Origin of the sequence: Acetobacter malorum (assembly GCF_002153605.1) — a bacterium.
Classification (GTDB): Bacteria; Pseudomonadota; Alphaproteobacteria; order Acetobacterales; family Acetobacteraceae; genus Acetobacter; species Acetobacter malorum_A.
On record NZ_JOPG01000018.1, the window covers coordinates 57672 to 112557 of the forward strand.

59 protein-coding genes and 5 tRNA genes (2 of these 64 only partly in view) are annotated in these 54886 nt (G+C 55.8%); 38 read left to right on the forward strand and 26 right to left on the reverse strand.

Going from position 1 to position 54886, the window contains the following annotated elements:
- Positions 1-103, reverse strand: partial view of a helix-turn-helix domain-containing protein gene (locus HK23_RS08295; protein WP_086653602.1) — the 5' end (the start) only. The gene continues 134 nt to the left of window position 1, outside the view; the window shows 103 of its 237 coding nt (coding positions 1-103); it begins with the start codon at positions 101-103; the stop codon falls past the left edge of the window.
- A gap of 310 nt (positions 104-413) precedes the next feature.
- On the opposite strand from HK23_RS08295, the gene HK23_RS08300 reads away from it, so the two are divergent.
- From HK23_RS08300 to HK23_RS08365, 14 genes are all read left to right on the forward strand, one after another.
- Entirely contained in the window at positions 414-653 is a 240-nt protein-coding gene (locus tag HK23_RS08300; RefSeq protein ID WP_086653603.1) for a hypothetical protein, read from the forward strand.
- Positions 650-871: a hypothetical protein gene (locus HK23_RS08305; protein ID WP_086653604.1), complete on the forward strand. Its 222-nt coding sequence runs from the start codon at positions 650-652 to the stop codon at positions 869-871. Before HK23_RS08300 ends, HK23_RS08305 begins: the two co-directional genes overlap by 4 nt.
- Before the next feature lie 181 nt (positions 872-1052).
- Positions 1053-1181, forward strand: a complete 129-nt coding sequence (locus HK23_RS14760; protein ID WP_256940118.1) for a hypothetical protein — start codon at positions 1053-1055, stop codon at positions 1179-1181.
- Positions 1174-1404, forward strand: a complete 231-nt coding sequence (locus HK23_RS08315; protein ID WP_086653606.1) for a hypothetical protein — start codon at positions 1174-1176, stop codon at positions 1402-1404. The genes HK23_RS14760 and HK23_RS08315 overlap by 8 nt, the downstream gene beginning before the upstream one ends.
- A 355-nt stretch (positions 1405-1759) precedes the next feature.
- On the forward strand, positions 1760-1981 hold the full coding sequence (locus HK23_RS14535; RefSeq protein WP_179193847.1) for a helix-turn-helix domain-containing protein: 222 nt from the start codon (positions 1760-1762) through the stop codon (positions 1979-1981).
- 123 nt (positions 1982-2104) lie between these two features.
- Positions 2105-2974 carry a hypothetical protein gene (locus HK23_RS08325; RefSeq protein WP_086653607.1) on the forward strand — a complete coding sequence of 290 codons (870 nt, stop codon included), beginning with the start codon at positions 2105-2107 and terminating at the stop codon, positions 2972-2974.
- The gene (locus tag HK23_RS08330) at positions 2971-3783 is read left to right on the forward strand and encodes a bifunctional DNA primase/polymerase (RefSeq protein WP_086653608.1); all 813 of its coding nucleotides are present in this window, start codon (positions 2971-2973) and stop codon (positions 3781-3783) included. The genes HK23_RS08325 and HK23_RS08330 overlap by 4 nt, the downstream gene beginning before the upstream one ends.
- A complete protein-coding gene (locus HK23_RS08335; protein WP_086653609.1) occupies positions 3780-5171 on the forward strand; it encodes a phage/plasmid primase, P4 family in 1392 nt (463 codons plus the stop codon). Before HK23_RS08330 ends, HK23_RS08335 begins: the two co-directional genes overlap by 4 nt.
- A gap of 133 nt (positions 5172-5304) precedes the next feature.
- Positions 5305-5523 (forward strand): hypothetical protein, encoded by a 219-nt coding sequence (locus HK23_RS14320; RefSeq protein WP_143217523.1) that lies wholly within the window; start codon positions 5305-5307, stop codon positions 5521-5523.
- 214 nt (positions 5524-5737) lie between these two features.
- Positions 5738-6304 (forward strand): recombinase family protein, encoded by a 567-nt coding sequence (locus HK23_RS08345; protein ID WP_086653677.1) that lies wholly within the window; start codon positions 5738-5740, stop codon positions 6302-6304.
- Between the two features lie 162 nt (positions 6305-6466).
- Complete coding sequence (locus HK23_RS08350) at positions 6467-6820, forward strand: hypothetical protein (protein ID WP_086653611.1); 354 nt, start codon at positions 6467-6469, stop codon at positions 6818-6820.
- Positions 6817-8229: a terminase large subunit domain-containing protein gene (locus HK23_RS08355; protein WP_086653612.1), complete on the forward strand. Its 1413-nt coding sequence runs from the start codon at positions 6817-6819 to the stop codon at positions 8227-8229. Before HK23_RS08350 ends, HK23_RS08355 begins: the two co-directional genes overlap by 4 nt.
- Entirely contained in the window at positions 8229-9005 is a 777-nt protein-coding gene (locus HK23_RS08360; RefSeq protein WP_086653613.1) for a DUF2213 domain-containing protein, read from the forward strand. The genes HK23_RS08355 and HK23_RS08360 overlap by 1 nt, the downstream gene beginning before the upstream one ends.
- 5 nt (positions 9006-9010) lie before the next feature.
- The gene (locus tag HK23_RS08365; protein WP_086653678.1) at positions 9011-9694 is read left to right on the forward strand and encodes a hypothetical protein; all 684 of its coding nucleotides are present in this window, start codon (positions 9011-9013) and stop codon (positions 9692-9694) included.
- Between the two features lie 197 nt (positions 9695-9891).
- On the opposite strand, the gene HK23_RS08370 is transcribed toward HK23_RS08365, so the two are convergent.
- Together HK23_RS08370 and HK23_RS08375 are read right to left on the reverse strand one after the other, a co-directional pair.
- A tRNA-Ala gene (locus tag HK23_RS08370) sits at positions 9892-9967 on the reverse strand.
- A gap of 84 nt (positions 9968-10051) precedes the next feature.
- Positions 10052-10684, reverse strand: coding sequence for a Maf family protein (locus HK23_RS08375; RefSeq protein ID WP_086653614.1), 633 nt, complete (start codon positions 10682-10684; stop codon positions 10052-10054).
- Positions 10685-11052: 368 nt separating this feature from the next.
- Here HK23_RS08375 and hemE point away from each other — a divergent pair, with 368 nt between their 5' ends.
- Genes hemE through hemJ form a run of 3 tightly spaced genes read left to right on the forward strand, consistent with a single transcriptional unit; the run spans position 11053 to position 13281 of the window.
- Positions 11053-12135, forward strand: a complete 1083-nt coding sequence (hemE, locus tag HK23_RS08380; RefSeq protein WP_063907296.1) for a uroporphyrinogen decarboxylase — start codon at positions 11053-11055, stop codon at positions 12133-12135.
- Positions 12132-12824: an HAD family hydrolase gene (locus HK23_RS08385; RefSeq protein ID WP_086653615.1), complete on the forward strand. Its 693-nt coding sequence runs from the start codon at positions 12132-12134 to the stop codon at positions 12822-12824. The genes hemE and HK23_RS08385 overlap by 4 nt, the downstream gene beginning before the upstream one ends.
- Before the next feature lie 4 nt (positions 12825-12828).
- Complete coding sequence (gene hemJ, locus HK23_RS08390) at positions 12829-13281, forward strand: protoporphyrinogen oxidase HemJ (protein WP_063907295.1); 453 nt, start codon at positions 12829-12831, stop codon at positions 13279-13281.
- Between the two features lie 238 nt (positions 13282-13519).
- On the opposite strand, the gene HK23_RS08395 is transcribed toward hemJ, so the two are convergent.
- Positions 13520-14095 (reverse strand): NUDIX domain-containing protein, encoded by a 576-nt coding sequence (locus HK23_RS08395; protein WP_063907294.1) that lies wholly within the window; start codon positions 14093-14095, stop codon positions 13520-13522.
- A gap of 70 nt (positions 14096-14165) precedes the next feature.
- Between HK23_RS08395 and HK23_RS08400 the strand changes: the two genes are divergently transcribed.
- From HK23_RS08400 to HK23_RS08430, 5 genes are all read left to right on the forward strand, one after another.
- Positions 14166-15371 (forward strand): MFS transporter, encoded by a 1206-nt coding sequence (locus HK23_RS08400; protein ID WP_086653616.1) that lies wholly within the window; start codon positions 14166-14168, stop codon positions 15369-15371.
- An 87-nt stretch (positions 15372-15458) separates the two neighbouring features.
- Positions 15459-16043, forward strand: a complete 585-nt coding sequence (locus HK23_RS08405) for an LOG family protein (protein ID WP_063907292.1) — start codon at positions 15459-15461, stop codon at positions 16041-16043.
- 80 nt (positions 16044-16123) lie between these two features.
- Positions 16124-16200: transfer RNA gene (locus HK23_RS08410), tRNA-Pro, on the forward strand.
- Between the two features lie 341 nt (positions 16201-16541).
- The gene (locus HK23_RS14540) at positions 16542-17324 is read left to right on the forward strand and encodes a hypothetical protein (RefSeq protein ID WP_179193848.1); all 783 of its coding nucleotides are present in this window, start codon (positions 16542-16544) and stop codon (positions 17322-17324) included.
- A 100-nt stretch (positions 17325-17424) separates the two neighbouring features.
- Positions 17425-19536: a M1 family metallopeptidase gene (locus tag HK23_RS08430; RefSeq protein ID WP_179193849.1), complete on the forward strand. Its 2112-nt coding sequence runs from the start codon at positions 17425-17427 to the stop codon at positions 19534-19536.
- Positions 19537-19569: 33 nt separating this feature from the next.
- Here the strand turns inward: HK23_RS08430 and HK23_RS08435 are convergent, their stop codons facing one another.
- Positions 19570-20037 (reverse strand): methylated-DNA--[protein]-cysteine S-methyltransferase, encoded by a 468-nt coding sequence (locus tag HK23_RS08435; RefSeq protein WP_082881639.1) that lies wholly within the window; start codon positions 20035-20037, stop codon positions 19570-19572.
- A gap of 283 nt (positions 20038-20320) precedes the next feature.
- Here HK23_RS08435 and mnmE point away from each other — a divergent pair, with 283 nt between their 5' ends.
- The 6 genes from mnmE to HK23_RS08465 all read left to right on the forward strand — a co-directional run bounded on the left by mnmE (position 20321) and on the right by HK23_RS08465 (position 25991).
- Positions 20321-21664 carry a tRNA uridine-5-carboxymethylaminomethyl(34) synthesis GTPase MnmE gene (gene mnmE, locus HK23_RS08440; protein WP_086653680.1) on the forward strand — a complete coding sequence of 448 codons (1344 nt, stop codon included), beginning with the start codon at positions 20321-20323 and terminating at the stop codon, positions 21662-21664.
- Between the two features lie 18 nt (positions 21665-21682).
- Positions 21683-23551, forward strand: a complete 1869-nt coding sequence (mnmG, locus tag HK23_RS08445) for a tRNA uridine-5-carboxymethylaminomethyl(34) synthesis enzyme MnmG (RefSeq protein ID WP_086653619.1) — start codon at positions 21683-21685, stop codon at positions 23549-23551.
- On the forward strand, positions 23548-24144 hold the full coding sequence (rsmG, locus tag HK23_RS08450; protein ID WP_063907288.1) for a 16S rRNA (guanine(527)-N(7))-methyltransferase RsmG: 597 nt from the start codon (positions 23548-23550) through the stop codon (positions 24142-24144). Before mnmG ends, rsmG begins: the two co-directional genes overlap by 4 nt.
- Positions 24137-24928: a ParA family protein gene (locus HK23_RS08455; protein ID WP_086653620.1), complete on the forward strand. Its 792-nt coding sequence runs from the start codon at positions 24137-24139 to the stop codon at positions 24926-24928. Before rsmG ends, HK23_RS08455 begins: the two co-directional genes overlap by 8 nt.
- Positions 24922-25848, forward strand: coding sequence for a ParB/RepB/Spo0J family partition protein (locus HK23_RS08460; RefSeq protein WP_179193859.1), 927 nt, complete (start codon positions 24922-24924; stop codon positions 25846-25848). The genes HK23_RS08455 and HK23_RS08460 overlap by 7 nt, the downstream gene beginning before the upstream one ends.
- 67 nt (positions 25849-25915) lie before the next feature.
- Positions 25916-25991, forward strand: a tRNA-Lys gene (locus HK23_RS08465).
- A 350-nt stretch (positions 25992-26341) separates the two neighbouring features.
- Here HK23_RS08465 and HK23_RS08470 read toward each other — a convergent pair.
- Positions 26342-26533 (reverse strand): CsbD family protein, encoded by a 192-nt coding sequence (locus HK23_RS08470; RefSeq protein ID WP_063907285.1) that lies wholly within the window; start codon positions 26531-26533, stop codon positions 26342-26344.
- A gap of 189 nt (positions 26534-26722) precedes the next feature.
- Here HK23_RS08470 and HK23_RS08475 point away from each other — a divergent pair, with 189 nt between their 5' ends.
- The 3 genes from HK23_RS08475 (at position 26723) to HK23_RS08485 (ending at position 29619) form a co-directional block, all read left to right on the forward strand.
- Complete coding sequence (locus HK23_RS08475; protein WP_143217524.1) at positions 26723-27349, forward strand: hypothetical protein; 627 nt, start codon at positions 26723-26725, stop codon at positions 27347-27349.
- A 122-nt stretch (positions 27350-27471) separates the two neighbouring features.
- Positions 27472-29145, forward strand: a complete 1674-nt coding sequence (locus HK23_RS08480) for a ShlB/FhaC/HecB family hemolysin secretion/activation protein (protein WP_179193850.1) — start codon at positions 27472-27474, stop codon at positions 29143-29145.
- 6 nt (positions 29146-29151) lie between these two features.
- On the forward strand, positions 29152-29619 hold the full coding sequence (locus tag HK23_RS08485) for a DUF4186 domain-containing protein (RefSeq protein WP_086653624.1): 468 nt from the start codon (positions 29152-29154) through the stop codon (positions 29617-29619).
- A 58-nt stretch (positions 29620-29677) separates the two neighbouring features.
- On the opposite strand, the gene ubiM is transcribed toward HK23_RS08485, so the two are convergent.
- The 9 genes from ubiM to HK23_RS08530 all read right to left on the reverse strand — a co-directional run bounded on the left by ubiM (position 29678) and on the right by HK23_RS08530 (position 37980).
- Positions 29678-30880, reverse strand: a complete 1203-nt coding sequence (gene ubiM, locus HK23_RS08490) for a 5-demethoxyubiquinol-8 5-hydroxylase UbiM (RefSeq protein ID WP_086653625.1) — start codon at positions 30878-30880, stop codon at positions 29678-29680.
- A 4-nt stretch (positions 30881-30884) separates the two neighbouring features.
- Positions 30885-31475: a nitroreductase family protein gene (locus HK23_RS08495; RefSeq protein ID WP_063907278.1), complete on the reverse strand. Its 591-nt coding sequence runs from the start codon at positions 31473-31475 to the stop codon at positions 30885-30887.
- A gap of 42 nt (positions 31476-31517) precedes the next feature.
- Positions 31518-31892 carry a histidine triad nucleotide-binding protein gene (locus HK23_RS08500; RefSeq protein ID WP_063907277.1) on the reverse strand — a complete coding sequence of 125 codons (375 nt, stop codon included), beginning with the start codon at positions 31890-31892 and terminating at the stop codon, positions 31518-31520.
- A gap of 3 nt (positions 31893-31895) precedes the next feature.
- Positions 31896-32387, reverse strand: a complete 492-nt coding sequence (locus HK23_RS08505) for a phosphoribosyl-ATP diphosphatase (RefSeq protein WP_082881638.1) — start codon at positions 32385-32387, stop codon at positions 31896-31898.
- On the reverse strand, positions 32384-33172 hold the full coding sequence (gene hisF, locus HK23_RS08510; RefSeq protein ID WP_086653626.1) for an imidazole glycerol phosphate synthase subunit HisF: 789 nt from the start codon (positions 33170-33172) through the stop codon (positions 32384-32386). The genes HK23_RS08505 and hisF overlap by 4 nt, the downstream gene beginning before the upstream one ends.
- On the reverse strand, positions 33172-34509 hold the full coding sequence (hisA, locus tag HK23_RS08515; protein WP_086653681.1) for a 1-(5-phosphoribosyl)-5-[(5-phosphoribosylamino)methylideneamino]imidazole-4-carboxamide isomerase: 1338 nt from the start codon (positions 34507-34509) through the stop codon (positions 33172-33174). The genes hisF and hisA overlap by 1 nt, the downstream gene beginning before the upstream one ends.
- The gene (gene hisH, locus HK23_RS08520; RefSeq protein ID WP_086653627.1) at positions 34502-35170 is read right to left on the reverse strand and encodes an imidazole glycerol phosphate synthase subunit HisH; all 669 of its coding nucleotides are present in this window, start codon (positions 35168-35170) and stop codon (positions 34502-34504) included. Before hisH ends, hisA begins: the two co-directional genes overlap by 8 nt.
- 91 nt (positions 35171-35261) lie before the next feature.
- Positions 35262-35858, reverse strand: coding sequence for an imidazoleglycerol-phosphate dehydratase HisB (hisB, locus tag HK23_RS08525; RefSeq protein ID WP_086653628.1), 597 nt, complete (start codon positions 35856-35858; stop codon positions 35262-35264).
- Between the two features lie 70 nt (positions 35859-35928).
- Complete coding sequence (locus HK23_RS08530; protein WP_086653629.1) at positions 35929-37980, reverse strand: NAD(+) synthase; 2052 nt, start codon at positions 37978-37980, stop codon at positions 35929-35931.
- Between the two features lie 201 nt (positions 37981-38181).
- Between HK23_RS08530 and HK23_RS08535 the strand changes: the two genes are divergently transcribed.
- Positions 38182-38256: transfer RNA gene (locus HK23_RS08535), tRNA-Gly, on the forward strand.
- A 129-nt stretch (positions 38257-38385) separates the two neighbouring features.
- On the opposite strand, the gene HK23_RS08540 is transcribed toward HK23_RS08535, so the two are convergent.
- A complete protein-coding gene (locus HK23_RS08540) occupies positions 38386-40545 on the reverse strand; it encodes a glycosyltransferase (protein ID WP_256940119.1) in 2160 nt (719 codons plus the stop codon).
- A 1308-nt stretch (positions 40546-41853) separates the two neighbouring features.
- Between HK23_RS08540 and HK23_RS08545 the strand changes: the two genes are divergently transcribed.
- Both HK23_RS08545 and HK23_RS08550 read left to right on the forward strand, forming a co-directional pair.
- The gene (locus tag HK23_RS08545; RefSeq protein WP_086653631.1) at positions 41854-43275 is read left to right on the forward strand and encodes a beta strand repeat-containing protein; all 1422 of its coding nucleotides are present in this window, start codon (positions 41854-41856) and stop codon (positions 43273-43275) included.
- A 216-nt stretch (positions 43276-43491) separates the two neighbouring features.
- Positions 43492-46281 (forward strand): glycosyltransferase, encoded by a 2790-nt coding sequence (locus HK23_RS08550; protein ID WP_373270318.1) that lies wholly within the window; start codon positions 43492-43494, stop codon positions 46279-46281.
- Here HK23_RS08550 and HK23_RS14945 read toward each other — a convergent pair.
- Complete coding sequence (locus tag HK23_RS14945; RefSeq protein WP_179193851.1) at positions 46223-46642, reverse strand: hypothetical protein; 420 nt, start codon at positions 46640-46642, stop codon at positions 46223-46225. The genes HK23_RS08550 and HK23_RS14945 overlap by 59 nt on opposite strands.
- 654 nt (positions 46643-47296) lie before the next feature.
- Here HK23_RS14945 and HK23_RS08560 point away from each other — a divergent pair.
- The gene (locus tag HK23_RS08560) at positions 47297-47566 is read left to right on the forward strand and encodes an HU family DNA-binding protein (protein WP_025826565.1); all 270 of its coding nucleotides are present in this window, start codon (positions 47297-47299) and stop codon (positions 47564-47566) included.
- Positions 47567-47697: 131 nt separating this feature from the next.
- Here the strand turns inward: HK23_RS08560 and HK23_RS08565 are convergent, their stop codons facing one another.
- From HK23_RS08565 to HK23_RS08590, 6 genes are all read right to left on the reverse strand, one after another.
- Positions 47698-48945 carry an MFS transporter gene (locus tag HK23_RS08565; RefSeq protein WP_086653683.1) on the reverse strand — a complete coding sequence of 416 codons (1248 nt, stop codon included), beginning with the start codon at positions 48943-48945 and terminating at the stop codon, positions 47698-47700.
- 139 nt (positions 48946-49084) lie between these two features.
- Positions 49085-49159, reverse strand: a tRNA-Gln gene (locus HK23_RS08570).
- 71 nt (positions 49160-49230) lie between these two features.
- Positions 49231-49878, reverse strand: coding sequence for a TetR family transcriptional regulator (locus HK23_RS08575; RefSeq protein ID WP_086653632.1), 648 nt, complete (start codon positions 49876-49878; stop codon positions 49231-49233).
- A gap of 57 nt (positions 49879-49935) precedes the next feature.
- The gene (gene proC / locus HK23_RS08580; RefSeq protein WP_086653633.1) at positions 49936-50760 is read right to left on the reverse strand and encodes a pyrroline-5-carboxylate reductase; all 825 of its coding nucleotides are present in this window, start codon (positions 50758-50760) and stop codon (positions 49936-49938) included.
- Positions 50760-51266, reverse strand: a complete 507-nt coding sequence (locus tag HK23_RS08585; RefSeq protein ID WP_086653634.1) for a type III secretion system chaperone family protein — start codon at positions 51264-51266, stop codon at positions 50760-50762. Before HK23_RS08585 ends, proC begins: the two co-directional genes overlap by 1 nt.
- Before the next feature lie 42 nt (positions 51267-51308).
- Entirely contained in the window at positions 51309-51599 is a 291-nt protein-coding gene (locus HK23_RS08590; RefSeq protein ID WP_063907262.1) for an accessory factor UbiK family protein, read from the reverse strand.
- A 251-nt stretch (positions 51600-51850) separates the two neighbouring features.
- On the opposite strand from HK23_RS08590, the gene HK23_RS14550 reads away from it, so the two are divergent.
- Together HK23_RS14550 and HK23_RS08595 are read left to right on the forward strand one after the other, a co-directional pair.
- Complete coding sequence (locus tag HK23_RS14550; protein WP_179193852.1) at positions 51851-52027, forward strand: hypothetical protein; 177 nt, start codon at positions 51851-51853, stop codon at positions 52025-52027.
- Complete coding sequence (locus HK23_RS08595; protein ID WP_086653635.1) at positions 52024-52932, forward strand: DnaJ C-terminal domain-containing protein; 909 nt, start codon at positions 52024-52026, stop codon at positions 52930-52932. Before HK23_RS14550 ends, HK23_RS08595 begins: the two co-directional genes overlap by 4 nt.
- Before the next feature lie 86 nt (positions 52933-53018).
- Here HK23_RS08595 and HK23_RS08600 read toward each other — a convergent pair whose 3' ends face one another.
- Positions 53019-53426, reverse strand: a complete 408-nt coding sequence (locus HK23_RS08600) for a hypothetical protein (protein WP_086653636.1) — start codon at positions 53424-53426, stop codon at positions 53019-53021.
- A gap of 174 nt (positions 53427-53600) precedes the next feature.
- On the opposite strand from HK23_RS08600, the gene HK23_RS08605 reads away from it, so the two are divergent.
- Entirely contained in the window at positions 53601-53876 is a 276-nt protein-coding gene (locus HK23_RS08605) for a hypothetical protein (RefSeq protein ID WP_143217526.1), read from the forward strand.
- Positions 53877-53893: 17 nt separating this feature from the next.
- Here the strand turns inward: HK23_RS08605 and HK23_RS08610 are convergent, their stop codons facing one another.
- Both HK23_RS08610 and HK23_RS08615 read right to left on the reverse strand, forming a co-directional pair.
- The gene (locus HK23_RS08610; protein ID WP_086653684.1) at positions 53894-54652 is read right to left on the reverse strand and encodes a 2OG-Fe dioxygenase family protein; all 759 of its coding nucleotides are present in this window, start codon (positions 54650-54652) and stop codon (positions 53894-53896) included.
- A protein-coding gene (locus tag HK23_RS08615) for a mechanosensitive ion channel domain-containing protein (protein ID WP_086653638.1) crosses the window boundary here: on the reverse strand, positions 54645-54886 show its 3' end. The gene runs 2365 nt beyond the window's last position; 242 of the gene's 2607 nt are visible here — the last part of the coding sequence; the start codon falls outside the window, past its right edge; the stop codon is at positions 54645-54647. Before HK23_RS08615 ends, HK23_RS08610 begins: the two co-directional genes overlap by 8 nt.

A 54886-nucleotide genomic window follows, 5' to 3' on the forward strand; every position in this document is an offset into this window, starting at 1 on the left:
CCAACGTGCTTTTCGGAACACCACTAACTTCAACGAGTTGATCGCGTGTCCAATCAAGTAAGCCTCGTGCTGCCCTGATCTGTGATGCATTAATGGTATTCACAGTGTCATTTCCGCTTGCAATTCATTTCGTATAATGACATTCTCAATACCATTCTGCAATAGCAGAACGGCTGAACCGGAGGGGTCGGATCCTCCAAGTCCAGCCTAACCACAAACCGAAGGATAAGTTCGGCAATGGCTAAGCACGCCCATAGCGTACGGGTTCGCGCCTGTACATTCATTTGTTCCCCTATTTGGGGGAATTTACTCGCTCTCTTTGTTCCTGTCCTTGCCGCGCTTGCCATTATCTGGCTTGGCACGCCTGACCCGGTTGCATCCGGTCACGCGGCCTTGGCGCTGGAGGCTGTGCGATGAACGCCCCCACGCTTCTTGAGGCCACCATCTCACTTGAATGGCAGGCCAAATACATCCGCCGCGCAACCGCCGTGGCCGATGCGCTCGCTCACTTTGCTGCAGGTGAAGGCTGCACCGACCGCGCCGGTGATGCTGACATCGTGGCCGGAGGGGCACTCTTCCTGTCGTCATACCTCGGCAGGATTGCGGACGAGGCAGAGAGCAACGCCACGGCCTTCAAGGGGGATGCACAATGAGCAAGATCCCCTCAGGCTTCTGCGCAAACCAAGCCGTAACCTTGGACGGCATCCAGAACGCCCTGATGATGCTGATGGGCGAGATTTACGAGCATATGGATGAAGGGCATGACCCAGCGCCAACGCACAACGATTGTGCCGCGTGGGGCGATGGCCTGTCCTGGCTGATTAAATCGATTGGCCGGGTTCGTGACGAACTGGAGGAAATGCGGTCATGAGCGCCATAAAGGAAGTAGCCAGATCCACCATGGACGAACTGGGCGGCTTGGCCGCGATATTAGAGGGGCTTCAAACTTGCACAGAAGAGCCGCCCTTAGAATGGCTGCACGCGTGGGTAAGACGCCTCCACAATGAGCTGGATGCGGCCTTCATCGCTGATTTTCAGGCAGGGGAGCAGTCATGACCCGCTTCCTCAAAGAACTGGCGTTGTTCTTCCTGCTGCCTCTGACCTGCGCCTGCTTCCGTATTACTACGGGATTGGCACGCTTCACCTTCCATCTTGCAGGGAAGGAGTGGGCTCATGGCTAACCGATGTAAAGGCCACCTAGCGACACGCGACCGGCTGGACACGATTCAAAGCGCAAGCTGGGAGCTAAGCGCTATTGGCGAATGCCTTGCCGCAATAGGGCGAGACATGGCGCTTGCGCCCAGCGACCAGAATACGCCCGCGGGCGGCACCGGTAACGCTCTAAACTGGCTGGCCACTGAGATTGACCGGCGCTGTGCGCTGATTGATGAGGCTTTAGCATAACACGCTAGTATTAAAATTTATCCACAATGTGCTGCCTTAAGCTTCATCATCCTTAAGAAAATCGTCAAATATTATGAAAAAACAAGAAGTTATTAAAATACTTGCGTCCGGTACCGGGTTAGGGTATGAATTTATCACAATCGCAAAAGTGCGTCTGGGTGCTTCTTACTGCTTTCACAGTGACGCTTTTACGACGATTTTTGTAGTTTCTACCCACAACTTAATTTCTTCGGCGCATTCCGCACCCTGCGGGCTGCGCTTTTTTTGGTCTCACTCAAATCGTAATCAACATGCGGGCAACGGATGATCGCAAGATCAGCCGCGCTTCCGTACGTCTGCATACGTAGGAGTAAACATGACTGTTCAGCTTGAAAACACTGGATCTACTACACTCCCTCTCATGGTGTCTGTTTCCGACGCACCAAAAATATTCGGGATGTCGCGCTCACATGCTTATCGCTTGAAGGAACAGGGGTTGATCGAAATGGTGAAGATGGGTCGGGCGACCATGATCAAAACTGAAAGCATGCTGGCGTATATCAACAGCCTGCCAGCCATGAAGCCGGGTCAGTCCTGAATAAAAAAACGCCGACCTACGTTTCCGTAAGCCGACGCCGTTTTCAACCATCGCTCCTGATAATACGGGAAGATTGAGACTGCGTCCAGAAGAAGCGTAGGCAAGTAATGGAAAAAATCCTTTATGAGCACGCAAAAACGTGAACGCCCTCAGCTTGCCTTGTTGCCAAAGCCAACCGTGGCATCAGGAAAGTGTGTTTCCTATGATATTTTGCCGGATGGCATCATAGACTGGGACTATGTTGAGCACATCTGGGTTCATCCCATGTTGGACGAGAACAATGAGCGGATATATGCACCGTGCGTTGTTTTCCTCGACAATACATGGATGCCCATTGGTCCCTTTGGATCTTTAGAATCTGCACGCCGCACCTGCTTCCGTTGGTCTGCCCTGCACGATAGGGGCGTGAAAGACAAATCAGACCCACCAGCACCTTTTGGTATTTCACCTCAGGGCTCAATTGTTGATGTCAGGCTCTTTGAGCTTGGTGATTCTCTTCCGGGGGATCCGTGGCACTATGATGAGAATACAGGCGACTTTCGTCTCAACCTCATCGTCCTCGGAGTTGAACTGGCAAATAGCGCCCTATGCGCAGATATTACCCTTGAAGAGCGCATTGCTGACGTGGATGCAAAGCTGAAGAAGGTGGAAGGCACTTTTCGGTCTTGCGATACCATTCAGCCCCACCTTGCAAAAGCTTACGTCGCCAAGGCCCGTGAAGCCGCCGTGTTTTGGCTGACTGAGTTACAAGCAGAGGAAGATGCTGAGATCGAAACCCCAGAGGATGATGGCCGCTCTTTTGCTGACACCGTTCGTAAAGAGGGGGTCACCTACGAGCAGGCTGTATTTAAGCTCGGAAAATACCTGAGTGATCTCTATTCCAATATCAGGAACGAGGACGGCACCCCTCTCGTCGATGCTGAGGAGCGCAAGCACAAGGCCTATAAAGCAGGCGTAGAGCGACTGGCTTATTTTGCGGGAGTGTCAGCATGAGCGCGGCGCTCGATTTGCGCCAGAGCGCGATGCCTGCCAGCCCGGTGGCGCTCTATGCGCAGAGGTTGGCAAGGCACGGTTTGAAGGTTTTCCCATGTAATGAGGATAAAACACCCGCCTGCAAATGGGGTGAACTGGCCACGAAATGCCCTGAAAGCATCCCTATGTTGTGGCGCACTTATCCGGGCGTGTTGATCGGCGTGGCAACAGGGGCAGATTCTGGCTTCGATGTTTTAGATATCGACCTGTATAAGCCTGAGGCTGACGACTGGTATCAGGAGCACTGCGCCAGGATGCCACGAACACGCATGCACCGCACCCGGTCGGGAGGCCTGCATCTGCTGTTCAGACACCGGGAAAACATGCGCAACAGTGCTGGGAAAATTGCTACCGGGGTCGATGTCCGCGGTGACGGCGGCTACATCATCTGGTGGCCAGCTGCAGGGTGTGAGGTCGTTGATAAAAGCGCAGCAACGCAATGGTCTGCGTGGCTAGTAGAGATGGCACAGCCGCCATTGCTTCCTAAAGCAAACATCATGAATAAGCCGCTAGATCTGCGGAATATCGAAAAGAAAGTTCAGAATGCTGTCCGATGTGCGGTTCATGCTGTTACCTCTGCTCCAGAAGGCGGTCGTAATGACCGGCTAAATGCTGAGACGTTCTCGCTGGCGCGGTTTATCCCTGAAGGTCATCTGACCGCCACCGATATTGCCTATGCTATGTCAGCTGCTGCCCTACAGGCTGGACTGTCAGAGCCAGAAATCCAGAAAACGATTGCGTCTGCCCTGCGGGCACGGGTGGATGCATGACGGAAGCTCTCAATACAGATAAAGCCGTCCAAGATGGTCTGAGAAAAGCACTGACCACGCCTGGAAGCAACGGTTACGCCCTCCTCACGGAACACGGGATGGCCGCCGCTTTTACAGAGCGTTACAAGGACATGCTCCGTTACGACCATAAGGCCGGGCGCTGGTTCTTGTGGATGGACACACATTGGAAGGAAGACACCACACACCGGGCGTTCAGCTATGCTCGGATGCTAGTAGCGGAAGCTAACAAGAATAGTGAGTTCAAAGAACAGGCCCTGACTGGAAAAGCATCTTTCTGTGGTGGCGTAGAACGGTTTGCCCGTACTGACCCGGCACATGCAGTAGTGCCAGAAGACTGGGATAAAGACCCCTATCTATTAGCAACCCCCGGCGGCACCGTTGACCTACACACAGGGAAACTGCGCCCTGCCAGCCCTGACGATATGATCACCCGCGTTGCCGCCGTTGCACCTTCAGTGGGGCCTTGTCCGTTATGGCTGCGCTTTCTCAACGAAGCCACCAACGGCGATGCAGAGCTTATCGCGTTCCTGAAGAGGTGGTGCGGTTACTGTCTGACAGGTGACACACGAGAGCACGCCCTGTTATTTGGCTATGGTCCAGGCGGAAACGGGAAAAGTGTATTCCTCAACACGCTATCCCGTATCATGGGCGATTATGCGACCGTAGCAGCCATGGACACGTTTGTAGCTTCACACGGTGATCGGCATTCGACGGATCTGGCCATGCTGCGTGGTGCCAGGCTTGTCACGGCCTCAGAAACGGAGGAAGGCCGGACGTGGGCTGAGGCGCGCATCAAGCAGATGACCGGTGGAGACCCCATTACAGCACGCTTCATGAGGCAGGATAATTTTACTTTCCAGCCCCAGTTCAAGCTGACCATCGTTGGCAATCACAAGCCGGTGCTCAAGAACGTGGATGAGGCAGCACGCCGCCGGTTCAATATCGTGCCGTTCATTCACAAGCCCAAAAGCCCGGATAAGGATCTGGAGAGCAAGCTACAGGATGAATGGCCAGGCATTATGCAATGGATGATCGAGGGCTGTCTTGAATGGCAGCGTGAAGGAATGCCGCGTCCTACTGTCGTGCTGGAAGCCACAGCGGAATATTTCGAGGCGCAGGATACGTTTGGGCAGTGGTTGTCTGAACGGTGCATTCGTGACCCCGGCCTTGAAACGAAACCGAACATGTTGCTCAAGGATTTTCAGGAATGGTGCCGGAACAACGGGGAGCCTGAGAGCGACAATAAGCGCATGCGGGGGATGTTGGAGAAGACAAACGGTATTCGCTACGTCAAAACACGCGGCACAAGAGCCGTGAGAGGTATTGGTCTCAAACCTAACGAAAGCCCCCACCAATGGCGAGACTGACAAAAAGGGGGCAGGGTGGGGCAGGGTTATTTGATTTGGCGCCATACGCGCGCGTACATGAGGAATAACGGATTTACCTATCCCCACCCTGCCCCCCTGATGTGTATGATCCTTGAAAAGGAGTAAAACCATCATGACTGACGAATTTCTAATAAACGGAATACCCAGAGATAGCGCGAAAAACGCATGGTATTGGTTTAAGCATGTGAGCCAACTGGATGATCCAGCAGCGCTACCTGTTCCCTATCATTGGTATGACGGTAAATGGTCCAATGGGCTTGTTGGTGATGAAATCGAGAAGGGTAATTACAAGTGTTATGGACCTTGTGAATATCCGGCGCCGTGGGGGTAATAAGACGCTCCCGAAGAAATCCCACCTGATGGCCAGCCTTGTTCCGCGACGCCAGCACTGAGTTTCCCGCATGAGAAGTCCTAAAAAGCAAGCCTTTCAGGACACAGAAAACGTGGGACAAAATAACGGAAAGTCCTTGTCCTAAAAATTACCATTTGACTTTTGAGACATAGACGGCGTAACTTCTAAGAGGTTTTAGGACATGAGGAACGTCATGAAGATCGGATATGCCCGCGTCTCAACAGTGGATCAGGATGCCGGACTGGAAGCCCAGATACGCGATCTAAAAGCCGCAGGGTGTGAGAAGATATTTTCTGAGAAAGTGAGTGGCACAGACAGCCAGAGACCTGAGCTACTGGAGGCCTTGGGATATATCCGACCCGGCGATGTGCTGGTTGCGACAAAGCCCGACCGTCTGGCCCGCTCTACTGCTGACCTTTTGGGCTATGTGCAGACACTCCGGGGCAAGCAGTGCGGTCTTATCGTGCTCTCCATGAATGGCACCACGCTAGACACCACCAGCCCCACATCAAAGCTCATGCTGACTATGCTGGCTGCTGTAGCTGAATTTGAGCGTGACCTAATGCTGGAACGCCAACGGGAAGGGATTGCTAAAGCCAAGGCAGAAGGCCGCCCAATGGGCCGTCCTCGTACGGTGCTTTCAAAGACCGACACCATCCGCAAATTGAGACAAAAAGGCCTCTCTGCAGCCGCTATTGCCAAGCAGCTCGGTATCGCCAGATCTGGGGTCTATCGAGCACTAGAAACAGAAAAAGCATAAAGCTAATCTGTAACAATTCGTGATGTGGTCATTATACAGCGTCTCTGTTTGTTCCCCACTGTGTCTGACTGTTTCTGTATCTATGGAATAACCCTTTCATATCAAGGGTGTTTCCAATTTTAGTATTTGTAGTGCAAAAAATACCCCTGATATAAAGGGGGTATGAAAAAGATAGGCCCCTATTCGAGACCAGATAGTCTCAAGAAACTCGACGGTAGGAGCAAGGAAGCACGACTGCTCAAAGACGTGCGCTCAGCACTCGTCGATCATGTAGGCGGCGCACCATCCATCACACAGCTTGCTTTGATTGATCGGGCCGCTTGGCTTACCCTCCACATGACCATAATGGACAGCCACATGCTGGCTGGTGGAGCCCCTGCCGAACGGGATGCCCGCCAGTATCTGGCATGGGCCAATACGCTCACACGCACCATGCGCTCTCTCGGTCTGGATAAGGCACCGGCCGTCGCCCGCGGGCTTGATGCTCTGCTGGCAGAAAGGAGAGTGCGGGCATGAGCATGACCGTTCTGCAAGCCATGCACGACCCCGCTCTCTTCGGGGCTGAGTTCGATGCGCCGACCTGGACTGCATGGGAAGCCTTCCTTGCTGCCCTGCTGGGTGAGGAAATGACGGATGAACAGAAATCTCTCTGCCATCTACACACTGGCCGCACAGACCTTCCTCTGGAGGCGTTCAGACGGGCGGCTCTCATCTGTGGCCGCCGCGCCGGTAAAAGCCGCGTGCTGGCTCTGTTGGGCACCTGTCTGGCTACTCTGAAAGATTACCGCCCTTACCTGTCCGCTGGGGAGGTGGCGACGGTGGGGATTATTGCTGCCGACCGCAAGCAGGCGCGCACCATCTTTCGGTATGTCCGTGGCCTGATCTCCCTCGTTCCCGAAATGGAAGCCGAGGTTACGCGGGAGACGGATGAAGTCATAGAGATGGCAGGCCGCCGTGTTGTGATTGAAATCGGCACTGCCAGCTTCCGTGCCACCCGTGGCTATACCTATGCCGCTGTGCTCTGCGATGAAATTGCCTTCTGGCGGGATGACAGCAGCGCCAACCCTGATGAAGAGATCCTGCGAGCCCTGCGGCCGGGTCTGGCCACCATTCCCGGTTCCATGCTGCTGCTGGCATCAAGCCCCTATGCCCGGCGCGGGGTGCTCTGGAAAACCTACAAGCGCTATTACGGGCAGGATGGAGCCACCACACTGGTGTGGAAAGCAGCCACCCGTGAGATGAACCCTGAATTTGATGAACAGGAAGAACGGGAAGCCTACGAAGAAGATCCCGCTGCCGCCGCTGCAGAGTATGGTGCAGAGTTCCGTAGCGACATTGCATCTTTCGTCGCCCCGGAGGTGGTTGAAGCCTGCACAGTGCAAGGCCGGCATGAACTGCCACACGATAGCCGACACCGCTACGTTGCCTTTGTTGACCCGTCTGGCGGCTCATCTGACAGCATGACGCTGGCTATTGCTCATCATGAGGATGAGTGCGCCATTCTTGATCTGGTGCGTGAAAAGAAAGCACCATTCAGCCCAGAAAACACCGTAGTGGAATTCTGCGAGACGCTGAAAGCCTATAGCATCACCTCCGTCACTGGCGACCGTTACGGCGGCGAGTGGCCGCGCGAGCAGTTCCGCAAGAACGGCGTGCAATACAATCTTTCTGAAAAGGTGCGGTCTGATCTTTATCGCGACCTTCTGCCTGTTCTCAATTCTGGAAAAGTTGAGTTGTTGGATATTCCTGTGCTGTCTCGCCAACTTTCAGGCTTGGAACGCAGGACCGCGCGCGGCGGCAAAGACAGCATCGACCATGCACCGGGAGGACACGACGACGTTGCAAACGCAGTGGCAGGTGTCGTCGCCCTGACATCTAAAAAGCAACTCCCTCGCTTTTCTCGTGAATTTTTGGAAAAAATCTGATGACACATTTCATCTCCATGGCTTTTGACCAATCTGTAAGGGAGACGTCACCAGAAGGTCACCTGCGCATCCATCGCTGCATTTTGAGTGCTGCAACTGTATCACCTTATTTGGGCAAAGAGATTGTTGATGGCGCGCGGCTGGGGTTTCGTCCTGACGTTCTCTATCAGCTCTACCGTGACCCACAGGCTCTCGCAAAAGCGGCTGATACAATGAATGGCAAGCCCATTCTAATGCAGCACCGCGCCGTTTCTTCGACGGACCACCCGGCAGAAATTACGGTAGGTGCAGTTTCAGATGTCAGGTTTGAGAATCCTAATCTGATTGGTGCCCTAACTATCTGGGACCGTTCTGCCATCTCAGCGATTGAAAATGGTTCGCAGCGTGGCGTCTCCGCCGGGTATCGATACCGTGTTCAACCTGGCTCCGGGGTTACCAATGGCCAGAGATATGACGGCCGGATGGTCGATATCTCCTTCAATCATCTCGCTCTTGTTGCAGAACCGCGTGTCGCAACTGCGATCATTGGCGATGCTCTCCCGAAAGGAATGAAATTGATAAACCAAGACCACCTGCAAAACAGGAGCGTTGAGCGTTCACTTGAAAAACGCGTTTCGCAAATTCTGGACGAACTAGAGACTATCCCGCAGGAGGATGTCTCTTCAACTGCTATGGACAGCCTTATGGAGCAGAGGTTTGCCGAGCGGCAAGAGCGAGAACGCAAAGCCTTTTCTGAACAGTTCCCCGAAGTTTCACGTATTCAGGTAAAAGGATGATGAAAATGAAAACATCTCCAATTCGCAAAAATCTTGCAGAAACTATTGCAAAAATCAAAGAGACAAAAGGTAGCCTTGCCAAAGTCGACACCGCTTACTGGGATACAGCGGCAACACGGGACAGGCATGAAAAAGCCCTTGAAGCAGCAAAAGAGAAAGTCCAGGAAGCCCATGCTCAAAAAGCATCTTTGATGGCCGACCGGCTCTTGGGACAGAAAGTGACAGATGCTGATCCCGTCGATGCTGCAGAAAGGGTGGAACGAGAAGCTCAGCTTTCTCTGCGCGAAACCGAAGCTGTCATTCATGAACTCAAACGCCGGAAGGCATACCTAGAAGAAGAAAGAGAACGGCTTACATTCAAAAGAAGCAATCTCATCAAAGAGGTGGTTTCCGAAAGCGCTGTTGCCATCCATCTGCACCGACAGGTTGCAGACGCGGCAAAAACTCTCCTTGATGCAGCCAAGAGCCTGAGGCTCCTACGCGACCGTGGATGCCGGGTTCCTTATCCTGAAGAGCACAAACCCTCAGGCACTACAGTCGATACATTAGAGAGGATGGATACATTCCCCTCTTCATGGGCAGAAAACCGGATCCCCGGCGCCCTTCAGCTTGCCGCTCAGTGGGGAAGCGCTCTGTCTGCTCTTGAAGAGGATGCGCTTTATCCTCTGCCGGGTGAAGGAAAAGCCTGATGGGTGTCAAAATTATTGCACCGATTCGCGGCCAAAGACAAAGGCATTTCCATCGGAACAAATGCCTTAATATGAAGGCTTGAGCTCCACGATAGGAGCATAGCTGGTATTATGATCTTTATGAGGGGTGTTAAGAGGGGTAACTAAACCCAGAACTCTTAAAAATTTAATCACTTCAAGGGATTAGGAAGCGGAACTGGTGGAGCCAATCGGGATCGAACCGACGACCTCCTGAATGCCATTCAGGCGCTCTCCCAACTGAGCTATGGCCCCACACTGTTCCAGTCAGGCCACGGTGACGTGGCTTGCTTGTGCACGCCTGATACAAGACGATTCCAAGGCTGACAAGTCCCTATTTTACGAAAACAGCACGCCCATCTCCCTCAACGCCTCCAGCAGCGGCAAAAGGGGCAGGCCGAGAATGGCTGTCTGATCCCCCTCCATGCGGGCAAACAGATGCAGGCCCGGCCCTTCAATCCGATAAGCGCCAACGGAATAGAGGCACTCGTCGCCTTCCTCCGCCAGATAGGCCTCCAGAAACGCATCAGAAAAGAGCCGCATGGTCAGCTGGGGTTCAGAAACATGCTGCCAGAGCACCTGCCCATTCCGGCACACCACGACAGCTGTATGCAGGGTATGCGTTTGCCCCCTTAAAGAAAGAAGCTGCTGCCGGGCCGCTGTGAGGTCCGCAGGTTTGTCATACCAGTCCCCCTTACAGGAGAGCATCTGGTCCGCACCAATTACAAACGCATCGGCACAGGAGACAGAAAGCGCTTTGGCTTCTGCCAGACGGAGGGCAACGGTCTCCGGTGGTGCGCCCTCCGCACGGCCTGCTTTTTTAAGAGGCTCTTCATCGACTGAGGATGAGAGGACAGAAAACGTCAGTCCGGCATTTTCCAGAAGCTTACGACGAATGGCTGAACCACTCGCCAGAACCAGTTTATGGCGCGAGTCCTGTATTGGAGTCGGTTTGAGTACTAAATCTGACACGAAAGCGAGTCTCTTTCAGGTACTAAGCAATAAGGGGGCTGTGAGTACTCTCCTGAGTACCGGGGTACATGTGGATTGTACGGCGATCATGACAAGCACGTACCGAGTACCGTGCACAACTCACAAGAGTCATGAACCGGTGAGTTGTACACAGCCTCATTTGGGTACAATCTGGATAACTCTAAAAACCTTAGCATTTCCAACGGTCTGTAATCTGTACACAGTGTGGGAAAGATGGGGTACATTTTTGGAATGGTGGGTACCCCGTCATCCACAGTACCCTTTAACCTCTAAATCCATTTCTATTCTTTTATTTTATATTTTAGGACCGTGGACAGGTTGGACAAAGACGTGCAGGACTTCAGGCCATGACCAGCAAGACAGATATCCCCCCCTCCAAACGCCTGCTCAGAACATTGAACGGTGAGGCTGTCTGGCCACCGCCAATGTGGCTGATGCGACAGGCAGGACGTTTCCTTCCCGAATTCCGGGCCATGCGTGCCAGAGCAGATTTTCTGACACGCTGCATGACACCCGATATCGCGACAGAGCTGACCTTGCAGCCCATCCGTCGCTTTGGAATGGATGGCGCCATTCTGTTCTCCGATATTCTCATTCTGCCCTGGGCTATGGGGCAGTCGCTTGAGTTTGTTGAAGGCACAGGCCCGGTTCTGGGTGCCATCCGGAGTGAAGCAGATCTCGCAAAACTTGATCCCGAACGTATTGCAGAGGTGACAGCCCCTGTTCTGGAAACATTGTCCCGCCTGAATGGGATCCTGAACGGGCCAGACGATATTGGCGTTGCAAAAGGTGGCGCCACAACACTGCTCGGCTTTACCGGCTCTCCCTTCACTGTCGCCTGTTACATGGTTGAAGGCGGTGGTTCTCGGGAATTCGCGATTACGCGCACCATGGCGTTTTCCGAACCCGCTTTGTTTGACCGGCTTATGGCGCTGCTGACGGAGCAGACTGCGACCTATCTGTGTGCTCAGATTGAAGCCGGCGCTGAAGCCGTCATGCTGTTTGATTCCTGGGCGGGCCTGCTCTCACCAGCAGAATTCCGCAAACATGTCATCGCACCAACGCGGCAGATCGTTCAGACCATTAAAAGCCGTTACCCCTCCGTGCGCGTGATCGGTTTCCCGCGTCTTGGTGGCGTAATGGTTGCTGAATATGCGCGTGAAACCGGCGTGGATGTTCTTGCACTGGATACCGGAGCAGATTTTGCAACGGTGCGAAGCATGGTGCCGGAGCATGTTGCTCTGCAGGGTAATCTGGACCCGGTTGCTGTGCTGGCTGGTGGTGACGCCATGCGGCGAGAAGCGCTGGCCGTGCGGAATGCTGGCCGTGGTCGTGCACATGTTTTCAATCTGGGTCATGGCGTTCTGCCGCAAACACCCGTTGAGCATGTGGCGGATCTGGTCAAAACAGTTCGGGAGACAGAATTATGACACAGGCTTTAGCACTTTCTCCTGAAGGGCAGCTGAAACTTGTCATTTTTGACTGTGATGGTGTGCTGGTTGATAGCGAGCAAACCTGTTGCCGGATCAGCGCGGAAGAAGCCCGCGCTGCTGGCCTGAACATTCCGGCAGAAAACGCGGTTGATGAATTTTCCGGCATGGCATTGCCGGAAATTCAGAAAGACATTGAAAAGAAAACCGGAAAATCTCTTGGTTCTGACTGGGCTGATCGTGTTCAGAAGCGTTTTGTGGCGGCCATGAAGCAGGGTGTGGAGCCGATTGATGGCGTCCACGCCATGCTGGATGGTGTGAAAAAGCTCGGGTTGCCAGTGCGTGTTGGCTCCAATTCCTCCGTTGAAGAAATGGACGCAAAATTCATAGCGACTGATATGACACACTATTTTACAAACCGCGTGCATTCTGCGCGGGATATGGGTGTGCCAAAACCACGTCCGGATGTGTATTTGCATGCGGCCGAGCAGGAAGGTGTTTCTCCTGCAAACTGCGTTGTGCTGGAAGATAGCAATACCGGTGCACGGGCTGCTGTTGATGCTGGCATGATGTGTGTTCTGCTTCGTCCTGGGGCTGAGCCCGTGCCGGACTGGCCAAACCTTGTCCGCATTCGTCATCTTTCAGAGTTTGTGCCGCTTTTGGAAAAAGCGTTGCAGAGTCAGGGATAAAATCATGACCATTGACGCTCTTCTGCCCTGGGTACGCTGGATTCTGGCTTTTCACGTCATGTCTGTCATGGCGTGGATGGCTGGACTTTTCTATCTGCCGCGTCTGTTCGTCTATCATTGCCAGGTGCAGGTCGGGTCAGAAGAGAGTGAGCGGTTCAAAATTATGGAGCGCAGATTGCTGCGGGCCATTATGAATCCTGCCATGTTTGCCAGCCTGTTGTTTGGCGTGCTTCTGGTCTTAACGCCCGGAAGTGTGGACTGGCACGCAGGCTGGTGGCATTCGAAACTTACTGCTGTCATCGGCATGTTTGCATTTCATGGATTTTGCTCCCGCTGGCGTCGAGAGTTTGCAGAAGACCGAAACCAGCATGCTGAACGGTTTTACCGTATGGCGAATGAAGTGCCGACAGTTCTGATGATGATCATTGTCATCATGGTGATTGTTCGCCCATTCTGAATAATCCAAAAGGTCTCCTGAACCTGTTTTGCAAAGGGCGAGACATTCTCCCTTCAACAAACAGGTTCAGTATGCAGAGAGGGCAAGCATTCTGATGGATAGGGTGCTTCCAAACCAGAATTTCACCGGGATTTAGAAGACATAATTTTTGAAAACACCTGACGTATAAATAGAAATTTCTACATATAATATTTATGAATAAATCTAGACCACACCACCCTCTCGGGTTATTCCTTTTTTAAATCAATCCCTGAGCACGCAGCAATCCAAAGGCTGAAAGCGTGACCATGCAGGTGATCTCATTTTTACGGATCATCTCCTCCACCTCTTCCAGTAAAAGCGTATGGCAGGTCATGTCCTGTTCCGTTTCTTCCCGTGCGCAGGGGCCTTGTGTCAGGCCCGTGGCCAGATAGACGTGCCCTTTTTGCGTGGTGAAACCGGCCCCCTGATACATAATGCCTGCATGATGCAGCGTTTTGGCAATCAGGCCTGTTTCTTCCTGTAATTCGCCAGCAGCCAGGGCTTCGGGCGCGGCATCGGGCCGATCTTCCCACATCCCCATGGGTAATTCCCACAGGCGCTGACCAATGGGGTACCGGTACTGGTTGACCAGTGTAACAGTGCGGCGTCCATCTTCTGTTTCTCCCAGCGGCAGGATAACAACAAATTGACCGCGCTCGACCACCCCATAGAGCCCGTCTTTGCCATTGGGCCGCCGAATGATGTCTTCCCTTACGCGGGTCCATGGGTTTTCATAGGCAATACGGGAAGAAAGCGTGACATATCCGCCAGCGTCAGGAAGAGGCTTCGTCATTGAACGGGTCTTTCGTCTGAAAATGGGGCCTTGAGCGCGATTTATAGCATCATTTTTTGAGGAATGTTTCATGTCGGAAGGGGCTGTCCGCACGTCCTCGGTTACGTTTGTTATTCTGGCCGTCGTGGTTTTTACGTTGTTTTGTTACACGGATATCGGCCTGCAAATGGCGGTGGTGCCGCTTTTTGTGCGGGAGAAACTCGGCTTCAGTTCTGCCATGGCCGGGTTTGCCGTCTCCGTTCAGTATCTGGCGACCTTTGCTTCGCGCATTGGGGCAGGCAAACGGATTGATACAGGTGGGCCTAAGCGTGTGGTGCTGATGGGCCTGAGCACGGGTATCCTGTCCGGCCTGCTACTGGTGGCGGCAGCTCTGCTGGTGTCCTGGCCGCTTCTTTCCCTGCTGTTTGTTCTGGCTGGCCGGATTGCGCTGGGGGTGGCGGAAAGCTGGGTGGCAACGGCGGTCATTGTCTGGAACATTCGCAGGGCAGGGGTCAGCAAAACGGCTCAGGTCATTTCCTGGAACGGTGTGTGTTCTTACGGCGGCATTGCGTTGGGTGCCCCCATTGCCACGATGATCTACCATAGCGTTTCCCTGCCCGTTGTGGGTGGATTTGCGGGGGTGGGACTGCTCTCTGCCGTGCTGATGGGGGTTGGTATCCCGCTTGCTCTGCGTCAGCCTGCTGTGGCGCCTCTGGCGGCGGGCAAACAGCCTTCGTTTTTCACGGTATTAGGGCTTGTGCTCCCTTATGGATTAGCACTTGCGGCCGGGTCTGTGGGGTTTGGGGCGATTTCCGCTTTGCTGGCCCTGTATTTTGCTGACCAGAACTGGAGCGGTGCTGCGTTCGCTCTGGCCTTGTTCGGGCTTACGTTTGTGCTGACGCGCTTTGTTTTTACCACGCAGATTGCAAAACATGGCGGAAACAGTGTGGCGATTGTTTCCCTGTTTGTGGAGGCTCTGGGCCTGTTTGTACTGGCCTTTGGCCATAGTGCGGCATGGGCAGATGCAGGGGCCGCTTTGACCGGGGCCGGGTTCTCTCTGGTGTTTCCCGCACTGGGTGTGGGGGCTGTGGCGCAGACGGGGCCTGAGAACAAAGGGGCTGCTATTGGCGCCTTTTCTGTCTGTCTGGATATCGCCATCGGCATTTCTGGCCCTCTGCTGGGGCTGATGATCCCGCTGTGGGGCTATGGGGCCGTGTTTCAGGCGGCGGCTCTCGTCAGTCTTGTCGGGGTTGTGCTGTGCGTTCTGCTGAAAAAACAAACCCGTCTTGCGCGCTGAAACAGTCTCGTAAAGATTTTCCGTCCTGCATAAGCCGTCAAAACACGATATGCTTTTTGCTTACTCAGAAAGAAGGAGAAGGACCGCATGCCCTCTACCCTGAACGCCGTTGCCGTTTTCTGTGGGTCTCGCTTTGGGAAAAGCCCGCTCTACAAACAGGCCGCGCAAAACGTTGGCCAGACATTGGCAAAGGCTGGCATCCGTCTTGTGTATGGCGGCGGGGCACATGGGCTGATGGGCGTTGTGGCAGATGCCACCTTGTCCGCAGGCGGGGCGGTGACCGGCGTTATTCCTGATTTTCTGGAAAGCCGTGAGAAAATGCACGAGGGCGTGGCCGAACTGATTGTTACGGATTCGATGCACACCCGGAAGCAGATCATGTTCTCACGGGCTGACGCATTCTGGATTCTGCCCGGCGGCTTTGGCACCTTTGATGAGATGATGGAAATCCTGACCTGGAAACAGCTGGGCCGACACAGCAAGCCGATTATCCTGATTAACGTGGAAAACTGGGCCGATACGCTCCTCGCTGCACTGGATGCTGCCGTAGAGCAGGGGTTTGCCGCCTCCACAGCGCGGGCCATGATTGAGTCCGTGCCGGATGTTGAAACCGCTCTGGCGCACTCTCAGAGTGCTGAAAAAACAGACCGGGTTGCTGTCGAACAGCTTTGATCCGGTAGAAGAATTACACTTCTCTGCGTTTCAGCTCTTGCTAAGATGGCCTGAGAGGGGTATAGCCCGCTCACGGTCATCGGAGTGTAGCTCAGCCTGGTAGAGCACTGTGTTCGGGACGCAGGGGCCGGAGGTTCGAATCCTCTCACTCCGACCAGACTTTTCCCCTGAAAAATATAAATATTATACTGGGCACCAGCCCGTCAGATGACGGATAATCATGCCCTTACCGCTCTGCATGTTTTGCGTTTTACGCAGAGCAGAGGGGGCCTTTATGCCCGCTTCAGCCATCAGATTGCCGTAGGATTATGCCATTCTCTCTTGGAAATGGCGGGAAACCTGAGTCTTATGTCAGAGCTGACATGTATGAAGCATCCGACGGCTTTCTGTGGAAATCCAGTAAACGGTTTCCCATTTCTTCATCAGAGAACGATGTGTTCCGCACAGGAACAGGTGCCAGAACAGGCCGGGCAGTCTGGCCATAAGAGGGGGCAGAAGATGACACGCAACTCACTTCATTACGGACGGCTCGCCGCGTGCCTGCTTCTCGCTTGCGCGCTGTCTCCCGTCGCTCTGGCTCATCCCGGTGGGGGAGGTGGCGGCTTTGGTGGCGGCGGTGGAATGCATGGTGGGGGTGGTTTTGGTGGTGGAGGCGGTGGCTTCCACGGCGGCCCCGGTGGAGGTGGGTTTCATGGCGGTCCCGGTTTTGGGGGCGGTGGCAGACCCGGCGGTGGCTTTGGCGGGCCGGGTGGAGGCTTCCACGGCGGTCCGGGCTTTGGTGGGGGCGGCTTTCATGGTGGTCCCGGTTGGGGCGGCAGGCCGGGCGGTGGTTTTTATCGCGGTGGCGGCGGCTGGGGCCGTGGTGGCTGGTGGGGCGGCCCAGGTTGGGGCGGCTGGGGTTACCCCGGCTACGGATGGGGATACCCCGGTTATGGCTGGGGCTATGGTGTCTGGGGCAGTCCCTATTGGGGCGGTGGCTGGGGCTGGGGTGCGCCCTTTGCCTTCGGCTCTGTGTTAGGGCTGGCTGTCGGTGCAGCGGTGGCATCGTCTGCTGAGGAGAGCTATCAGGCCCCGCAGACGATGTATGCCCCTCCGTCCTACTACGCACAGCCCACAGAGCCGCCTGTAGCGCAGGGAGGCTATCCCACCTACGCGCAGCCCTCTTATTATGGAAATGCCCCTCAGGGAGCCGGACAGGCCGTACAGCAGGGGTCTGATGTTGTGCATTGCAGCGCAGGGCGGTTCTTCAACTCCCTGACGGAAAGCTGCGACAAACGCTGATCCTGATATTTGCCTGCTAAAAGGCCGCTCCGGATGGAAACATCAGGGCGGCCTTTCTTTTATTGCGGCTGCATTCTGGTTTACGCTCTCAGGCAGAAAAATGATTTGTCTGAGTGGGGTGAAGGTGTCTGGCTGTTTCAAAAAACCGTGGTTTCATAAACTTATTCGTCCTGCCCGCAGAGGCCTTCTGGCTGGCCTGCTGGCCGGAAGCGCACTCTCGGTGGCAGAGGCAGCCGAGCCGGATCCGTTCCAGATCTTTGCGCCGCTTACTTATCCGCAACCGGTTAATCTCTATCATTCCGGCAATGGTGCACCGGGTCCGATGGCCTGGAAAAATCGGGCCGATTACGACATCCATGTGCATGTTGACCCGGCGACCCACACGCTGTCAGGCAGTGAAACACTGACCTACACTAATAACAGCCCTGAGAGCCTTTCCACGCTCTGGCTGCAACTCGATCAGAATATCTATCAGCAGGGTTCACGCGGTGCTTACGCTTCGCCACAGCGGCTGCAGGATCATACAGACGGGATGATTATCGAGGCCGTGGCGCAGAGTGCCGATGGCAAGGAAACACCTCTTACGCCGCTTATCTCAGACACACGGATGCAAGTACCCTTGCCGCAGGCTCTGGAGGGGAAGGGCGGGCACCTCACCCTGAAAATCTCATGGCATTATACCATTCCGGGTGAGTGGGGCGGCCGTACAGCCTTCAGCCAGAATCAGAACGGCGAGGTGTATGAAATCGCCCAGTTCTACCCACGGATGGCGGTGTATGATGACCAGCGCGGCTGGGATACGGCACCCTATCTGGGGCAGGAATTCTATCTGGACTACGGGGATTTTGATTACAGCGTAACCGTGCCCAAAGGCTTTCTGGTGGCAGGCAGCGGCGTGCTGACAAACCCGGATGCGGTGCTGAGTGCGCAGGAAAAAGCCCGCCTGGCGCAGGCTGCTACCAGTGAAACCCGCATCATGATCCGCACGCCGGAAGATGTGCAGGCCATAGTGCATCAGCCACAAACCGAGACGCAGACCTGGCAGTTCCATATGGCGAACACGCGGGATATCGCCTTTGTGGCGTCTCCCGCGTTGCTTTGGGATGCCGCGCGCCTGAACCTGCCTCCTCTTGAGGGCAGCGACGCGAAAAATCCTGCTCCGCGTCTGGCCATGTCCGTTTATCCCGCAGAGTCTGCCGGCGCGACAAAATGGGACCGCTCAACAGAGTATGTGAAGCACGCCATCGAGTATTTTTCGGGCAAGTGGTTCCCGTACCCCTGGCCAAATGCCGTCAATGTCGGTGGGCACGGCGCAGCTATGGAGTATCCGGGCATTGTGTTTGACGGCAAGGAAGATGCCGGAGCAGAGCTGTTCTGGGTAACAACGCATGAGCTGGGCCACGGCTGGTTCCCCATGATTGTTGGCTCCAATGAGCGCCGCAATGCGTTTATGGATGAAGGCTTCAACACCTTTATTGACGTCTATGCCTCCGACCATTTCAACCATGGGGAGTTTGCCCCCAAGCATGACGTAGAGTTTGCTCCTCAGACGGGCCACCCGGCGGATGATATTGTGCCGGTGCTGAAAGATCAGGACGCGCCTGTTTTGATGACACCGGCGGACCTGATCTCTGAAAAATATCGTCATAGCGTGACGTATTTTAAGGGAGCTTATGGGCTGCAATTACTGCGGGAACAGATTCTGGGAGCAGACCGGTTTGACCGTGCTTTCCAGCACTACATTGCGCTCTGGGCCTTCCGTCATCCCACCCCGTCCGACTTCTTCCGCGTCATGGAAAGCGAGGCCGGGGAGGATCTCTCATGGTTCTGGCGGGGCTGGTATTTCAAGAACTGGGGGCCTGACTACCGCCTGAAATCCGTCTCTTATGTGAACGGAAACCCGGTGCAGGGGGCGCGGGTGCAGGTGGAAAACAAAGGCTGGCTGCCGCTGCCTGTGGTGCTGGCTATTACGTGGATGGATGGGAGTTCTGCCCGTCTTACCATTCCTACGGAAACCTGGTCTCAGCGGAACACGGTCACGCTCCAGATTCCGGGTAAGCTGGCTATCCGTTCCGCCGTGCTGGACCCGGACCATATGATCCCGGATCTGAACCGGTCGGATAACAGCTTTACGGTTAAGCTCACGGCGGCGCATCCGGCAGCACCGTCTGCTGCCCCCACCCCAACCGTGCAGGGTGCCCCTGTGCCTTAACAGACAGGCAGAGCAGGGGCACCCTGGAGCGCATCAGGCGCGGGAGGGAATGGGTGCCCCTTCCAGATTCAGAAGCCAGCGTTTGTCATCTATCCCACCATCACCGGAATATCCGCCCAGCCCATTCTGTGACACGATACGATGGCAGGGGATCAGAATGGGAATGGGGTTCCGGCCGACAGCCTGCCCGACAGACCGGGCACTTCCTCCAACTTCCTTTGCCAGAGCCTGATAGGTTTTAACCGTGCCTACAGGGATGGCGCACAGAGCGTTCCAGACCCGCTTCTGATAATCCGTGCCGAACATCGGTTCCAGCGGGAAAGGAAAGGGGCCAGCAGCCTTCGGTTCATCAAACCATTTATCCAGCCAGTCCCGTGCGGCGCAGAGCATGGGGGTTTCTGTCTGATCACGTCCCCAGCCCCAGTCGAGCGAGATGATCTTACCCTCTTCTTCTGTCAGGGTCAGCGGCCCGATGGGGGAGTGGAGCGAAAGCTGTGGCATGGTCGTCGTCCGTCATTGTCTGGTCTGTGATGAGGCGTGCAGTATGCGCGGCAGCCTGAGGCTTGTCATGTTAAGAAAGACGCCTCAGAAACCTGGCGGAAAGAGCAAACACGTTTTTAGCTTACGTCTGAGTGCGGATCTGTTTTAGAAAGCCCCTGCTTCCTCATAAGGGCTCGGCCTTATACAAACTTAAGGCCGAACGACCCTGATGAGCAGCACAAGCGGTGTGCGCCCACGCCAGAGAAAACCAGAGTTTCAGAACGGCCTTGGCCTTTTAAAGATCATGCAGGAAGGAAAAACCACCGTGGCGTATCAGGGTGAAGAGACGATTTTTGCATTATCCACGGGGCTTGGGCGGGCCGCTATTGCGGTGATGCGGGTGAGTGGTGCCGGGAGTGAGGCGCTGCTGAAGCGTCTGATCGGCAAACTCCCCGGTGCACGGCGCGCAGCCTTGCGGCGTGTGTGGCAGGATGCAGCCACGCAGGAGAATTTGCTGGATGAAGCTCTGGTTCTCTGGTTTCCCGGTCCGCACAGCTACACGGGCGAGGATGGGTTTGAACTCCATCTGCATGCAGGCCCCGCAGTTATCAAGGCGGTAGCCGGGGCATTGGTAGAAGGTGGCGCGCGCCCGGCAGAAGCCGGAGAGTTTACGCGCCGCGCCTTTATGAACGGCAGGATGGATCTGGTTGAAGCTGAAGGCATTTCAGATCTGGTGGAAGCGGAAACGGAAAGCCAGCGCAAACTGGCTCTGGCGCAGACAGATGGTGCCCTCAGCCGCCTGTATCAGAACTGGGCGGACCGGCTAAAACGTGTTCTGGCGCATCAGGAAGCGCTGATCGATTTCCCGGATGAAGATTTGCCACCTGAAGTTGAGCAGGGGCTTCTGGATGAAATTCATAGCCTGATTGCCGCGATGCAGACGCATATTCAGGAAGGAGATCGTGGGGAGCGTATTCGGCGCGGGGTGGTGTTTGCCATTACCGGCCCCCCCAATGCAGGCAAGTCCAGCCTTTTAAACTGGCTGGCGGATCGGGATGCGGCTATTGTTTCCCCCATGGCAGGCACGACGCGGGATGCCATTGAAATCAGCGGTATTCTGGCGGGTGTCCGTGTGACGTTTGTGGATACAGCAGGCCTGCGTGAGACCGAGGACGCCATTGAGGCTGAGGGCGTAAAGCGGGCATTGTTTCACGTGAAACAGGCCGACTGTGTGTTGCAGATGTTTGCCGCAGGAGATGAACCGCAGGAGGTGTTCCCTGCCAGCGTGCTGATAGGGAACAAGAGGGATCTTGGGGCTGTGCCGCACGCCGTGCAGGGGCACCCTGTTATGGCGGTCAGCCTTGAAACAGGGCAGGGGCTGGACCAGCTTAAAGCCCTGTTGGAGCAGAAAGTGGAAGCGCTGACAGCATCGTCTGCGTCTGGAGCACCTCTCCTGACCCGTGCGCGCCATAAGGCTGGGGTAAAGGAAGCCTGTGCGTGTCTGGAGGCCGCTTTGCAGCAGGAGTGGCCGGAAATGCGTGGGGAAGAATTACGGCTCGCTATGCGGGCCTTAGGGCGGCTGACAGGGCATGTTGGGGTGGAAGACCTGCTGGATGCTGTGTTTGGCCAGTTTTGTATCGGAAAGTAAGGGTGAGGCGGCAGGATTATGGACCGTTCGTATGATGTGATCGTGGTGGGCGGTGGCCATGCCGGGTGTGAGGCCGCTGCGGCTGCCGCCCGGTGTGGTGCGCGCACCCTCCTGCTGACGCATCGCAAAGACACTGTTGGGGCAATGTCCTGCAACCCGGCTATTGGCGGGATCGGGAAGGGGCATCTGGTGCGTGAAATTGACGCACTGGATGGTCTGATGGGCCGCGCTGCCGATCGGGCTGGTATCCACTTTAAACTGCTTAATCGCTCCAAAGGACCAGCCGTGCAGGGGCCAAGGGCCCAGGCTGACCGTTTTCTCTACAAGCAGGCGGTGCAGGAGCTGCTTGCTGAAACCCCCAACCTGACCTGTGAGGAAGGAGCTGTTACAGACCTGCTCTGCACGGATGCAGGCGATGTGCAGGGCGTTGTGTGTGAAGACGGCACAGAATGGCATGCCGGCGCGGTTGTTCTGACCACTGGAACCTTTCTGGATGGAGTTATTCATATTGGGCATAAAAGCCAGCCAGCGGGCCGTGTCGGCGAGCAACCTGCGGTTGCGCTAGCAAAACGCCTGAAAAATCTTAATCTGACGATGGGGCGACTCAAAACGGGCACGCCGCCGCGTCTATTAAGAAATAGCATAAATTGGGGAATTCTCGCGGAAGATAGGGGGGATGTATCCCCCGAACCCTTTAGTCGTCTGACCACAGAAATCACAAACCCGCAGATGGTCTGCGGCATTACAGCTACAACGCAAAAAACGCATGATATTATCAGGGAATCTCTGCATCTCTCTGCGGTTTATGGCGGAGCAATTTCAGGGCGTGGGCCGCGCTATTGCCCGTCTATTGAAGATAAAGTTGTGCGTTTTGCGGAGAAAACCAGCCACCAGATTTTTCTGGAACCTGAAGCCCTGCCTGAACATGAAGGCGGCCACCTGATTTACCCCAATGGCATTTCTACCAGCCTGCCAGCGGATGTGCAGGAAGCCATGATTCGCTCCATGCCCGGGCTGGAGCAGGCCGTCATCGCGCAGCCCGGTTATGCCGTGGAATATGATTATGTGGACCCACGTGAACTGACGGCGTCTCTGGAACTCAAGAAATGCCCGAACCTGTTTCTGGCCGGGCAGATTAACGGCACCACGGGTTATGAAGAAGCGGGAGCGCAGGGGCTGCTGGCGGGGGTCAATGCCGCACGGCGTGCCGCAGGGCAGGAGGCTGTCAGCCTTGACCGTGGAAAGGCCTATATTGGCGTGATGGTGGATGACCTCACGACACAGGGCGTGAGTGAGCCCTACCGGATGTTTACGTCTCGTGCGGAATATCGCCTGACTTTGCGGGCTGATAATGCCGATATGCGCCTGACCGAGATTGGTATTGAGTGGGGTTGTGTCGGCACGGAACGGCGTGCTGTATTTGAAAAAGATTGTGCAGATATCAGGGAAATTACGGAACGCGCAGAACAGGAAAGCTGGCAGCCGCAGGCTTTGGCTCAGGCGGGATTGAAAGTCGCGCAAGATGGCCGGCGCAGAACGTTACTGGAAATTCTGGGCTATGGCCTGGAGGATGCCACACTTGAAAAACTGGCCCCTTGGTATCTGGATACCCCGGCACGTGCCCGACATTACGTGACGACGCAGGCCCGCTATAAGGGCTATCTTGTGCGTCAGCAGCGCGAAATTCGTCAGCTTGAAGCAGAAGCTGAAATCCGTTTTCCCAAAGATATGGATTTCAATGCAATCGGGGGACTGAGTGCAGAAATGAAGGAACGGCTTGAACGCGCCAGACCCGAAAATTTTGGATCTGCGCAAAGAATCCCCGGCGTGACGCCGTCTGCGCTGGTAGCGGTTCTGGCCCATGTCAGGCAGAGGGCTGCCCGATGATCGACCTGCCCGAAACGCTGCATGTTTCACGTGAAACACAGGAGCGGCTGGAAGCGTTTGTCGCCCTGCTGGAAAAATGGAACCCGAGGATCAATCTGGTCTCCTCGCGGGATATTGCCAGCGTGTGGGAACGCCATGTGCTGGATAGCCTACAGCTTGCCCCTTTGGTCGCAGGCCATGAGCGGTTTATCGATATGGGGTCGGGCGGGGGTTTCCCAGGCGTGATTGTTGCAATCGCAACGGGCGTGCCGGGAACGCTGATTGAGTCTGACCAGCGTAAAGCGGCCTTCCTGCGCGAAGCTGCCCGTGTCACACAGGCCCCGCTCAAGGTGCTGGCCGAGCGGATCGAACAGGCGGATGTTACGCCGGCTCCTGTCGTCACGGCGCGGGCGCTGGCCTCTCTGAGCAAGCTGCTGGACTGGACGGCTCCCTTGCTGGAAAAAGAGGGGAAAGCATTTTTCCTCAAAGGTCAGCAGGCGGATGAAGAGTTGACCGAGGCCCGACGCAACTGGCACATGAATGTGCGTATCCACCGCAGCATAACAAGCCATGATGGTGTGATTCTTGAAGTGAGCAATCTTGAACGTGTCTAAGTCTGACAAAAAAACAAAAACGTGCCGTATTCTGGCTATTGCAAACCAGAAAGGTGGGGTTGGGAAAACAACCACGGCCATTAATGTTGCCGCCGCTCTGGCTGAAGACGGTACACGGGTCGTGCTGCTTGATATGGACCCGCAGGGCAATGCCTCCACGGGGCTGGGCGTTGGGTATGATGCCCGGCAGGGTGGGGCCTATGCCCTGCTGATGCATGAAAAGCCCGCCGTGGATCTCCTGCAGCCAACCGAGATAAAAGGCCTGTCCGTCATCGCAGCGAATACCGAACTGGTAGGCGCAGAGATTGAACTGGTCGATGCGGATGAACGCGAAACGCGTCTGCGCGATGCTCTGGCCCCGCTGGCTGAGAGCACGGATTATATTATTATCGATTGTCCGCCGAGCCTCAGCCTGCTGACCCTAAATGCTCTTGTGGCCGCCGATGGTGTGCTGGCGCCCTTGCAGTGTGAGTTCTTCGCGCTGGAAGGACTGGGGCATCTGGTCAAGACGATTGACCGGGTCAGAAAAAAACTTAATCCCACGCTGAAAATTGCGGGTATTGTGCTGACAATGTATGACAGACGAAATAATCTGTCTGAGCTTGTCGCAGCGGATGCCCGGAGCTTTTTTGGTGATGATGTGCTTGAAACCATTATTCCCAGAAATATCCGTATTTCTGAAGCGCAGAGCCATGGTCAGCCGGTTATGACCTATGACCCACGGGCCAGTGGCGCCGCGTCTTACCGGGCCTTGGCGGCGGAAATTAAGAGGAGAGCATCCTAGGCATGTCTCAGCGTAAATCTGCTGCCCGACCTAAACTCGGACGAGGCCTTGCCGCCTTGCTGGGAGATGTCGCCGCACCTGTAGCCGCCGCGTCGTCTTCTGGTTCTTCTCAGCCTGCTGCTGGCGGTGCTGCAGGGCCTGTGAGTTCTTTGTCTGTGGACGTTCTTGTTCCTGGGCCATTTCAGCCGCGGCAGGATATGGAGCCGGGCGCACTGGAGGAACTGGCCGAGTCCATTCGGGCACGGGGTATTTTACAGCCTATTCTGGTTCGGCCTGATCCGGGCAAAAAAGGGCAGTATCAGATTATCGCCGGGGAACGACGCTGGCGTGCTGCACAGTTGGCCCAGTGCCACACAGTGCCTGTGCATGTGCGTGATCTAGATGAGGTCGACGCCATGGCCGCAGCGCTGGTGGAAAACCTCCAGCGCGCTGATCTGAACCCGATTGAAGAGGCCGACGGCTTTAGCCGTCTGATGGAAGATTACAGCCTGACGCAGGACGAGCTTGCTAAAGCGATTGGCAAGTCCCGCCCTCATGTGGCGAACACCATGCGGCTGCTGCGCTTGCCGGAAAGCGTACGGAAAGCTGTGGGGGCAGGGGCTCTGTCTGCGGGGCATGCTCGCGCGCTTCTGGCACATCCGGACCCGATTGCAGCGGCTAAAGAAGTCATTGAGAAAGGTCTTTCCGTAAGACAGACGGAAAGCCTTGTGCAGAAAGCGCTGGAGAACAAAGGCAAGGATAAGCCTGCTCCGGCCAAAAAAATAGCGGACCCGGAAATTGCTGCTCTGGAGCGTGATCTGGGAACACGGCTCGGGCTTAAAGTTCAGGTCCATTTTGACGGGCGGAAAGGCGGCTCTCTGCAAATTCACTATAAAAGCCTTGATCAGCTGGATGATGTGCTGGCCCGTTTAAAAAGCTGAATTTTCAGACTTGTATTAAAGGAAAGTGGATGATAGAAAGCATCCACTTCAGTTCATAGAACTGTAAGGGCGCATAGCTCAGTTGGTAGAGCAGCTGACTCTTAATCAGCGGGTCCAAGGTTCGAGCCCTTGTGCGCCCACCAATCTTCCCAAAGATTCAGGTGGTTTTCAGGCTTCAGGGCATTAGCCCGAGAGCCTTTTTAAATCATTCGACTGACAGTGATGCGGCAGCCAGCCTTGGCTTTCCTCTCATTACGAAAAAAGCCTCCCCCATTTTCTTCCAGTATCCGCTGAGATTCCTGCCGTCTTTCCGTTCTATTTTGATTTCCAGACCGCACACTTGTAGTCAGGCCGTTTAAGCTGATGGAATGCGTAATCCTCTTCTTTTGAGGATTGTTCTGTGTTGCAGAAGATCTGGCTTTATTGACCCAACAAAAAAAGCCCAGACACCATCTAAGGCATCTGGGCTTTTTCAAGCAGAAAGCTTTAAAACTTAGAGCTTATCGATACCGCTTTTAACGGCGTCTTTTGCGTCGCCAGCGGTCTTCTGCACTTTCCCTTTCAGGTTCTGTGCAGCGCCTTCGGCTTCAAGACGTTCGTTGTCCGTCAGTTTCCCGGCTTCTTCTTTGACCTTGCCGGCAACCTGATTAGCAACACCGGTCACTTTATCTTTCATGGAGCTCATTTCGATATCCTCCCTTTGTATGAAAGATAAAACGTAGGCTCCGGGGTGTGGTTCCCAAAATCGACCCAAAAAATTCCGGCACCTAACCGAGGCGGTTTCATGGACAGGTAAAAAGCTGTGCTTTAATTTTCTGTCATGGTTTCTTCACTCGCATTCAAACGATCTGTTTTTTCTCTTGGCGCTCTTATCGTGTCGCTCCCCGGCTCATACGCTTTTGCGCAGAGTGCTGCCGGACGGAATGGGAACTATGCCGCTTCGGCCCGCAGTATGGCGTCTGTTTCAACCACTCTGGAAAGTGTGGTGGGGAGCCGTCCTTCCCGTATTGCTCAGCAGTTTGAACAGGCTGAGGCTTCTGAAACACTCACCGTTCAACCCAATGGCGCCATCCTGAACAAGCAAGGGCAGCTCATAACGCCGGGTTGCCCCGCTGTGCCGATTATGGCGGCAAGGCAGCATAATCCCGGCGGGGTGCCAGCCGAGCCGCAGCTGAAGGATACATCCGGAAATAAAGAGACACAGCAAAAGCCGGAGTCCGTCCGTATCGGTCTGGTGCAGATCCATGCAGGTGGCTCCTTGCGGAAGCAGGTTCTGATGGACGCCTCTTTTGCGCCGTCAGGCCTCTATGTCGCACCACGGGCCTGCCAGCAGGGGGTAGCACCACCTGCGGCACAGATCCGGAATGCTGCTGGCTCTCTAGCCACAGCAGACGGTAACCCCTTTGCTCTGGCAGGTAACCGTGAGGGCATTGCACAGGCGACGCAAGGCCATGCGGACGGCTCTGATATTATTCTGGAAGCAGGAGCGACCGCACCATGAGGCTCACAAAAACGCTTTGTTTGAGCTCTGTGTGCGTTATGGCGTTGCCCGGCTGCTATGAGGCACATGCGGCCTCTTCACGCGCTACAGCGGCCTCCTCGCGGCCTGTGCCGCAAATCTGGATGAATTCCAAACTGCCGGATTCTGCGGCCACACCAAAGCTTAAGCCCGGGCAGGAAGAGGAATCAGCTCATCAGGAGGAAAGTCCCTCTTCCAGCCTTTCGGATAGCCCCTTGATTCCAGCTTTGCGCGGGCTTGTGTTTGAGGCTTCGGACAGCAATGCACCGCAGACGCACGCGCACGCCATTCAGGTGAACGGGCTGCCGCTTCTGGAAAACGAAGAGTTTCGGAAAAAACTTGAGCCGTATCTGAACAAGCCTGCCAGTGCCCGGACCTTTTATGACATTGCTCAGAAGGTGACAGCGCAGTTCAGAGAAAAGGGTCATCCTTTTCTGACGGCCTTTGTACCGCCGCAACGTGTGCATGATGGCATTCTGCACATCCGTGTAGAGGAATATCGACTTGGCCAGATTACGGTGAGTGGGAACCGATGGTTTTCAGATGGGATTATTCGGAACGCGAGCAACCTCCACCCTAACGATACGCTGGCGTTGCAGAATTTGCAGGCTGATCTGGCATGGATAAACGGCAACCCGTTTCGCACGGTTGATATGATTTATCGCCCTGGACAGAAAGCAGGTACGACGGATGTTGATTTGCAGGTCTCCGATCGTTTTCCCGTCTATATGTTCGGCTCTTTTAATAATCAGGCAGACCCCACACTGGGGCGGGTCAACTGGAGTTTAGGGGCAACATGGGGAAATGCGTTTGGCATCGACCATACGCTGTCCTATCAGTTCACCCGTAGTCTGACCGGCCGCTACAACATGCATCTTGGCAGTTGGGAAATTCCCTTGCCATGGCGTGATAAACTACTGGTCTATGGCACCTATAGTACTTCTGCTCCGGCAGCGGACTGGCCCATTCGCAATTCCGGCATCTCAGGGCAGGCCTCTGTGCGGTATATCCACCAGCTCTCTCATTTCGCTGTTTCGTCTGATATCGGCTTGGACGCGCTGCTTCAGGCGGGGTTTGACTGGAAAACAACCAATAGTGACCAGTTTTACGTTGCATCACCCATCATGCTGGGGAATGCCGATACAGACCAGTTTGCTCTGGGAGCAGATATTACGGAAAACGACCACTACGGTCAGACACATTTGCTGAACGAGGTCTATTATGGCCCCGGTGGGCTGACGCATTATGATACACGCAAGAGCTATCAGACGATTTTCCAGTCAGCAAAACCTGATTATGTCTATGACCGGGTGCAGATTACCCGGACAACAAACCTGCCTTACGGGTTTTCTTCCGTAACAATTGCGTCTGCACAGGCAACAACCCATAATCTGCTTTACAGTGAGCAGCTTGAGTCTGGCGGCATTGGCTCGGTGCGGGGGTATTATGTGAATACCGCGCTGGGTAGCCGGGGCGAACAGCTGAGCGAGGAAATCAAGCTTCCCCCATTCTCTCTTAGTAAACAGCTGGGGATTGGGAAAAATTTTGCGGATACAGAAACACTGGGTGGGTTTTATGACTGGGGACAAACCTGGAATAAGAAGCTCTCCCAAACCAGCAATAACAAAACCGGTCTGGCCAGCCTTGGTATTGATCTGAACACGAAAATAAACAGACTGGTTAATATAGTTTTTGATACCGGATGGCGGCTGCGTCCCGCGCCAGATTCAGGGAAGAAAGGCGCGTTTTGTGACTTCAATATTGTCGTGGGGTTATGACCAGCCATGTCTTCTCAAGGTGATCTTTTCAGCACGCGTGAAGAGAAGCCATTACCCCCGGTTGCGCCGGAGCTTTGGGGGAAGCTGGCCCGTTCAGCATTCCGCAGGAAATTCCACTTAAATTCAGAAGATTTATTGTATCTTCAGGAAAAAACATTACCGGTTGTGTTGGAGCATGGGGAAGATTTTATTACAAAACGACTGGCCCCCGCACATCCGGCCCGGGATGGGAGGCAAACGCCATGGAAGGGGCATCCTGTTTTTGTTGCCCAACATGCTACGGGGACATGTTGTCGATCATGCCTTGAAAAATGGCATCATTTCTCAAAAGGTTTGCAATTAACAGACCTCCAGAAACGCTATGTTCTGGCAGTTATTGCGGGCTGGCTGGAGCTCGAACTGGCGGCAGTGCAGAAGCGGCAGCCTGAACAAAAGAGCGACCCTGACCAGACAAGGCAGGATGCAGGATTATAAATCTGATAATCTGCATCCTGCGTAAGGTGTTTTTATAAAGAGGAAAGCCCCCAAAATCTCAGGAGGCTTTGGGAGGTTGAACTTCCCGATCCATCAGCAGGGCCGTTACTGCGTTTTTAAAGGGTGTAAACGTATCTGCAAGCCGGATGCCAGCCTGACGCAGTTGCCGGAACGGTGCGCCTTCATGCGTATAAAGCGTCGCAATACCGTTGGTGCCTGCAAAGAGCGGAGCAGTTATCATCCGGTGCTGGCGTTCAAACCGGCGCAGAGCGTGCGCGTTTCCAGCATCCCCCGTTTCTGCAAAAGCCTTGCCCACTTCTGTCGCGAGTGTTTCCTGCCCACGCAGGCCGAGGTTGAAGCCGTGAGCCGTGATCGGGTGCATGCCGACAGCAGCATCACCAACCAGCGCCAGACGGCGTGCCGTAAAGCGGTGTGCATACACGCCTTTCAATGGATAGGCGTGCCGGGTGCTGACAAGGCGCATCTGGCCCAGACGGTTGCCAATACGCTGCATAATTTCCTGATTAAAAGCATCTCGCGGCATATCCAGCAGACGCTGAATCTCTTCCGGTGGCAGGGTCAGCACCAGAGAAGACGCCATACCATTCACGGGGAGCAGCGCGACAGTCTGGCCTTCATCAAACCACTGGGTTGCGACGTTGTGGTGCGGAGACTCATGCGCCATGCGGCACACCAGCATACTGCGTTTGAAGTCATGGATAATTGCACCAATCCCCGCACGACGACGTGTAGGGGAGAAGCGGCCATCGGCCCCGACAACCAGCTGAGCCGCCGTCTGGCCGTGGGAGTGATGCACAACAGCCTGCGTCGGGTTCTGCCGCACGGTTTCGACGGATGTGGAGCCGAGCAGCGTAATACGCGGACGTTCCGAAGCGGCAGCAAACAGCGCGCGCCGGATATGGTTATTAGACACCAGCCAGCCGAGCGCATCCACGCCACGGCCGTTTGTATCAAAGCGGAGTGGGTGTGGAAACTTCCCTGTTTCTACACGAGCTTCCCGAAGCGGGCAGATAGCTGTTTCCGGGATGTAGTCCCACGCCCCATTACTCTGGAGAGTATGCACGGCATGGTGGGTCAGGGCGATTTCCCGCCCATCAAAGGAGGGTTCAGCCCAGACTGTGCGCGGTGCGCGTTCCAGCACCGTGACAGACAGACCGGCACTTTCCAGAGAAAGCGCTGTGGCCAGTCCAACAGGTCCGCCCCCGATAATGGCAACATCTGTCTGTGTCGGTGTGGTCATGGCTTTAGGTCCTGTCTGCGGCAAAGCTTACGGGTTTGCCGGTCCATGTCGCGGTAAATTCTGCGGGGTCAGGCCGTTTGGGGGCGTGCTGTTCTCCCTCCGGCGTGCCGACAAACAGGAAGCCTGCCAGCCGGTGCGGAGCAGGGAAGCCCAGTTCTTCAGCCAGAACAGGATCTTCCACCACATCACCAGAGACCCACACACCGCCAAAGCCCGTGGCGTGCAGGGCGTTCAGCACATTCATGGTGGCAGCAGCCACGGCCATTTCCTGCTCCCACAACGGAATTTTATGATCCGGGCGCAGGTGCATGCCGAGTGCGAGAATAAGGGGCATGGTAGAAAAACGCTTGCGACGCTTTTCAATTTTAAACTCAGGCGCCTCGGCATCCATTCGCTGCATGCTGGCGACAATGCGTTCAGCCAGAACCGGCCGGGCATCATCCCGAATGACCACATAACGCCATGGACGCAGCTTACCGTGGTCTGGTGCCCGCATGGCAGCGGCCAGAATTTCGGAAAGCTGAGCGTCTGACGGTGCCGGTTCTGCCAGATGGTCTGTGGAAGCGCGGGTCAGAAGCATGTCCATGGGTGTCATGATCAAAGGTCCTGTTTCAAAAAACTGAAGAGAGAAGCCTGCTCAGACAGGGAAGGGCGGCAGAGGCTGGCCACCGAGAAGATGCAGATGGAAATGCGGCACTTCCTGCCCGCTATTTTCACCGGCGTTGGTAATCACGCGGTAACCGCTCTCATCCAGCCCAAGTTCGGAGGCAATCTGCCCGGCAGCTTTCATGACGGCAGCAATTTCATCGTCTTGAGCTGTTTTTGTGAAATCGATAAAAGAGACATAGGGTTTTTTTGGAATAATCAGAACATGCACGGCCGCTTTGGGCGCAATATCCTGAAAGGCCAGAACCCATTCATTTTCAAAAACCTTTTTGCAGGGAATATCTCCGCGCAGGATTTTGGCAAAAATGTTTTCCGGGTTGTAAGGCCCTGTTCCTTTAACAGCCATGACTTATCCTTTTTTCGTCAAAACTTCTTTAGGGCGGGATGCTTTTTCAGCAATACCACTGGTGCCTTCCCGGCGGCGCAGTTCTGCCCAGACCTCTTCAGGCGTCACACCGGCATCAACCCACAAAACAATAAGGTGGTAGAGTACATCAGCACTTTCCCCGACCAGAAGATCCTTGCGGCCAGCAACGGCTTCAATCAGGCACTCAACGGCTTCTTCCCCAAATTTCTGGGCAATTTTGTACGTGCCGCGGGAGAGAAGTCGCGCTGAGTGGCTCAGGCTGGGGTCTGTGCCCTTGCGGCTCTGCACAACCGTGTAAAGACGGTCCAGAACGGTTTCATCAGCAGACTGTGAAAGTTTGTCTTCCAGAATCTCTTTTGCTTTTTCGGTCTTTTTTGCCACAGCCACTTTTTTCACACTGCTTTTTGGCGCGGCTTTTGTTCCGGCTTTGGGGGCTGCTTTGGCTGTGGTCTTTGTGCTGGCTTTTTTGGTCATGTGCGTGACTTTGCCTGAAAAGGTGAAGGATTGGGGCGTACGGGCAGATCAGCTTCGGCCAGCGCGGTTTTAACCTGAGACACAGTAAACTGGCCAAAATGGAAGACGCTGGCAGCCAGAAGCCCGGTGGCTCCGGCTTCGGCACCTTCCACAAAGTGCTTCAGTTCGCCTACGCCGCCAGAGGCGACAATCGGCAGCCTGACAGCCTGTGTTGCAGCTTTCAGCAAGGACAGATCAAAGCCTGAGCGTGTGCCGTCCCGATCCATGGAAGTCAGCAGAATTTCTCCGGCTCCACGTTCAGCAACTTCCCGGCACCAGTCAATGACATCGCGCCCCGTGGGAGTGCGGCCCCCGTGGGTGTAGACTTCCCATTTACCGCCCGTGGTCTGCCGGGCATCGACGCCCACAACCACACACTGGCTGCCAAATTTCTGCGCGGCTTCATTAATCAGGTCCGGGCGGGAGACGGCTGCCGAGTTCATGGCGCATTTATCAGCCCCGGCCAGCAGAAGGCGGCGCATGTCATCCGTTGTACGGACACCGCCCCCCACCGTCAGTGGCAGAAAAATCCGTTCTGCCGTGCGGCTGACAACATCCAGAATAGTATCACGGTTTTCATGGCTGGCGGTGATATCCAGAAAAGTCAGCTCATCTGCGCCTGCGGCATCATACAGAGCCGCCTGTTCCACAGGATCTCCAGCATCGCGCAGTTCAACAAAGTTCACGCCTTTCACAACGCGACCATTCTTGACGTCCAGACACGGGATAACGCGGAGTTTCAGCATCAGGCCAGAACCTTCAGAGCCTCAGCCGGAGAGACCCGGCCATCATATAGCGCCCGGCCGACAATAACACCTTCAATACCGGGGGCATCTTCAGCCGCTTTCCGCAGGGCGGCCAGATGGTCCAGATTGCCGACCCCGCCACTGGCGATAACCGGCACGGAAACGGTGTTGGCGAGCGTTACGGTCTGCTCAATATCCAGGCCATCCAGCATCCCATCACGGCTGATTTCCGTGAAAATAATAGACGCTACACCAGCTTCCTGCATCCGCAGGGCGAGTTCTGTTGCCTGCATGTCTGAGACTTCGGCCCAGCCTTCGGTAGCGACATGGCCTGAGCGGGCATCAATCCCCGCCACAATGCGACCGGGGAAGGCACGGCAGGCTTCCTTGACCAGTGCAGGGTTCTTTACGGCCACGGAGCCGAGAATGACGCGGGTCACGCCGGCTTCCAGCCAGGAGGAAATAGCCTTCATATCCCGCAGGCCACCGCCAAGCTGCATGGGCACCGTGGCGGCTTTCAGAATAGCCTGCACAGCCGGAGCATTGGCAGACTGGCCTGCAAAGGCCCCGTTCAGGTCAACGGCGTGCAGCCATTTGAACCCGGCGTCACACCATGCTTTGGCCTGAGCTGCCGGGTCATCGGAATAGACGGTGGCATCATCCATTTCTCCACGGCGCAGGCGCACACAGGCCCCGTCCTTAAGATCAATGGCCGGGTAGAGGGTGAGCGGGCGGGAGGAAGCGGGAGAAGATGCAATCATGTCCGGTGTTTCAACCTGAGGGGAGAAGGAAGGCTCCACGGGGGCAGAGCGCACGGTATCAAGAAGTTTGGTGAAGAACAGCCCACTCACGGTCTGGTCTCCCATTCGCGCAAAGTGCGGGTGCGTACCCCAATGCTCGAAGCCTGCTTTCTGGAACAGGGAGATGGCCGCTGTCTGGGTGTCCGGCACATCCATGTTCATCACGCGGAAGCCCATGCTGCGGGCAGCATTTTCCACTTCACGCAGCAGGGCGGAGCCAAGGCCACGATTACGGGCATAAGGTGCCACAAACAGGTGCATCAGGGTGATGCACATGGCCTGACATTCATTATTACGGGGGGCCCGGACAAGCTGGGCGCAGCCGACAATTTCACCCTTCAGACGCACCACAAACAGCATACGCTCGGGCACCAGAAGCAGCCCTTTGAAGTAGCGTTCCAGAACCTGCCGGCCCTGAGGCTGCACCCAGCCAAAGCCTCCGCCATCCAGAATGGCGGCATCGGCGGCTTCGCACAGGGCCTGAAGATCATCGTCTGTCAGGGACAGAACGCGCTGGACAAGTTTACTCTTAGGCATAGACATCGCAGAGGGTTTCCGGAGTCCAGGTCAGAAAATTGGCCAGAATCTGCAAGCCGACAGTCTGGCTTTTTTCAACGTGGAACTGCGTTCCGGCCACATTGCCATTGCACACAATGGCAGGAACAGGGCCGCCATAGTCTGTGGTGGCAATCAGGGTTTCCGGCTTTGTGTTTCTCAGCGCGTAAGAATGAACGAAATAGCCATGCGGCGCGGCACCCAGACCGTCCGTAAGGGGATGAGTGTGGCTGAAATTCAGCTCATTCCAGCCCATTTGCGGCATGCGCAGGCCGGGTGCGTCCATAGGAGCAATCTCGCCCGTAATCCAGCCAAAGCCTTCTGTGGTGCCGTGTTCCAGCCCGCGTTCGGCCATCAGCTGCATGCCCACACAAATCCCCAGAAAGGGCGTGCCGGAGCGGGTTGCGGTGAGGATGGCGTCTTTCAGGCCGGCGATGGACTCCAGCCCGCGGGCGCAGTCTGCAAAGGCACCCTGACCCGGCAGAATGATACGGTCCGCATTACGGACATCGGCTGGGGAATTGGTGATGCTTACAGTGGCCGCAATGTCTGACAGCTCTGCCGCGCGGGCTGCTGCGCGGGCTGCGGAGGCCAGATTGCCGCCTTCATAATCAACAACGGCGATGGAGAGAGACTTGGTCATGGGGACCTCGCACTTCTGGTTCGTATCAGGAACCGGTTTTCCCCGATGCCTGAGCAGAAAGAGGTTCGGGGAAGAAAACTGTCGACGAGACTTATAGCACACCCTTGGTGGAGGGAATGCTGCCCTGTGCCCGTGGGTCTGGTTCCACGGCCATACGGAGGGCGCGTGCTAAGGCCTTGAACGCGGCTTCGGCAATATGGTGGCAGTTCTTGCCGGCTTTTTGTGTCAGATGCAGGGTCAGCATGCCGGACATGGCAAAGGCGCGGAAGAATTCTTCCACCAGTTCCGTATCCAGCTCGCCAATGCGGTCACGGTCAAACGTGGCGTCCCATGCCAGAAACGGGCGACCGGAAAGGTCGACGACCGCTTCACACAGGGCTTCGTCCAGAGGGACCAGCGCGTGACCAAAACGGTGCACGCCGCGCTTGTCCCCCAGTGCCTGCCGGAGAGCCTGCCCGATCGCAATACCGGTGTCTTCCACCGTATGGTGGCCATCAATATGAAGGTCACCCTTCACGATAACGGTCAGATCCAGCAGGCCATGCTTGGCCAGTGCGGTCAGCATATGGTCAAAAAAACCAATGCCCGTATCAATGTTGGCCTGTCCTGATCCATCCAGATCAAGAGTGACGGCAATATCGGTTTCGCTGGTAACGCGATGAAGGGTGGCTTGGCGTGCTGTGCTCATGGTGGGGTGCTTTATAGCGGAAGACGGGCCCCGATACCATCAGGCACGGGGCGGGAAGTGGGAAAGATCGTCAGCTTTTCGGAACATTCAGGTCCAGTTCCGCCAGCCACAGGGCCGCATTGCCGTCGGAGGGCGCACGCCAGTCCCCGCGTGGGGAAAGGCTGCCGCCGGCCATCACCTTCGGGCCGTTGGGCATGGCGGAGCGTTTGAACTGGCTGGTGCCAAAAAAGCGACGCAGGAAAATATGCAGCCAGTGGCAGATGGTCGGCAGGTCATACGCTTTACGGTCCTGCTCTAAAAAGCCTGGGGGCCAGTTGCCAGCGGACGCATCGCGCCACACCTGTTCGGCCATGAAGGCAATACGGGAGGGCGTAAAGCCGTAGCGCAGCACGTAAAAGAGGGTGAAGTCATGCAGCGCATAGGGACCGATGATGTCTTGCGTGCTCTGCGGTCCGTTTTCTCCCACGGGCACCAGTTCTGGCGAGATTTCTGTGGCCAGAATTGTTGAAAGCAGAGGTGTCACCTCAGGCGAGAAATGGCCGGAGGCAATGGCCCAGCGGATAATATGCTGGATCAGCGTTTTGGGCAGGCCGGCATTCACATTGTAATGCGCCATCTGATCGCCCACGCCGTAGGTGCACCAGCCCAGAGCCAGTTCGGACAAATCGCCCGTGCCAATCACCATTCCCTGATGCTGGTTGGCCAGACGGAACAGGAAGTCTGTCCGCAGGCCTGCCTGCACGTTCTCAAAGGTGATGTCATGCACAGGTTCACCCTGTGCGAACGGGTGCTTGATTTCACGCAGCATAAGAGAGGCTGCCGGGCGGATGTCCAGCACCTCATTCCCTGTGCCGAGGGCGGCCATCAGGGCCTGCGCGCTGGCCAGTGTTTTTTCCGTCGTGCCAAAGCCGGGCATCGTGTAGCCGAGCACAGCGCTGCGGGGCCAGCCGAGTTCATCCGCTGCCCGCACGGCCACCAGCAGGGCCTGTGTGGAGTCCAGCCCCCCGGAAATGCCTATCACCATCCGTTTGACGCCACTTGTGCGGAGCCGTTGCTTGAGAGCGGAGACCTGAATGGTAAAGGCCTCAAAGCAGTCCTGCGCCAGTCGGTCTGCATCATTGGGCACAAAGGGGAAGCGGGAGAGGGGGCGGCGCAGGCCTATGTCTGTCATAGGGGGTGTGAGCGTGCAGCGGATGCGTCGCCAGGCTGGGGCGTGGGCCTGCATGGCGCGGGCATTGGCGGCAAATGTGCCCATCCGCAGGCGTTCCTGCCGGAGCAGAGTGAGGTCAATATCTGCGACCACATGCTGAGAGCCGGAGGGGAAACGTTCGCTTTGGGCCAGCATTTCACCATTTTCAAAAATGGCAATCTGTCCGTCCCATGCGACGTCGTTGGTGGATTCCCCTTCTCCGGCGGCAGCATAAATATAAGAGGCGATACAGCGGGCAGATTGTGAACGGCAGAGCAGGGTGCGCGTTTCGGCTTTGCCCACCGTAATGTCACTGGCAGAGGGGTTGGCCAGAATGGTGGCGCCAGCGAGGGCAGCCAGTGTGCCGGGGGGCGCAGGCACCCAGAGATCTTCGCACAGTTCGAGCCCAAGGCAGAAGCCGGGGACGTCTTCCGCCTCAAACAGCAGATCGGTCCCAAACGGGATATCGGCACCGTTCAACCGCAGCATCTGGCCCTGTACGGCTACGCCGGGGGTGAAATGCCGGGCTTCATAAAATTCGCGATAGTTGGGCAGGTAGCTTTTGGGGACGATGCCCAGCACCGAACCCCGGTGGATGATGACGGCACAGTTATAAAGAGCATTGTCATGTCGGAGGGGCACACCCACCACCAGAATGGGCAGAAGGTCAGCAGACGCTGTGGTCAAATCCGCAATGGCCTGTTCGACGGCGTTAAGCAGAGCTTCCTGCTGGCGGAGGTCATCTATTGCGTAGCCGGACAGTCCCAGTTCCGGAAACACGCACAGCACCGCGCCATCCTGCCCGCAGGTCCGGGCGGCTTCCAATGTGCGCTGTGCGTTGGTGGCCGGGTCCGCCAGAGCAACGGGGACTGTGCAGGCTGCAACACGGGCAAAGCCCTGATGATACAGCGCGTGAAATGCGGAAGCCGACAACGCGTTCCATCCTTTATCCTGATGGGAAAGAGAGCTCAGATCATGATTGCAGAGAAGTCGAGCCGCGCCAACACAAGGACTTTCCGGCCTTCCGGCGCATTTGGTATGAGGGGCGGGAGAGGTCGTTCAAAATAAACGAAAAAAATATAAAAAACCCTCTTGCGCGTTTTGCCGAACCCCCTTAGAAGAAGGCCATCCGATGCGGGCGTAGCTCAGGGGTAGAGCACAACCTTGCCAAGGTTGGGGTCGTGGGTTCGAATCCCATCGCCCGCTCCAAATTTTCAAGAAAATTTGAGTGGTATGCATCAAGGTCGCGCAAGCGGCCTTTTTTGCGTTTTGGGCAGTCTCTCTTGTAACACCACCAATGGATGTTACAGGAGAAACATACTGTTTCAGGCAGACCTTTTAAGAAACCTTTTCACGGTCTTTGGCGGCTTTCTGCACCAGTTTGATCCAGTCGTGGCGGCTCTCCACCAGTTCAACCACGCGCTGCTTATGAGCATCCTGCTCGGTCACACTGCTGGTCATGGACGTGTGGTGTACTCGGTATTCTGCCAGTATTTCTGCAACATGCGTGCCCTGTAAGCCAAGTTCTGCAAAAGAACACCACAGGTCATAGTCTTCCCAGCCCATAGCGGACCGGCTGACATAATAGCCTCCTGCCGCAGCCCAGGCCCACTTTGCGACAAGCGCCATGGCATCAATATAGTTGCCGGCCACCAACTGCATGGGGAGGTAGGGCTTATCACCCAACACCTTATGGCGTGTTGGTTCTCCAAACTGTTCCAGAATGGGGTAAGCGTAGGCCGTCATCTCGGTTGTCGCGGCCAGAAGGGATGCACAGGCTTCCGGCAACAGGCGGTTGTCGGCATCCAGCGGCAGGAAAAATGGTGTTTCCGTATTTGTCACGCCGCAGTTTCGTGCGCCTCCCAGACCGGCATTCACCGTTGTTTTGAGCAAAATAAGACGGTTAAAGCGGGCGCTATGCTGCGTCATCCAGGCGGTAATCAGAGCAACGGAATCGTCCGAAGAGCCATCATCCACCACGACCAGATCCAGCACCTCCAGCGTCTGTGCTCTTACGGAATCCAGAGCCTCCAGAATAAAGGTTTCATAATTATAGGACGTGATAATTACGGTGACAGCAGCTTCCTCCAGGTCATCCTGATGGAACAGGATCTCATGCGGAGGGACGTCCGGCAGGCCTTTGCCGCGATAAGCACCACGGGCAATCTGAAGTTCAGAGGCGCGGGCGGCGGCCTGTTCTCCGCCGAGTCCCTCAATAATGCTGTCAAATACCAGAGCCTGACGTTGCGGGCCAAAATACCAGAGAGACCCATGATACGCCGCGTTCGCCATACGGCGACGTAAGTCCGGATTTTCCAGAAGAGTGCGCAGGGCGGTTTCCCATTCTTCCGGCGTGTCCGCCAGAAAACCGCTGACTCCCTCAACAATGCACTGACGGAATGGCGTGGTGGGGGAAACAATGGAGGGAACGCCCGCCAGAGCGGCTTCAAAAAATTTCAGTTCGCTTTTCGCGTTGCAGAACAACGATCCGGTTTCCAGCGGCGCGATGGAAATATCAAATCGGGCCGTCTCTTCCGGGAGGTCAGGCAGAGGCACCATATCCCGCCATTCAATCTGGTCCGCCACCGGGGCCAGTTCCGGGAATTCGTTCATGAGCAGGACGGGGCGGTGATTGCCCAGTTCCCGGAACAGAACGAGGCGGAGGTCGGCCCTTTCCAGCATCAGTTTTGCCAGAATTCCGGCAACGCGGGCAAAATCGCGCTGATGCGTGCGGGAGCCCGTGGCATATCCAATGCGAACAAGACCATCTGACCCGACCCATTGCTTTTTACGCATGGCCATTCGGCTACGGCGTAGAGAGTCTGCATCAAAGGTATTGGGCACAGTATAGGTCAGGGGTTTGTTGATGCGCATGAGCCCCGCGAGTGTATCGGTGGGAGCAAGGCACAGATCGGAGCGCATCATGGTGCGACGCATTTCTGTAAAAACGGTTTCAATGCGCTGTTCTGTCGCACCAATACTGCGAATGCCATCAATAATATCAAACCGCGCCAGATGCGGCAGGAAGGTGATGTCATCGGTATCAAAAATGATATCAGCCCCGTTTTCCCGCGCCAGTTGCAGCAGAATATCGACATGCCCGCTGAACTCCACGCGCCACAAAATGACGATATCAGCCCAGTTCAGATCATCCGGATTGACGTCTGCGCAGGGTTTCCAGCGCGCATCATGTCCAGCCCGCACACAGGCCGCGGCATTCCGAATGCAGCGATACTGCACGCCGGGGGACTCCGGTTCACCAGCAACAAACAGCACCTTGCGGCGCGGGCTGCGCAGTGTGGCGGGCTGGAGTAAAGGCGCATGTGCAACCTGCGGAAGCAGGGAAGCTTTGCTCGCGTCTGCCTTTGTGGCGTCGGTTAGAGCGAATGGTTCAGGCTGATCCGGCGTCACTGGAGGCGGGATAAGAATGTCTGGTTCTGTGAGTGCGGGCGGGGTTGGGAGGTCGGGCACAAAGGGGGCCATGGAGCCGCGTACCATCGTGCGAGCCAGAGAGCGGAGGAAGCCCGCTGGGGTAGAAAGGAAATCACGAAGGGCATTCAGCCCCTCTGTGCGACTTAAGACATCCCGAGAGAATGCAGCCCAAACTTCTGCATTATGATGAAGATGTGAAAGCGCCTGAGAGAGGGATGCTGAGAGAGTTGTATTGGCTTCTGTCAACGCGAGGGCATGTTTGCGCCAAAATGCTCCATACTCGTGCAGGGTAGCATTTTTAGTTTCGAGAAGGTCTCTTTCAGCCTTTAGAGCCGCTTTTTCTTGTTTTGTATTGAAAAACAAGAGGCGTTCTTTGCGCTGTTTTTCTTGAAGAAGACGTATTTTTTCAGTCTGAGCGGCTAGTAAAGCCTTGTTTTCCCAAAATTGTCCGGCTTGGCTAAACCGTTCGCGAAGAAGCGTTTTTTTAAGTAGATCATCTTCTGAGCTGGTATTATTTTTAGTCAATATAAAGCTGACGTCGGCGTTTTGTGGAGGGGCTGTCGCGAGGAGTCCCAGCCCGTCTGCATGAAAAAAACTGAATGTAAAAAAAATCTTTTCAAATTCTGCCCATACCGGCTGTGCGGCAGGGGAGGCGGAGCCTCCCAGCAGCACGAGACTGCCTGCCGGAAGTTTATCCAGCTCTGATTTTAAGCGTTCGGGTGTCAGCCATAAGGGGTTGGCGTAATAATAAAGTACGGAGTCGGCTTCTTTTTCTGGGCAAAAGAGCCGTGTTTCGACCAGGCGGGTCGGAAGGATCTGGCTGTGAAGTGTTTGTTTCAGGGTGTCTCTTACTGAACGACTCGCTCCGATCAGCACCAGAGTTTCCGGGGTCAGAGCACCAAGCAGCCAGATGATGAAAGGCAGATGCCCGCAGCCTCCTGTGTCTCCGTCTGACAGGATAATCTGTGTAAAAAACGGCTCAGACTCCGCTGTACAGAGCGACGTGACAGAGGAGACGGGTTTGCGGAGCGGTGATCTTGATAAAGATGCAGGCATGGGAAAGCAAAAGGTCCTGATTTCAAATCAAGAGGCTATTTTGCCGGGAACTGACTATTTGACAATCTGAAAGCTGATTTTTCTTAATTTAGTACTAATGAGAAAAGCATTAGGTAAGTATCACGTATTCGGTACCTGATCTTTGGTGTCTCTTTTTAGAAGCACTTACAAAAAAAGCATTAAACATTGAGAATACTCACAAGATGCTTGCATGTTCGTATGGGCTTCGCCTAAAACGAAGCCTGACGTTGTTGTGCCGCTGTATGGGTGTGACCCGATCGTGCCTAATAAAGCGGGCTTAGAAAAGGACGGATAAATATGGCGATTATCACCGTTGCCGGTGCGTCAGGAGGGACCGTACAGGTCACTGTTGATGGTGCTATGAACACAGCGTTCGTAGGCCGGACACAGGCTCTTGCGGACCAGCTTTCTGATCAGTTGAATAATCAGGGTACCCTTGATGCCCGTTATTTGAACACTGGCTCAAACAGCAAAGCCTCTGGTTCCAGCAACCAGTCCGGCTATGGCGTTGTTACGGCAGCTGGCTCCTATCAGGTTTCCGGCGATTTCCGCTGGCTGACTGTTGGTTCCAACTCTGCAACGACCGCTCCGAGCACCGCTCTGGACGCTTGGGTCAATCTCGATGCCAGCAAAGTGACTGCAGATTATCTGAGCGTCGTTGCGGGCACCACGCAGGGCGTGTCTTTCCGCGCTGGTTCCAGTGCCGGTCTTTTCGTCGGTGGCTCCGGTGATAACCTGTTCCAGGGCGACTATCTGGATCAGACTCCGGGCGCATGGGATATCCGCACAGGTGATGGCAATGACATCATCAACGGCGGGAATGGTAACGACACCATCTATGCTGGTGCTGGTAACAACACCATCACTCTGGGCACGGGCGTGAACTACGTTCACTCTGATGGTCAGGATACGATTACCGCAACGTCTGGTGTGCAGAGCATCACGCTGAACGGTGGTAACTCCTTCGTTAACGTGGGTGACAACTCTCTGGTTGTTGACGCTGCCGGTAATGAACAGATCACGGTTGGTGGCGCAAGCACCGTAACCGGTGGTTCTGGTGATGCGATCAACATGGCTGGTGCAACCGGCACGGTTGAAGGTGGTCTGGGCAACACCATTTCCGCTGCGCATGGTGATCTTTACACCACGCATACGGATTCGGCGCTTATCAATGTCAGTGGTGCGCTCACCTTCGTTGGTGGCACGGGCGACACGACCATCACTGCTGGTCAGGCAACCATCTTTGGTTCCAACAACCTGAACGCTCACTTTGACGGTACGTCTGCTGCCTCTCTGTTCGTGGCGAACGATGGTAACGAAACGCTGGACGGTGCGTCTTCCGCGTTCGGTATCCAGGCATTCGGCAACGTTGTCGGCACGACGGGCACACAGACGTTCATCGGTGGTTCTGCTTCCGATACGCTGGTTGGCGGTGTTGGCAATGCAACGCTGACGGGTGGTTCTGGTGCAGCAAACGTGTTCGGCTTCCGCGACGGGATTGCTGGCGCTGACTACACCATCACTGACTTCGGTAGCGCTGCTGGCAACTCTGTGCTGCTGGTTGACTATGACTACACGGCGTCTCAGTTCCAGCAGGATGTGCTGGACAAGGCAACGCATAACGGCAGCAACACGACGATCACTCTGTCTGACAACAGCAAGATCACCTTTGTTGATGTTTCTGACCTGACGACGAACCAGTTTAGCGGCCTGAAGTAAAATTCAGCTAAAGACGGTTTGAACGTTAAGGAAACCGGGCCGAAAGGCCCGGTTTTCTTTTGTACAAAATGTTTGTAAAATTTTTCAATTCTTTGTTTTGCTGAAAGAGTGCTGCCTGTGAGTGATTTGACTGACGATTCAGAGAAAATCAGACAGGTTCTGACACAGGCAGAGGCCTTGTCCGCCAGCTATCGTGCCAGCGCCCGTATTCAGGGAATGCGCGTGGATGGTTTGACGCATGAGGCAGCAAGTCTGCGGCACATGCTGGATACACAGCGGCGTACGCTTTCCTGGCGCGTGACGGTTCCTTTGCGTGTTGTCCGGCATTTGATGAAAGGCCAGTTGCCCACAGGGCAAAAAATTCCTGCGGTCTGTCAGCGCGTCAAAGAAATCTATCACGATGAAGGGCTGCATGGGGTTACGCAGCGTATTCAGGCCCGGTTACCGGATACGGTGCTGGGGCGGGTGGCAGCACGATATACTACCTCCAATCGCCAGAAACCGTCATCCGTTCTGGCCGCTGCAGCGCAAACTCCAGCGCCAGATCATGGCGTAAAATTACCTTCCATAACGCCTGCCGAAAGGCAAAAGGCACTTGAGGCTGTGTATGCCAAGCCTCTTGATGCCGAAACACTGCATCAGCTTACACCGCATATTCTGATTATTGCAGAGCTCTCCCTACGGCAGTGCGCGAAGTATCGCGTCTGGCAGAAAGAAGAACAACTGCGGTCTCTGGGCTGGGCCGTGGACGTTGTGGACTGGCGCGATACTGAACAGGCGCTGGCGGCTCTGCAAATCTGCACCGAGGTTATTTTTTATCGGGTTCCCGCTTTTGAATCTGTTGAAATTCTTCTTCATGAAACCCGGCGGCTCGGCCTGTCTCCCTGGTGGGAAGTGGATGACCTGATTTTTTCCGCTGAACTGTATCAGGAGAATGGCAACCTGCAGGCGCTGGATACAGCGGAGCAGAAGCAACTGCTTTTTGGTGTTCAGTTGTTCAGGAAGTGCCTTCTTTCCTGCGATCGCGCCATCGCGTCGACCCGTGTTCTGGCGCAGGCTATGGTTGATGCAGGCATTCCCTCTGCGGTGGTGATTGAAAATGCGCTGGACCAGCAAACCGTAGAGATTGCCCAGAATCTTGCAGAACGTGGTGTGCCTCTCCATGACACCACGCAGGAAATCCGTATTGTCTATGGATCAGGTACCAAGACGCATGATGCGGATTTCCGCATGGCGGCCAATGGAATTCTTGCCGCCATGCAGGCGGACCCACGCCTGACGCTGCACATTATTGGCGATCTGACCCTTCCTGAAAGCTTTCTGGCTGTAAAGGATCGGGTGCAGACCCTCGCCGGGCGTGATTATGCGGCGTATCTGGGACTTCTGGCGCAGGCTGATATTACGATTGCGCCACTTGAGCCCACTATTTTCAATGATGCGAAAAGTAATATCAAATTTCTTGAAGCCGCTATTCTGAAAATCCCCTCTGTGTGCTCCCCGCGGGATGCGTTCCTGCAGGTTATGAGGGATGGCGAAAATGGACTTCTGGCTGAGCAGGATGCGCAGTGGCGGGATGCCATTCTGCGTCTGGCATCAGATCCTGGGTTAAGGGCACGGCTTGGTCAGCAGGCTTACGAGGATGTTCTGGCCCGCTACAGCCCTGACCAGATTGCACAGCAGCAGGTCCTTCCAGCTTTCGGCCAGCCTGTTGATAAACGTTCAAAAACAACCCTGCGCGTGCTTGCCGCCAACGTATATTTCAGTCCGCGTTCCTTTGGTGGCGCCACGTTTGTGGCAGAAGAAATAGTGCGGAGGTTACAGCGTCTGCCGGATGTGGAGGTTGCTGTGATGACTTCCCGCCCGGATCTTAAGGACCGCGGTAACGCCTCTCTTCGTTACAGTGTTGACGGTTGCCCTGTGCTGGGCGTGCGTGTCCCGCCTGATCATGATCGGGTTGGTGGACTTGATAATGCGACGGCCACCGGCCAGTTCCGACAATGGCTTGCCGCCATGAAACCGGATGTTGTGCATTTCCATGCAACCCAAGGGTTAGGACTGGGTTTGTTGAGGGCCTGTATTGAAGCCGGTGTGCCCTATGTGGTGACGCTGCATGATGCCTGGTGGCTCTGTGACCGACAATTTATGGTGAAAGCTGACGGGCACTATTGTTTTCAGGAAAAAATCAATCAGCGTGTGTGCCAGATGTGCGTGCCTGATGCGCGGCACCTGTCAGAACGGGCGGTGATGATGCGGGCAGCACTGGAAGGCGCTGCATTGCTACTTTCCCCCAGCGAGACACACAGGCAACTGTTTATTGCCAATGGCGTTCCCCCGGACCGTATTCTGGTGAATAGAAACGGGTTTGTCTGGCCTGCACAGGCTCGCACGCCGCGTAAACCCGGTAGTCCGCTGCGCTTTGGCTATGTGGGCGGGACAGAAGAAATTAAGGGCTATTCGCTTGTACGACGGGCCTTTCAGGCTCTTTCAGAGGATAAGTGGGAGCTCAAAGTTGTTGATAACAAGCTGAATCTCGGTATTCGTTCGGTTTACACAGAAGCATGGAAAGTAAAGGGAACGGTTACAACGGTTCCGGCGTACGTTCCTGAGAGTATGGATGCGTTTTTCGACGGGATTGATGTGCTGCTCTTCCCGTCTCAGTGGAAAGAAAGCTACGGTTTGACCGTGCGTGAAGCCCTGGCGCGGGATGTTTGGGTGATTTCCACGGCACCTGGAGGGCAGTCAGAAGATATTGTTGACGGGGTGAACGGCACGCTGATTGCTATAGATGGGCGGCCAGACAGTTTGCAAAAAGCCGTTGAGACACTTCTGAAAAATCCTGAGAAACTGACAGGATACGTCAACCCGCTCAAACAGAACCTGGCCACTTTTGAAGAGCAGACAGCCGAGCTGGATGGTGTTTTGCGAGACGTGGTGGCCACAAAAACGGCTAACGCGCAGCGTCTCGCCGACGATCTTTCCGCCATTTCAGCCGATCCAGCTGGTTGAGGAAGCCGTAAAGCGCACGCCCTTTCCATGTCGGGTGAATGTTAAGGGGGCGCGCCGGGTGCTGAGTCAGATAGGTATCAATCCACTCCGGGTTAAAGCCGCTCTCTGCCGCGATCAGCGCACGCCAGTCCGTAAGGTGCGGCACATGGAATGGATTGTCCCGTAAGACTTCCTGCTTGAGAAAAGGCACAGCGCCTGTTTGCACCATCTCCCGCCAGTGCGTGTGCATGGGGTTGGCTGGGAAAAAACGGGCTGCAGGGGCGTTAAGGTCACTCCATGCAGCATGGAGGGGGATGTTCGCAGCCTTCAGGGCAACGGACAGCCCCAGTTCTCCGTGCCAGATGATTTCATCGCGGGACATATCTTGAAAAGGGAGGTGCAAAACCCGCTGCACTGGGGCTGCCTGGAACGCAGCCTGAGAGAGCCCGATAAACCAGGATTGCAGGTGCGGGGTTATGGCGCGTGAGGCAACCAGCCCCCATGCCGGGCGTTGGTTTACTGCCAGTCTTTCCAAAAGAGGGGGGAGGGGAGAGAGTGGGCCGAAGACGCTGTCATTAGCAAAAAGAATGTAAGGAGCGTCCTTAGCGAGCCCTTTTTTCAGAAGAAACTGCCAGGCGCCAAAGTCCAGGCCGCTATTTGGCCTTTTCCATGCATGAATACCATGTGTATTGCAAAAATTATTTGTGTTTTCATGAATAGTCTCTGTGCCAGAGAGAATAATGTGCAGAACAACACCACATTTTAACAGGTTTTTTAGGTAAAAGCGGGTATGAAGAGGAAGATTCCCATCAGGAACATAGCAGGCAAACAGGCAGACTGTCCCTGCGGGCAAAGGGGGAGAGGAAGCCCTTTCGACCTGTTTTTTGGTGATGCCTGCGGGAAAAATCGAAACTGATTGCATTTTTAATTTGGTTTTTTCGGTGAAATATGACTATCAAGCCGCGAGTGTTGCTGGTTATAGTAGCCTAAGAATTGTTACTCACATAGTTCTGTCTGAAGGGGAGTTAAAGTCTCAATGAGCAAGGCCTTTATTGCTGCGGTGATCCAGGACTCGATCAACTGCACCGGCGTTGCCGCCAATCAGGCTGCGAACGACCTTCTGGATGCGATTGTAGAAGAATTGAAGCGTGAAGGTGGGTTCACCCTTCCGTCTTTCGGAACATTTACAGTTCGCAAGACCAAGGCCCGCAAAGCCCTGAATCCGCGGACGGGTGAGCCTGTAAAAGTGAAGGCCGGTAAAACGGTGCGCTTTAAAGCCAGCCCCAATCTGAAAAAAGCGGTCTGATCGTTTTTTACGGAATAAAGTGCAGGCAGTCGTTTTTACTCTGCCTCATACTTTTTGAAACAGTTCTGAGGTTCCCTCAGAACTGTTTTTTTTTGTCTTTTTTCAGGGGCGTGGGGCCGCTCGCATACTGGTCAATCGGGCTTGATATCGTCCAGACGGTCAAGTTTTCGCAGGCCGGGGAAAAGGGCCATCCACAAAGCGGTAATGACCAGCGTGCCAATGCCGCCTACCACTACCGCGGGAACCGCTCCGATGGCGCTGGCCAGCATGCCGCTTTCAAATTCCCCCAGTTGGTTTGATGAGCCAATAAACAACATGTTCACTGCGGAGACGCGCCCGCGCATTTCATCCGGTGTGCCAAGCTGAACCAGTGCGCTCCGCACCATCACGCTGATAACGTCTGCCCCGCCAAGCACGGCCAGAGCGGCAATGGACACCGGAATGGAACGGGAGAAGCCAAAAACAATGGTGGCAATCCCGAAGATCACGACGGAGACAAACATCCACCGCCCTGCATGGCGACCCAATGGGTAACGGGCCAGAATGGTGGCCACCAGCAACGCGCCAATGGCAGGGGCAGCCCGCAGCAATCCGAGCCCCCATGGCCCTGCGTGCAGGATATCTGTGGCAAAGAGCGGCAGCATGGCTGTGGCGCCCCCCAGCAGCACCGCAAACAGATCCAGCGAGAGCGCGCCGAGCATGGTGGGCTTGCGGCGCAGGAAGGAAATACCACCAAAAACAGCCGCCAGCGTTGCGGGCTGCCGGGCACGGGCCGGGAAACGGAATGTCATGCTGGCTGTGGCCAGAGCCGCAATGGCAAAGCCTGTGCCACAGAGCGCGTAACAGACGCCTGCACCCAGCCCATAGAGCAAGCCGCCCAGCGAGGGGCCAGCAATGGAGGCCACCTGAAACAGAGAGGACGAAAGTGCGGCTGCACGCGGGAAGAGGGCCGCAGGCACAAGTGATGGGAGAAAGGTCTGCTGAGCAGGCATTTCAAAAGCCCGGCAGATACCAAACAGCGCTACCAGACCATAAATCATGCTGGGGGCGAGAAAATGCGCAAAGGAAGCAAGCGCCATGAAAGCAGCGGCAAAGGCTTCGATAGCCTGACAGGTGATGACAATGCGCCGCCGATCGTGCTGGTCTGCTGCGTGGCCCGCGGGGAAAATAAAGGCCACCATCGGCAGGAACTGAGCAAGCCCCACAAAGCCGAGTGCCGCTGCACTATGCGTGAGCGCATAAACCTGCCACCCGACAGCAACAGCCTGAACCTGAGAGGAAAATGCCCCCAGTGTGCGGGATGTGAGGGCCGCAGCAAGACCGGGCTGGGACAAAAGAGGCGTGGTGGCTGCCGGATGATCTTCCATGAGACGAGTCATAACAGGCAGCGTAGGCAAAGGCCTATCCCTATGGAGACAGGTTTCTTTTAAATAATACGAGAGCTTTTCAGCCTGCAGCGGTTTGGGAGCACAGCTTTTTGCTGTGACGCCGGGGGCTGATTTTAGAAAATTTGGAAAATGGCTGGGGCGGGAGGATTCGAACCTCCGCATGGCGGAATCAAAATCCGCTGCCTTACCGCTTGGCTACGCCCCAAAAGTGCGGTTGGCTCTTATTAAGGCCAACCAGTAGGTTTCGTAAAGAGTGAGAACGCGCTGTTTTATCTCTCAGAGAGAATTTTCAGGCGTAAGCGGAGAAGGCGGGGCGTCCGGTTCTTCAAAATCGAGATCCGGCAGGCTGCCGTCGCTCAGCTCACTCTCCGCAGGAAACAGCCGGAAACCGGCGGCTTTATTCAGGGCCTGATCGAGTGCGGCCATGGTGCTGCCCATGTCTGCGCTATCGTCTTTTTCCCAGGCGCGGAGGGTATGTGTCCAGATGGCGACCACCATATTGATGCGTACCAGCCCGCCCAGTCCGGCCACATTGATGCCAGCTGCATCGGCCATCCAGCGCATGCTTTCCAGCGTGCCCCCCCCCAGAAGCAGGGCAAGCGGTGGGTCCATCGGGAGGGCGCGCATCACAGCGCGAATACCGCCCCGATACTGCTGGAACACATCCAGACGGCGCATCAGCAGATCGAACAGGCGTTCACGCGAGGAGCCGAAGGTGGTGTTGTCAGCCAGAGCGGACTCGTCCGCCATGCGACCCAGCCGGAGAAGCAGAGAGGCGCGGCAGGGGAAACGCTCGCGCGTCTGCGGGAAAGAAAGTCCAGCAGTCCGGGCTGAATCCAGCAGAGAGACAGACGCCCAGCCTTCGTGCTCTGCCTGTGTCATGGCAGCACTCAGAAGGGCGGCGTCAAAGTCATCATGGTCCATAAGAAGAAGCCTGTTCGGAAAAATAAGAGTGTAAGGCGGCCTGTCTGGTCGCGTGAGTCAGGTTGAAAGCTCTTTGGCGCGTCGGGCGGCCGCGGCCACGGCACGGGGCACAATGGCAGGCCATGCATCCGGCGCCATGAAGACTTTCAGGGCTTCCGCGGTGGTGCCGCCGGGGCTGGTCACGCGGCGGCGTAGTTCCTCGGCATCTGCGGGGGACTGATTGAGTAGCGCACCCGCGCCATAAATGGTCTTGCGTGCCAGAGTGCGGGCCGTCTCGGACGGCAGGCCCTGCTCTACACCGGCTTTTTCCAGCAGTTCGGCCAGTAGGAAAATATAGGCCGGACCGCTGCCGGAAATGGCAGTCACGGAATCAATCAGCTCTTCACGCTCGACCCAAACCGTGTCTCCCACGGCCTGAAGCAGAGCATCACACTGTACTTTCTGTGTGTCTGTTGCGTGTGGCGGGGCATAGAGCCCGCTCATACCGGCCCCGATGGCGCAGGGGGTGTTGGGCATGGCCCGGATCATTACCGGCTGGGCCTGCGGGTTGCCTTGTTTGTAGCGTTCCGTCAGGCTTTCCACCGTGCGACCTGCCATGACGGACAGCAGGCAGGCATTGGGAAAGCGCTGCGCCAGAGCCTCCAGCACCGGGTCTGCCTTCTGGGGTTTGACGGCCAGAATAATGACATCCGGCTGAAAATCTGTCGGGACATCCTCCAGCGCAGGAGCCAGTTTATGGGGTGCGGGCAGGGCGCGGTCATGCCGGTCCAGCACAACGGAGGGTTTCAGGCCGTGAGCAAGCCAGCCTTCCAGCATGGAGCCGCCCATCTGTCCGCAGCCGACCAACAGGACGGAAGGGAGCGGTGAGGTATGATCAGTCATTATGCTTCTCCCTGACAGTCCAGCATGGCAACGGCCAGAGCGTCTGCCGGGCTTTGGCCGCCCCACAGGAAAAACTGAAAGGCCGGGTAAAAGCGCTCACACTCTGTCAGAGCGATATCGATCATGTCTTCAAACACTTCGACAGAGATGCTGGTGCCGCGCAGCAGCAGCGCGTGGCGGAACAGCAGGACGCCGTCTTCCTGATCAAGACTGAAATGGCCAATCCACATCCGCTCGTTGGCCATGCCGATCAGTTCATACAGCGTACGCTGCTGGGGCTGGGGCTGGGGGGCCTTGAGGTCAAACGCACAGGTGAAGTGCATCGCCCCCAGTTCTGCCGACCATGAGAAGAACATCCCGTAATCGCACCACTTGCCGGGGGCTTCCACGGCCATTTCGGTTGCGTTGCAGCGTTCAAAATTCCACCCGTGTCCACAAATGACCTGTTCCATCAGATCCAGCGGATTAACGGGAGGAGAGGGGGTATTTGTGCTTAACGCGGGCATGGCTCACTCTCGGCTGCAAGGTGATGCGGAAAAACGCTGCGCTCAGGATGTATGGTGCGTGTGGCTGCCGTGGCTTTTCTGCTCCAGTGCTTCCACACGGGCTTCCAGTGCAGCCAGACGGCGTTCTGCCTCTTCCTGCCCGATGCGCGCGCGGGCAGCGAGTTCACGCACCACTTCAAATTCTTCACGCCGGACAACCTGCAGGCTGGTCAGCACTTCATCCACGCGGCTGCGCACAATGGCGTTAAGCTCTTCTTTCGCGCCGGTCAGGGCTGAAAAAGCACCGCCGGCTACACCAGCAAGATCATCAAAAAAACGCGGTTTGTCAGACATTGCCGGTTCTCCACTTAAACAGTTAAGTCTTCTCCCTTAGGCTTATAGTCAGTCTGCGGGCATGAGGCTATCGCTTCTTTAGAAATGTCTGGACAGCGTTTGTCTGGTGGGTGCGCAGCCCACTCCTGCCTGTGTTGTCCATTGACCCTGCCCCGGCGCGTTCCCATTATCAGAATAAGATATTGAAACCATTATCAGGCCGGTCCGGACAGGAGGCGGTCTGCACAGTATTAAGTGGAGAGACAAGCTCTATGGACAACATGACGGCGGAGGCATTTCTCAAACCCCGCCTTGCGGCTCTGGTGAGTGAGGCAGACAAAGCCGGATACAGTCAGGATGTGACAGTTGCGCTGCTGATCAGCCTGCTGGACACCATGAATTTTGGCGCTGATCCTAATCCCCCTTCAGATCAGGGAGGTGCGGCATGAGTGTGCGTGATCCTTATGAGGTTCTGGGGGTTTCCAAAACCGCCAGTCAGGATGACATCCGCAAGGCCTATCGGAACCTTGCCAAGAAATATCACCCTGACCTGAACCCCGGTGACAAGGTTGCCGAAGAACAGTTTAAAGCCATCGGGCAGGCGAATGATCTGCTTTCCGACACGGAGAAGCGGGCGCGGTTTGACCGGGGCGAAATTGATGCAGCCGGGCAGGAACGTCATCCCGGATTTGGTGGCGGCGGTGGCGGTTACGGAAATTATGGAGCAGGCCCGGGCGGCTTCCGGTATGCGGGCGGGCAGGGCCAACCCTTTAGCGAGGAAGATCTGGGTGATCTGTTCAGCGGCATGTTCACGGGTCGCGGCCGGCGTTCTGCCGGACCGCGCAAAGGGGCTGATCGCTCTTATTCCCTGAAGGTCAGTTTTCTGGACTCGGTCACGGGTGGGAAATCCCGCATCACGTTGCCGGAAGGGGCAACGCTGGATGTGCGAATCCCGCCGGGGATTGAAGATGGCCAGACCCTGCGTCTGCGTGGCAAAGGCAGCCCCGGTGTGCAGGGTGGCCCGGATGGGGATGCGCTGATTACCGTGAACGTTCAGCCGGACGCGACTTATACGCGTGATGGGTTCGATCTGACCGAGACCCTGCCGGTGGACCTGAAAACAGCGGTGCTGGGTGGCCCGATTACGGTGCCGACCCCGACCGGGCCTGTAAAAATGAACGTGCCGCCGCAGTCTGACAGTGGCACCAAGTTGCGGTTACGGGGCAAGGGTGTGCAAGCCCATGGCTCGCGTGAAGCCGGGAATCTTTACGTGACGCTGCAAATCAAAATTGGGAAGCCAGACGCCGCGCTGGAAGACTTCCTGAAAAACTGGACGCCTGACAGCGCGTCCTGAGGCCGTATGGGCTGCCTGCGCCTGAACCGCAATGTGAGCGGACAGGTGCAGGAGCCGCCCCGGCCTCGTTTGGGGCTTAGTCTTTTTTAGTTATCCCGATACAGCGGCAGGTCCAGCTTATGGGTGCCCTCCCCTGTAATCTGAAGCTGAGCGCTATTTTCTGAAACAAGTTTGAATGTCACGGTCAGGTCATCCTGCTTGCCGGCCCATGCGGTGCCGGAAGTGCGGGAGAGGCTAAAGTGATCCTGCCCGACAATTTTCTTCAGGGAGTCAGGCAGCGTGACAAGCAGGCGCTCTGCCGGGCCGCTTGCCTTGTTTGTGGCAACCGTAATCGGGTCCATCGCCATAATGGCCCACTGTCCGGCAAAAACAGACGTCTCGTAATGTGCCTGTGTGGTCGGGGCCTGTGTGGTGGGCTTTGCAGCCTGTGCGGGGAGCGGCAGGGCAATGGCCAGACCGAGCGGGATAAGGGCAGAGGCAAAAATCGGCTTCATGGCGAGCACTCCTGAAAACAGATCTTTTCATGTGCCTGTCTACAGGCTTTCCGTCCACCCCGGCCGGGGAATGTGACCGGGTTTATTTAGGACCCAGACTTGACGAAGAGCTCTTTCAGACCCAGATAAGTAGGAGTTACAAATCTGCATTGCAAAAACGGAAGGGGTTTCGCCATGTCAGGAACAGATTCATCACACGATGCATCCGTGATCTCACAGACTCATGCCCCTGATACAGGTTTGCAGGCAGAGCATGATGTGGTGGGGCCGGAAGCTCATGCCGTGATGGCGGACCCGGTTCTGCCCGTCACGCCCGCTCCTGTGCCCTCAGCCCCTCCGCCGCCGGAAGGCGTTGCCGTTAAGGAAGTCTTCCAGATGGTAGGAGCGATGGTGTTTGTGTTCTGCTTTGCGGCTCTTGGCTTTAACGCCATGTATCACGCAGGGTATTAAGCCCGCAGGCCTCCGGCCTATTCGTGCCGGAGGGTGACAACCAGCACGTCACGATAGGCCGGGTGGGTCGGGTCAACCGGCTGCACCGGTGTCACACCATGGTAAACGCGGCTGTCATTTACCAGCGCCGTATCCATAGGGTCTGTCAGCGTAAAGCTGCCGACCGGCTGGCGGTTAAGGTCATGAATGGTCGTTTCACCGCGGGCGATATTTTCCCGGCGCACCATCATCACACAGACCCAGTCCACGCCATCCCGATGCAAACCTTCAGGCGTGGGGCGTCCGGCTGAGTCCGGACTCGCTTCAATCCGGAACTGATGCACTTCCGCATGCCAGGCCACCGGGCGCTGAGCCTGCGGGGTCAGATCATCCGCAATATGCCGGGTCAGTCGCAGCACCGCCAGCAGAGCCGGGTGGTTTTCCATGACGGGGGTGAGGGGCTTGAACCAGCGTTCAATCCCGCCATTGAGCGTGTTGTAATCCCGGCTCTGATAATGCGGCTGATGCGGCTTTCTGAGAATCTGCTCTTCCGTCAGGGTGAAGGTCGCATGGCGGCGGCGGCGGTAACGGCCGCCATCCGCCATATAGCGATCAACCCCCAGATGGTTCCAGCTTTCTGCAAACTCCTCCCATCGCTCCATCCCGAATTGCTCCAGAAGCGGGCGGATGGCGGCGGCCTGCTCATAGGCAAAGCCGTCCTGGCCCAGCGGCGCTTCAAGGGCTTCCAGCGGTTTTAAGGCCGCTGGCGGGAGAGAATGCGGGAGGGTGTCAGGCATGGGGTGGACCTTCTCCAAAAGCAGCAGCAGGGGAGCTTTCATCTTCAGGCTTTTGCAGGCCTGTGTCAGATTTTTCTGCGGCTTCAATGGCCTTTTTTTCTTCAGCGGAGGGCTGAGGCACAGGCTCAGGAGCAGCAGGCTTAGGCTGTTGCGCATGGGCTGCGGTCGGCGTCAGGGCATCTGGCACATCGTCCACGGCCAGATGCATGCTGTTGCCGGGTGGCGTGGTGTAAT

Bases quoted from the DNA above. Each gene is read 5' to 3' on its own strand.
- HK23_RS14540 (WP_179193848.1), top strand. From the start codon at position 16,542: ATGACACGCAACTCACTTCATTACGGACGGCTCGCCGCGTGCCTGCTT.
- HK23_RS08435 (WP_082881639.1), bottom strand. From the start codon at position 20,037: ATGCCACAGCTTTCGCTCCACTCCCCCATCGGGCCGCTGACCCTGACA.
- HK23_RS08545 (WP_086653631.1), top strand. From the start codon at position 41,854: ATGGCGATTATCACCGTTGCCGGTGCGTCAGGAGGGACCGTACAGGTC.
- HK23_RS14550 (WP_179193852.1), top strand. From the start codon at position 51,851: ATGGACAACATGACGGCGGAGGCATTTCTCAAACCCCGCCTTGCGGCT.
- proC (WP_086653633.1), bottom strand. From the start codon at position 50,760: ATGACTGATCATACCTCACCGCTCCCTTCCGTCCTGTTGGTCGGCTGC.
- HK23_RS08430 (WP_179193849.1), top strand. From the start codon at position 17,425: ATGATTTGTCTGAGTGGGGTGAAGGTGTCTGGCTGTTTCAAAAAACCG.
- mnmG (WP_086653619.1), top strand. From the start codon at position 21,683: ATGGACCGTTCGTATGATGTGATCGTGGTGGGCGGTGGCCATGCCGGG.
- HK23_RS08600 (WP_086653636.1), bottom strand. From the start codon at position 53,426: ATGAAGCCGATTTTTGCCTCTGCCCTTATCCCGCTCGGTCTGGCCATT.
- HK23_RS08395 (WP_063907294.1), bottom strand. From the start codon at position 14,095: ATGACGAAGCCTCTTCCTGACGCTGGCGGATATGTCACGCTTTCTTCC.
- HK23_RS08335 (WP_086653609.1), top strand. From the start codon at position 3,780: ATGACGGAAGCTCTCAATACAGATAAAGCCGTCCAAGATGGTCTGAGA.
- hemJ (WP_063907295.1), top strand. From the start codon at position 12,829: ATGACCATTGACGCTCTTCTGCCCTGGGTACGCTGGATTCTGGCTTTT.
- HK23_RS08575 (WP_086653632.1), bottom strand. From the start codon at position 49,878: ATGGACCATGATGACTTTGACGCCGCCCTTCTGAGTGCTGCCATGACA.
- HK23_RS08300 (WP_086653603.1), top strand. From the start codon at position 414: ATGAACGCCCCCACGCTTCTTGAGGCCACCATCTCACTTGAATGGCAG.
- HK23_RS08355 (WP_086653612.1), top strand. From the start codon at position 6,817: ATGAGCATGACCGTTCTGCAAGCCATGCACGACCCCGCTCTCTTCGGG.
- hisB (WP_086653628.1), bottom strand. From the start codon at position 35,858: ATGAGCACAGCACGCCAAGCCACCCTTCATCGCGTTACCAGCGAAACC.
- hemE (WP_063907296.1), top strand. From the start codon at position 11,053: ATGACCAGCAAGACAGATATCCCCCCCTCCAAACGCCTGCTCAGAACA.
- HK23_RS08305 (WP_086653604.1), top strand. From the start codon at position 650: ATGAGCAAGATCCCCTCAGGCTTCTGCGCAAACCAAGCCGTAACCTTG.
- HK23_RS08610 (WP_086653684.1), bottom strand. From the start codon at position 54,652: ATGCCTGACACCCTCCCGCATTCTCTCCCGCCAGCGGCCTTAAAACCG.
- HK23_RS14320 (WP_143217523.1), top strand. From the start codon at position 5,305: ATGACTGACGAATTTCTAATAAACGGAATACCCAGAGATAGCGCGAAA.
- HK23_RS08345 (WP_086653677.1), top strand. From the start codon at position 5,738: ATGAAGATCGGATATGCCCGCGTCTCAACAGTGGATCAGGATGCCGGA.
- HK23_RS08405 (WP_063907292.1), top strand. From the start codon at position 15,459: ATGCCCTCTACCCTGAACGCCGTTGCCGTTTTCTGTGGGTCTCGCTTT.
- HK23_RS14535 (WP_179193847.1), top strand. From the start codon at position 1,760: ATGACTGTTCAGCTTGAAAACACTGGATCTACTACACTCCCTCTCATG.
- HK23_RS08550 (WP_373270318.1), top strand. From the start codon at position 43,492: ATGCGCGTGGATGGTTTGACGCATGAGGCAGCAAGTCTGCGGCACATG.
- HK23_RS08350 (WP_086653611.1), top strand. From the start codon at position 6,467: ATGAAAAAGATAGGCCCCTATTCGAGACCAGATAGTCTCAAGAAACTC.
- HK23_RS08540 (WP_256940119.1), bottom strand. From the start codon at position 40,545: ATGGTACGCGGCTCCATGGCCCCCTTTGTGCCCGACCTCCCAACCCCG.
- HK23_RS08560 (WP_025826565.1), top strand. From the start codon at position 47,297: ATGAGCAAGGCCTTTATTGCTGCGGTGATCCAGGACTCGATCAACTGC.
- HK23_RS08485 (WP_086653624.1), top strand. From the start codon at position 29,152: ATGTCTTCTCAAGGTGATCTTTTCAGCACGCGTGAAGAGAAGCCATTA.
- hisF (WP_086653626.1), bottom strand. From the start codon at position 33,172: ATGCTGAAACTCCGCGTTATCCCGTGTCTGGACGTCAAGAATGGTCGC.
- HK23_RS08505 (WP_082881638.1), bottom strand. From the start codon at position 32,387: ATGACCAAAAAAGCCAGCACAAAGACCACAGCCAAAGCAGCCCCCAAA.
- hisA (WP_086653681.1), bottom strand. From the start codon at position 34,509: ATGCCTAAGAGTAAACTTGTCCAGCGCGTTCTGTCCCTGACAGACGAT.
- HK23_RS08325 (WP_086653607.1), top strand. From the start codon at position 2,105: ATGAGCACGCAAAAACGTGAACGCCCTCAGCTTGCCTTGTTGCCAAAG.
- HK23_RS08330 (WP_086653608.1), top strand. From the start codon at position 2,971: ATGAGCGCGGCGCTCGATTTGCGCCAGAGCGCGATGCCTGCCAGCCCG.
- HK23_RS14760 (WP_256940118.1), top strand. From the start codon at position 1,053: ATGACCCGCTTCCTCAAAGAACTGGCGTTGTTCTTCCTGCTGCCTCTG.
- HK23_RS08365 (WP_086653678.1), top strand. From the start codon at position 9,011: ATGAAAACATCTCCAATTCGCAAAAATCTTGCAGAAACTATTGCAAAA.
- HK23_RS08400 (WP_086653616.1), top strand. From the start codon at position 14,166: ATGTCGGAAGGGGCTGTCCGCACGTCCTCGGTTACGTTTGTTATTCTG.
- HK23_RS08360 (WP_086653613.1), top strand. From the start codon at position 8,229: ATGACACATTTCATCTCCATGGCTTTTGACCAATCTGTAAGGGAGACG.
- HK23_RS08565 (WP_086653683.1), bottom strand. From the start codon at position 48,945: ATGACTCGTCTCATGGAAGATCATCCGGCAGCCACCACGCCTCTTTTG.
- HK23_RS08480 (WP_179193850.1), top strand. From the start codon at position 27,472: ATGAATTCCAAACTGCCGGATTCTGCGGCCACACCAAAGCTTAAGCCC.
- hisH (WP_086653627.1), bottom strand. From the start codon at position 35,170: ATGACCAAGTCTCTCTCCATCGCCGTTGTTGATTATGAAGGCGGCAAT.
- HK23_RS08500 (WP_063907277.1), bottom strand. From the start codon at position 31,892: ATGGCTGTTAAAGGAACAGGGCCTTACAACCCGGAAAACATTTTTGCC.
- HK23_RS08315 (WP_086653606.1), top strand. From the start codon at position 1,174: ATGGCTAACCGATGTAAAGGCCACCTAGCGACACGCGACCGGCTGGAC.
- HK23_RS08590 (WP_063907262.1), bottom strand. From the start codon at position 51,599: ATGTCTGACAAACCGCGTTTTTTTGATGATCTTGCTGGTGTAGCCGGC.
- HK23_RS14945 (WP_179193851.1), bottom strand. From the start codon at position 46,642: ATGTCCCGCGATGAAATCATCTGGCACGGAGAACTGGGGCTGTCCGTT.
- HK23_RS08470 (WP_063907285.1), bottom strand. From the start codon at position 26,533: ATGAGCTCCATGAAAGATAAAGTGACCGGTGTTGCTAATCAGGTTGCC.
- HK23_RS08585 (WP_086653634.1), bottom strand. From the start codon at position 51,266: ATGCCCGCGTTAAGCACAAATACCCCCTCTCCTCCCGTTAATCCGCTG.
- HK23_RS08595 (WP_086653635.1), top strand. From the start codon at position 52,024: ATGAGTGTGCGTGATCCTTATGAGGTTCTGGGGGTTTCCAAAACCGCC.
- mnmE (WP_086653680.1), top strand. From the start codon at position 20,321: ATGCAGGAAGGAAAAACCACCGTGGCGTATCAGGGTGAAGAGACGATT.
- HK23_RS08605 (WP_143217526.1), top strand. From the start codon at position 53,601: ATGTCAGGAACAGATTCATCACACGATGCATCCGTGATCTCACAGACT.
- HK23_RS08385 (WP_086653615.1), top strand. From the start codon at position 12,132: ATGACACAGGCTTTAGCACTTTCTCCTGAAGGGCAGCTGAAACTTGTC.
- ubiM (WP_086653625.1), bottom strand. From the start codon at position 30,880: ATGACCACACCGACACAGACAGATGTTGCCATTATCGGGGGCGGACCT.
- rsmG (WP_063907288.1), top strand. From the start codon at position 23,548: ATGATCGACCTGCCCGAAACGCTGCATGTTTCACGTGAAACACAGGAG.
- HK23_RS08495 (WP_063907278.1), bottom strand. From the start codon at position 31,475: ATGACACCCATGGACATGCTTCTGACCCGCGCTTCCACAGACCATCTG.